Source organism: Nocardioides cynanchi, from assembly GCF_008761635.1.
GTDB classification, from domain to species: domain Bacteria; phylum Actinomycetota; class Actinomycetes; order Propionibacteriales; family Nocardioidaceae; genus Nocardioides; species Nocardioides cynanchi.
The window spans coordinates 2,256,226-2,313,896 of record NZ_CP044344.1; the positions used below are offsets into that span (position 1 = coordinate 2,256,226).

A 57,671-nucleotide genomic window follows, 5' to 3' on the forward strand; every position below is an offset into this window, starting at 1 on the left:
GTCGAGCTCGGCGACCCCGCCGAGCCGGTACGCGTCCGCGTGCACGAGCGCCGGCCCCTCCGCCAGTGACGGATGCACGCGCGCGATCACGAAGGTCGGCGAGGTCACGTCGCCGCGTACCCCCAGCCCGGCGCCCAGCCCCTGGGTGAGGGTGGTCTTGCCGGCTCCCAGCTCACCCGAGAGCACCACGACGTCACCGGCCCGCAGCACGGAGGCCAGCGCCGTGCCGAGCCGGCGCATCGCGTCCGCGTCGGCGGCGTCGTACGACCGGGGGGCCGGCCGCCGGAGCTCGACGTACGGCGACCGGTCGGCGGTCTGGACGAAGCCGTGCTCACGCCAGAAGGTGACCGTCCCCGGCAGCTCCTCGCGGGCCAGCACGGCGAGGTCGTCGACCTGCCCGGTGGCCCGGGCCAGCGCGTCGGCGACCAGGGCCGTCGCGACACCGTGCTCGCGCACCTCGGGGAGCACGCCGACCCGCCGCAGCCACAGCGTGCGGCCCTCGGGGTCGAGCACCAGGGCACCGACGTCGACGCCGTCGCGGGCGGCGACCAGCCCGCCGTACGACAGCGACGCGGCGAGCGACTCGACGGTCTCGGCGAGTGCGTCGGCCGGCGGGTCGACCGGCGGGCGGGCCGCGAACGCCGCGCGCACGATCTCGTGGACGGTCGCCGCCGACTCCGGGCCCACCCGGCGGATGTCGACGGCGGCCTCCGTCGCGGGCTGGGTCACCGGCGGTCCGCCAGATCGCCGGCCAGGGCGATCAGGCTGTCCAGCTCGGCGTTGACGTCCTCGTGGCGCTCCATGATCACCATGTGCCCGGCGCCGTCGCACTCCAGGAGGCTCGAGCCGCCGATGTGAGCGTGCAGCTTGCGGCTGTGCCCGATCGCGGTCAGCTTGTCGGCGGTGCCGCAGATGATCGAGGTCGGGACGACCGAGAGCGCCCGGACCGTCTCGAACTTGTCGAGGGTCGCGAAGTTCGGGAAGAACTCCGCGACCACCTCGAACGGCGTCGCGGAGAGCATCTCGTCGACGAACTCGACGTACGACGCCGGTACGTCGTCACCGAAGGCCAGCTCGTCGGTCGCCACCATCGCCACCGACCTCCCGAGGCGACGGAAGCCGTCGACCTGCCGGTGACCGCGCGCCAGCACCGAGATCAGGCGCTCGGCGAGCACGCCGCCGAGGTTGGAGGGGAGGATCGGCGCGACGATCCGGTGCGGCTCGAGGCCGCCGGCAGTGGTCGAGATCAGCCCGACACCGACCACCCGGTCGCCGAACAGCTCCGGGTGCTCCTCGGCCAGCGCCATGATGGTCATCCCGCCCATCGAGTGGCCGACCAGCACGATCGGCCCCTCGGGGACGACGGTGTCGATGACGGTCTTGAGGTCGCGGCCGAGCTGCTCCATCGTCGCGTGCCCCTGCGGCGACCGACCGGAGCGCCCGTGCGAGCGCTGGTCGTAGTAGACCGTGCGCACCTGGCCGCGGTAGCCGGCGCGCTGGAAGTGCCACGAGTCGAGGTTGAGGGAGTAGCCGTGGGCGAAGACCACGGTCAGCTCGGGCGCCTTGGTGGCGCGGCGGCGCCCGCCGCCGTGGAACTCGTCGACCTCGACGTGCAGGTCCACGCCGTCGTCGGCGACCACGACGATCGGCGGCGAGTGCAGCGAGCCGAACGGCGTCTGGTCCCCCGCACCCCGGCGGGAGATGACGGCGCGGCGCTGGGCGACCCGGATCGCCGTACCGGCGGCCGCGACGCCGACGGCCCCGGCCGCCACCGACAGGACCTTGCGGGTGGCGCTCATGCGGCTCCTTCGGGGACGAAGCGGCGGCGCAGCCGGCCGCCCATCCGGGTCACGATCTCGTAGTGGATGGTGCCGCACGCCCGGGCCCAGTCGTCGGCGGTCGGCTCCCCGGCGGCGCCCGACCCGAAGAGCACGACCTCGTCACCGGGAACCGCCTCGTCCTCTCCGAGGTCGACCAGGAACTGGTCCATGCAGATCCGCCCGCGTATCGGCCGTCGTACGCCGCCGAGCCACACCTCGGCGGTGTTGCCCGCGTGCCGCGGCACCCCGTCGCCGTACCCGAGCGGGACCAGCCCGAGCCCGGTCTCGCCGGGGGCGGTCCAGGTGTGGCCGTACGAGACGCCGGCGCCGGCCGGCACCCGCTTGGCCAGGACCAGCGGGGCGGTGACGCTCATCGCCGGCTCCAGCCCGATCTGGGGGCTCAGGCCGGGCGCGGGGTCCAGGCCGTACGACGCGATCCCGCAGCGCACCAGGTCGAGGCGGCTGCTGGGACGCAGCAGGGCGGCCGCGGAGTTGGCCAGGTGGCGGACCTCCGGGCGCAGACCGGCCCGGGCCGCACCCTCGAGGGCGTCGCGGAACGCCGCCTCCTGACGCTGGTTGGCGGGATGCTCGGGCTCGTCGCTGCAGGCGAAGTGCGACCAGATCCCGGTGACCCGCCAGGTGCCGTCCGCCTCGCCGGCCCGGGCGGCGGCGACCAGGGCCGGCCAGTCCTGGGCCGTCGAGCCGCCCCGGGAGAGACCCGTGTCGACCTTGAGCTGGAGCCGGGCCGGGGTGCCCGTGACGGCGGCACGGACCTCCTCCAGCTCGGCCAGGGAGTACGCCGTGACGTCGACCCCGCGGTCGACGGCCCCGGCCCAGTCGTCGCCGGGGACGGTCAGCCAGCACAGGATCCGGCCGGTGTCGCCGGCCTCGCGCAGCAGCAGGGCCTCCTCGATGGTGGCCACACCCAGCCAGGGAGCACCGGCCGCGCGCGCCGCACCCGCCGACTCCACGATGCCGTGGCCGTAGCCGTCGGCCTTGACCACCACCATCACGTCGGCCCCGTCGGGGGTGACCAGGTCGCGCAGCCGCCCGACGTTGCGCCGGATCGCCCCCAGGTCGACCACGATCTCGGGTCGACGGACCGGGTCGCGACTCATGCGGTCAATCCTCCCATCCCCCGTCGTCCACAGGCCCAAAGGGATAGTCCGTGACGTTTGGGCCCTATTTCCGGGCCGGATAGGGCGCGAACGTCACGGACTATCCCGGCTGGGGGGCCCGGTCGTCCGCAGGATCGAAGGGAGGGGTGGGTCAGCGGAGGAGGTCCGCGATCACCCGGGGCAGGGCGGCGGCGACGTCGGGCGCCGAGATCGGGCCACCGGCCGACGCCAGGGTGGCGGCGGCGCCGTGCAGCCACGAGCCGACCGATCCGGCGTCGTACGGCGTGAGGCCGGCCGCGAGCAGGGCACCGCACAGGCCGCCCAGCACGTCACCCGCCCCGGCCACCGCCAGCCACGGCGTGCCGGTGGTGGTCACCCGGACTCGCCCGTTCGGCGCGGCGATCAGCGTGTGGTGGCCCTTGAGCAGCACCGTGGCGGCGTACTCCCGGGCGGCCCGCCGCGCGAACGCCAGCTGGTCGGCCTCCACCTCGGTCCGCTCGACCCCGAGCATCGCGGCGAGCTCGCCGGCGTGGGGGGTCAGCAGCGCGGACGCCTCGAGGGGCGCGGTCAGGTGTCGCAGCGCGTCGGCGTCCACGACGAGGGGTACGGCGTCCCGCAGGGCCGCGGCCAGCGCCTCCCCCGCGTCGGCGTCGCCGCCCGACCCGACCACCCAGGCCTGCACCCGGCCCTCCCCCACGACGACCTCGGGGTGGCGGGCGCGGACCGCGTCCGCCGCGCCGCCGGCGTACCGCACCATCCCGGCCAGCCCGCACGCGGCGCCCGACGTCGAGAGCACCGCGGCACCGGGGTAGCGCGCCGAGCCGGCGCGGACACCGACCACGCCGCGGGTGTACTTCTGCGCCTCCGCGGCCGGGACCGGCAGCAGCCCGGCCACGTCGTCGGCCTGCAGGGCGGTCACCGATGCGTCGGGCAGGTCGAGCCCGATGTCGACCAGGTGGACGACGCCGCAGGCCGAGGCCGCAGGCTCGACGAGGTGGCAGACCTTGTGGGTGCCGAAGGTCACGGTCAGGTCGGCGGTCACGTGGGCGCCGTCGAGTCGCCCGGTGTCGACCTCGACGCCCGAGGGCACGTCGACGGCGACCAGCGGCACCCCGGCCACGGCCCGCAGCGCGTCCAGGGCCGGCCGCCGCAGCCCCGGCCGACCGCCGATCCCGACGATGCCGTCCACCACCACGTCGGGTGGAATCAGGTCGGCGAGCGCGACCACCCGCCCGCCGGCACGGCGTACCGCCGCCAGGCCGGCCTCGTGGACCCGGTCCGCGACGGGCAACACCTCGACGCTCGCCCCGCGACGGGCCAGCAGGGCCCCGGCGAACAGGGCGTCGCCGCCGTTGTCGCCCGGCCCGACCAGGAGCAGCACGTGGCGCCCGTAGGCGCCGCCGAGCAGGTCGGTGACCGCCGTCGCCAGCCCCGCGGCCGCCCGCTGCATCAGGGTGCCGTCCGGGAGCGTGGCCATCAGCGACGCCTCGGCCGCCCGGACCTGCTCGACGGTGTGCGCCGCCCTCATGACTCGAGCACCACCACGGCCGAGGCGATGCCGGCGTCGTGCGACAGGGACAGGTGGACGTGGACCGCGCCGAGCTCCGCGGCGTGGGCCGCGACCGTGCCGCGCAGCGCGAGGAGCGGTCGACCCGTGGACTCCGAGACGACCTCCGCGTCGTGCCAGGCCAGGCCCTGGGGGGCGCCGAGCGCCTTGGCCAGTGCCTCCTTGGCAGCGAAGCGAGCGGCCAGCGAGGCCGGCGGACGGCCGGACTCCTCGGGGGTGAACAGCCGCTCCGCGAGCCCCGGCGTACGACGCAGCGACTCCTCGAAGCGCGAGATGTCCACGACGTCGATGCCGACGCCGACGATCGCCATCAGGCCGTCACTCGACCGTGACGGACTTGGCGAGGTTGCGGGGCTGGTCGACGTCGTGACCGAGCAGGGTGGCCAGCTCGCACGCGAACAGCTGCAGGGGTACGACGGCCGGCACAGCCTGCAGCAGCGTCGAGACCCGGGGCAGCTTGATCAACGTGTCGGCGTAGGCCGCAGCCTCCAGGTCGTCGTCCTCGGCCAGCACGATGGTGCGCGCCCCGCGCGCCCGGATCTCCTGGATGGCGCTGATCATCTTGTCGTGCAGCTGGTCGCGACCCCGCGGCGGCAGCACGCAGAAGACCGGCATCCCGGGCTCGATCAGCGCGATCGGGCCGTGCTTGAGCTCCCCCGCCGCGAACCCCTCGGCATGGATGTAGGCCAGCTCCTTGAGCTTCAGTGCGCCCTCGAGCGCGATCGGGAAGCCGACGTGCCGGCCCAGGAACAGCACGGACTTCGTGTCCTTGAGCTCGGCCGCCAGCGCGTAGAGCTCGTCGGCGTCGTCGAGGATCCGTTGCACGTGGTCCGGCATGTCGCGCAGCTCGGCGACGACGCCGGCCACCTCCTCGCCGTACGACGTGCCCTTGACCTGCGCGAGGTAGAGGCCCAGCAGATAGGCGGCGATGACCTGGGTGATGAAGCCCTTGGTGGAGGCGACCCCGATCTCCGGGCCCGCGTGCGTGTAGATGACGGCGTCGGACTCGCGCGGGATCGTCGAGCCGTTGGTATTGCAGATGGCCAGCACCTTGGAGCGCTGCTGCCGTGCGTGCCGGATCGCCATCAGGGTGTCGGCGGTCTCGCCGGACTGGCTGATCGCCACCACCAGCGTCGACCGGGTCAGGATCGGGTCGCGATAGCGGAACTCGTGGGCCAGCTCCACCTCGCAGGGGATGCGGGTCCAGTGCTCGATGGCGTACTTCGCGACCAGCCCGGCGTAGAACGCCGTCCCGCAGGCGATGATGATGATCTTGTCGACCTGGCGCAGGTCGTCGTCGGAGATCCGGACCTCGTCGAGCTGGAGCCGGCCGTTGGCGTCGTGCCGCCCCAGCAGGGCGTCACCGATCGCCCGCGGCTGCTCGAAGATCTCCTTGCGCATGAACCAGTCGTAGCCGTCCTTCTCGGCGGCCGACAGGTCCCAGTCGACGTGGTACGGCTTGCCCTCGGCCGGCGCGCCGTCGAAGCCGATCACGGACACGTCGTCGCGGGTGATCGTGACGATCTGGTCCTGGCCGAGCTCGAGCGCCTCGCGGGTGTGCTCGATGAACGCCGCCACATCGGAGCCGATGAAGTTCTCACCCTCGCCCAGGCCGACGACCAGCGGCGAGTTGCGCCGGGCGGCGACCACCCGGGACGGGTCCTGCGCGTCGATCGCCACGATCGTGAAGGCGCCCTCGAGCACCTGGCAGACCTGCTGCATGGCCTCGGTGAGGTTGCCGCACCGCTCGAGTGCGGACTCGAGCAGGTGGGCCGCGATCTCGGTGTCGGTCTCGGAGAGCAGGTCGTCGCCCGCCGCCTCGACCTCCGCCCGCAGCGACGCGAAGTTCTCGATGATGCCGTTGTGCACCAGGGCCACCCGGCCGGAGTTGCCGAGGTGCGGGTGCGCGTTGAGGTCGGTGGGGGCACCGTGCGTCGCCCAGCGGGTGTGCCCGATGCCGGTGCTCGCCCCCGGCAGCGGCGCCTCGGCGAGCGCCTTCTCGAGGTTGGCCAGCTTGCCGGCCCGCTTGCGCCACTCGATGGTGCCCTCGTGCACGAGAGCGATGCCGGCGGAGTCGTAGCCGCGGTACTCGAGGCGCCGCAGGCCCTCGATCACGACGTCCTGCGCCCGTTTGTTCCCGACGTAGCCCACGATGCCGCACATGGGCCCGAGTCTATCGGCGCCGCTCTCGGCCGCCCGAACGCCCGTGGGGTGGTGCTGGAACAATGCCCGCCATGCCCAACGGTGCGCACGGCGGTGAGCCCACGCCGTACGTCGAGCTCGACCGCGCCGCCTGGGCCGAGCTGGGCGACCAGATGGACCAGCCGCTCTCGGCCGAGGAGATCACCCGGCTGCGCGGGCTGGGCGACCAGCTGGACCTCGACGAGGTGCAGCAGATCTACCTCCCGATCTCCCGGCTGCTCAGCCTGCGGGTGCGCGCCGCGCGGCGGCTGCACCGCAAGCAGGAGGCCTTCCTGCACCTGCCCGAGCAGCGGCGTACGCCGTTCGTGATCGGCCTCGCCGGGTCCGTGGCGGTCGGCAAGTCGACGACGGCCCGCGTCCTGCAGCAGCTGCTCGGGCACTGGGACGAGCACCCGAGCGTCGCCCTGGTCACCACCGACGGCTTCCTCTACCCCAACGCCGAGCTCGAGCGGCGCGGGATCCTCCAGCGCAAGGGCTTCCCGGAGTCCTACGACCGCCGGGCCCTGCTGCGCTTCGTGGTCGACATCAAGTCCGGCCGCGACGAGGTCGAGGCGCCGACCTACTCCCACCTGGTGTACGACGTGGTGCCCGACGACCCGGTCGTGGTGCGGCATCCCGACATCGTGATCGTCGAGGGCCTCAACGTGCTCCAGCCGGCCCGGGTCACCGACGCCGGCCGGACCGGACTGGCCCTGAGCGACTTCTTCGACTTCAGCGTCTACGTCGACGCCGCGACCGCCGACATCCGGGCGTGGTACGTCGAGCGGTTCCTGCGGCTGCGGGAGACCGCCTTCGCCGACCCCGCGTCGTACTTCTCGCGCTACGCGGGGCTCTCCACCGAGGAGGCGACCGCGACGGCGCTGGAGATCTGGGACACCATCAACGGCGTCAACCTGCGCGAGAACATCCAGCCGACCCGCTCCCGGGCCACCCTCGTGCTCCGCAAGGACCGCGACCACTCCGTGCGCTACGTCAGGCTGCGCAAGCTGTGAGCGCGACCGGGAGCTCGGGCCCGGTTCCCGTGCCGGGCGACGACGAACGGCGGGTCGGGCACTCCTGGGGTGTCCGCGTGCTCACGTTGGTCGCGCTGGCCGGGATCGCCGGCTGGGCGGTTCCGGCCGTCCTGATGGCCGACCGGGGGCTGAGCATCCAGGACGAGGGCAGCTACCTGCTGGCCTACCGGTGGTGGCACAGCAACCCCTACTTCGTGCCGTCCTCGCAGTACCTCTACGGCCCGGTCTTCGAGGCCATGGGCGAGCGGATCGCCGCGCTCCGGCTGCTCCGGCTCGGCATGGCGGTCGGGGCCAACCTCTGGTTCGCCACCGCGTTCTGCTCGTGGCTGGCCAGGCACCGCGCCCTCGACGTCCCACGCGCGACCCGCTGGTGCGGCGTGGCCCTGCTGACGTCGACCGGTGGCCTGGCCTACCTCTGGGGGCCGCTGTCGCCGGGCTACTACGACCTGGAGATCGTGGCCAGCCTGGCACTGGTGGCGCTGTTCCTCCAGGCGGTCGCCCGGGAGCCTCGGGTCCCGACCTGGATCCCCGTGCTGGCCGGGGTCACCGCCTTCGTCCTGCTGCTCGCCAAGTGGCCGGCGGTAGTCACGGTCGCCCTGGTGGAGGGTGCCGCCGTCGTGATCCTGGCCCGGACGTCCCGGCGCAGCGCGGCCCGCTACGTGGCCGGCTTCGGCGCCGGGTTCGCGGCCGCCGCGCTCGGCTTCCTGGCCCTGGTCGGCCATCCCGCCGACGTGCTGCCGGTGATGCTCCACGCCGCCGCCCACCCGCCGTACAAGCACGGCGTGGCGTTCCTGACCGGCTACTACGCCCGCGACACCGCCGAGCTCGTGCTCCCGGCCCTGGTCTTCGCGGTCCCGACAGTCGGCGCCTGCGTGGTGGCGGCACGGCTGGACGACGGACGGCGGGTCCTCGGCCGCGCGCTGATCGTCGCCGGGGTGCTGGTCACCGGCCTGGTGATCCCCCTGGCGGTCGGCTGGCGAGGCGGCGACGACCGTGGCCGGGTGATGGTCTCGGCGGTGCTGGCCCTGCTCCTCAGCGCGGCGGTGGTCGCGGTGCTGCCGGGTCCGCACCGGCGCCCGGCCGACGGCGTTGTCGCCGCCTCCTCGGGCCGGTTGGTGGTCGGGGTGCTGCTCGTGGTGCCGTTCGGGCAGGCGGCCGGCACCGCCATCCCGCTGCTGTACGTCGCGCTGGGCTGCCTGGCGATGTGGGTCGGCGTGGTGCTGGTGCTGGCCACGAGCCGCGACCGGACGTCCGCGTCGGCCTTCGGCATCGGCGCCGGCCTGGCCATGCTGGTGGTGGCCGTCGCGCTGATCGCCGGCACCACGACGTACCAGACCCCCTACTTCACCACCGGCTTCACCGCCGACACCCAGGCCGTCGACGCGCTGGGCGGGCTCCGGCTGTCGAGCACCACGGCCGGCCAGTTCCAGGCGCTCGTGCGGGCGACCGCACCGTACGTCACACCCGGCCGGACGCCGATGCTGAGCCTCGATCGCAAGGAGGGGCTGATCTACCTCCTCCAGGGAGTCCCGATCGGCTCCACCTACACCGACTCGGCGACGCCCGCGCGCACGGCGTACCTGATCGCCCTGGCCTGCCGCAACGGCGACGTCGACGTCTCGCGCGCTCCGGTGCTCCTCTTCGACCGGCCGATCGACCCTCGCGTGGTGGCGGCTCTGGACGGCTGCGGTTGGGACTTCCCCGCGGCCTTCCGCCGGCTGCCGGTGCCGGGCGGCCCGCCCACGGTCACCGTATGGGTCCACGCATGACCGCCGACCTGAGAGCCCCGGGCTGGTGGCGCGACGCCGTCGTCTACCAGGTGTACCCGCGCTCGTTCCAGGACAGCGACGGCGACGGGATCGGCGACCTCCCGGGCATCACCAGCCGGCTCGACCACCTCGGGCTGCTCGGCGTCGACGTGCTCTGGCTCAGCCCGGTCTACCGCTCGCCGATGGACGACAACGGCTACGACATCAGCGACTACGACGACGTCGACCCGCTCTTCGGCACCCTCGCCGACCTCGACGACCTGGTCGCGGGCTGTCATCAGCGCGGCATCCGGCTGGTCATGGACCTCGTGGTCAACCACACCTCCGACGAGCACGCCTGGTTCCAGGAGTCACGTGACCCGGCCTCGCCCAAGCGCGACTGGTACTGGTGGCGACCCCCGCGCGACGGCGGCCCGCCGACCAACTGGGAGTCGGTGTTCTCCGGCCCCGCGTGGGAGTACGACGAGCGGAGCGGTGAGTACTACCTGCACGTCTTCAGCCCCAAGCAGCCCGACCTCAACTGGGAGAACCCCGAGGTCCGGGAGGCCGTCTACGCGATGATGCGGCGCTGGGTGGCGCGCGGTGTCGACGGCTTCCGGATGGACGTGATCAACCTGATCTCCAAGGACCCGTCGCTGCCCGAGGTCGCGCCGCCGCCGGGTCGGGCGCTCGGCCCTCTCCAGGGCGTCTCCAACGGCCCGCGGCTGCACGAGTTCCTCCAGGAGATGAACCGCGAGGTGGGCCTCACAGAGCACCACCTGCTGACCGTGGGCGAGATGCCGGGCAGCACCGTCGCGCTGGCCCGCGAGGTGACCGACCCTGCGCGCCGCGAGCTGGACATGGTGTTCACCTTCGAGCACGTGGGGCTCGACGAGCAGCCGGGCGAGGGCAAGTGGGCGCTGCGCGGCCTGCCGCTGCCCGAGCTCAAGGCCAACCTCGCCGGGTGGCAGGAGGGCCTGGCCGACGTCGGCTGGAACTCGCTCTACTGGGACAACCACGACCAGCCGCGGGCGGTCTCCCGCTTCGGCGACGACTCCCCCGAGCACCGGGTCGCCTCGGCCAAGACCCTCGCGACCGTGCTCCACCTGCACCGCGGCACGCCGTACGTCTACCAGGGCGAGGAGCTCGGCATGACCAACGCCGGCTTCTCCTCCATCGAGGAGTACGCCGACCTCGAGTCGCTCAACCTCCACCGCGACGCCCTGGCCCGAGGACTGCCCGAGGCACAGGTGATGAGATCGCTGGGCACCAAGGGTCGCGACAACGCCCGCACCCCGATGCAGTGGACCTCCGGCGAGCACGGCGGGTTCACGACGGGTACGCCGTGGCTCCCGGCCCACGCGAACCGCGACGTCGTCAACGCCGAGGCCGCCGTCGCCGACCCGGACTCGGTCTTCCACCACTACCGGCGACTGATCGAGCTCCGCCACACCGAACCCGTGGTCGTCGACGGCCGCTTCACCCTGCTGCTGCCGGACCATCCGCAGGTGTGGGTGTTCACCCGGACGGTGGCCGACCGGGTGCTGCTGGTGCTGGCCAACTGCTCGTCGACCCCCGCGACGATCGAGGTCGGCTCCATCCCGGACCTGACCGGCTCCGAGGTGCTCCTGCCGACCCACGGCCCGTCGTACGACCTGAGGCTGCGTCCGTGGGAGTCGCGCATCCATCGCCGGTGACCCCGCCGCCGACCGTTGCCGTGCGCGTCGGCGCGGATCTAGATTGACCCGGTTCCTACCCCTCTGCTGGACGGAGTGTGGCGATGACGGCATCCGTGGCGAACGACGACGGGCCCCAGGGACTGCGGCGGGGGGCGGTCGGCTTCGGCGGCGTCCTTTTCCAGTCGATCACGTTCATGGCGCCGGCCATCGCGACGGCGCTCTCGATCCCGCTCGGTATCTCCTACGCCGGTGGAGCCACCCCGCTGGCGGTGATCCTGGCGCTGGTGGCCTGCCTGATCGCCGCCAACTCCATCGGCCAGCTCTCCACTCACCTGCCCTCGGCCGGTTCCTTCTACACCTTCGTCAGCCACGGCATCCATCCCAAGGTCGGGTTCCTGGTCGCCTGGGGCTTCCTGCTCGGTGTGATCGTCGGCGGTCCCTTCCTGGCCCTCCAGATGGGGTTCGTCGTGGCCGGGACGCTGAACGCCGAATGGGGCTGGTCCAACGACACGTGGTGGATCTGGACGGTGCTGGTCTGCGTGCTGGTCTTCGCCCTGGGCTACCGCGGCATCACCGCGTCCACCCGCGCCGGGCTGGTGCTCGGAGCCTTCGAGATCCTGGTCTTCGTCGGGATCTCGGTGACCCTGATCTTCCAGGCCGGCAGCGACAACACCCTCCAGGTCTTCGGCACCCACTACGCCAACAACCCCGACTACCAGGGGTTCTCGGGTGTGATCGCCGCGTCCGTGTTCACGATCCTGGCCTTCATCGGCTTCGAGCAGGCCGCCCCGATCGCCGAGGAGGCCCACGAGCCACGGCGGACGGTTCCGCGGGCGATCCTCGTGTCCTGCTTGGCCATCGGGGCGTTCTACATCCTCAACACCTATGCCAGTGCCGTGGCGTTCGGGCCGGCCAAGATGATCGGCTTCACCGCCGACGACAGCAATCCGTGGCAGAACATCCTCGCGCGCGACGCGTGGGGCGGGATCGGCTTCCTGCTGGTGTTCCTGGCGCTCGTCAACTCGATCATCGCCAACCAGAACGCCGCCAACAACTCCTCCACGCGGACCATGTTCGCGATGGGCCGGATCCGGCTCCTACCTCCGGAGTTCGGTCGGCTGAACCCCTTCGGCTCACCGATGCTGGCGCTGTGCGCCCAGCTCGCGGTGTCGTTGGCGGTGGCGCTGTTCCTCGGTTTCCACTACGACCCGGTCACCGGCTTCGGTTTGACCGCGACGATCCTGGTCGACATCTTCGCGCCCATGTACATCCTCCTGAACGTCGCCTGCCTGATGTACTTCTGGCGCTTCCGGCGCGACGAGTTCAACGTGGTCCGGCACGGCGTGCTGCCGATCCTCGGGGCGCTGGCGTTCGTCCCGGCCTTCTTCGCGGGGGCGGGCATCCCGGCATTCAGCTTCATCACCGCCCTTCCCAAGCCCCTCTGGTACGCCGGTCCGATCGCGGGGATCTGGATGGTCATCGGGGTGATCTACCTAATCGTTCTCAACGGGCGGGATCCCGACCGGATCCTGGAGACCAAGCGCGTCTTCGACGAGGCCTGAGGCCGACATGGACGTGCTGAGCTACCGGCCCGGCCCCGAGGAGCTGGCCTGGACCTTCGGCGGGGTGCCCCCGGTCCGTCGCGTGAAGCCCGGCTCGGTGCTGGAGCTGTGGAGCGAGGACGCCTTCGCCGGCAAGGTGCGCGGCGAGGACGACCTGGTCTCGAAGGTGATCGAGTTCCCGTTCGTCAACCCGCTCACCGGGCCGTTCTTCGTCGAGGGTGCGGAGCCCGGCGACACCCTCGCCGTCCACTTCGTGTCGATCGAGCCGTCCCGCGACTGGGCGGCGTCCACCACCATCCCGCTCTTCGGCGCCCTCACCTCGACCCATGTCACCGCGGGCCTGCAGGAGCCGCTGCCCGAGGTGGTCTGGATGTACGACGTCGACAAGGCCGCCCGCACGGTGACGTTCCGCGCGCGCTACAGCGACGACCAGGTGGACTTACCTCTCGACCCGATGCACGGCACCGTCGGAGTGGCGCCGGCCAACCTGGAGGCCCGCTCCTCGCTGGTCCCGGACGCGCACGGCGGCAACATGGACACCCCCGAGATGCGGGCCGGAGTCACCTGCTTCCTCGGGGTGAACGTCGAGGGCGCCATGTTCGCACTCGGTGACGGCCACTGCCGGCAGGGCGAGGGCGAGACGTGCGGCGTCGCCGTCGAGGCGGCCATGGACACCGTGGTGATCCTGGACCTGATCAAGTCCACGGCGACTCCCTGGCCGCGCCTGGAGTCCGACGACTACCTGATGAGCACCGGGTCGGCGCGCCCCCTCGAGGACGCCTTCAGGATCGCCCAGCACGACCTGGTGACCTGGATCGGCTCCGAGTGCGGGCTCGACCCCCTCGACGCCTACCAGCTGGTCACCCAGGCCACGGAGTCGCCGATCGCCAACGTGTGCGACCCCAACTACACCGTCCTGGCCAAGATCAGGAAGGGCTACCTGCCGCGGCACGACGCCTACGCGGGCGCGCACGCCCGCCTGCGGCAGATGAGTGAGGCGTACCTCGCCGAGCACCGCTGACCTCTTCGGTCAGGGGAGCCGGGAGCGCGTCGCCGACCGTCAGAGCCGGCGGTGGTACTCCAGCAGGTTCTCCAGGACCCGGTAGCCCAGCGCGTCGTTGATCGCGTTCATGTGGTCGTTCTCGTCCGAGTTGCTCGTGACGACCAGCCCGCACTCCGGGAACGCGGCGCGCAGGGCGCGGTGGGTGGCCAGCTTGGTGGCCAACCCGAGCCGGTGGCCCCGGTGGCCTGGCAGCACCATGGTGATGCTGATCTGGGCGACACGGGGGTCGTGGGTGTTCAGGCGCAGCTCGTTGGCGGCGACCAGCGACCCGTCCGGAGCCACCGCCACGGCCAGGAAGACCGCCGCTCCGACCTCGACCCGGCGCTGCTCGGCCGCGCGGTAGCGCTCGACGGTCCACTCGCCGTCCTCGAGGTCGAGCTCGCCCTGCGGGACCAGGCTCATGAACTGGCCCAGCAGCACACACATCTGGTCGACGTGCTCGTCGGGTACCACGTCGCGCCAGAGCAAGATCCGGTAGTCGCCGATCACTGCGGTCACCTGGTCCTCGAGCGCGGCCCAGCGCGGCTCGGACGCACCCACCTCGAGCGCCTTCATCCCCTCGCGGCTGGCCACGGTGTAGCCGTGACCCTCGGCGAAGCCGACACCCGGCGAGGTGCCGCCGGGCGGGGTGAACACCTCGGTCAGCACCCGCTCCCGGCCGGCGGCGGCCGCCCGGCGCTCGACCTCGGCGAGCACAGCGGCGCCGACCCCGCGGCGCCGGTGCTCGGGGCGCGTGCTGATCTCGGCGTAGGCCACGGTCAGGTTGTCGTGCAACGGCAGGTTCACCAGCCCCGCGCCGACCACCTCACCACCGTCGACGACGGAGAAGAGGTCCACGTGGAAGTCGGGATGGCGTCGTGGCATCACCACCCGGGCGTTCTGCCAGGACTCGATCATCCCGGCCGGCCGGGCAGCCTGCGCGGCCGCCCACGCGTCGTACCACCGCTGGAGCTGGGTCTCGTCGTCGAGGTCGACGTCGTGGATCTCGAGCACGGGGCTCAGAGAGCGAGCCGACGGCGTACGACGTCGGCCAGGCGGTCCGCGACGTCGCGGGCCTGGTCGGGCGTCGCGGCCTCGACCATCACGCGGACCAGGGGCTCGGTGCCGGAGGGCCGGAGCAGGATCCGACCGGAGTCGCCGAGCTTGTCCTGCTCGACCGCCACCGCCGCCGCGACCTCGGCGTCGTCGGTGCGGGTGCGGTCCACCCCCGGGACGTTGACCAGCACCTGCGGCAGCCTGGTCACCACCGAGGCCAGCTCGCGCAGTGACGAGCCGGTGCGGGCCATCCGCTGGAGGACGTGCAGGGCGCTGAGGATGCCGTCGCCGGTGGTCGCGTGCTCGCTCATGATGATGTGACCGGACTGCTCGCCACCGAGGGTGAAGCCGCCCTCGCGCATCGCCTCGAGCACATAGCGGTCGCCGACCGCGGTCTGGTGCACGGTGATGCCGGCGCGCCGCATCCCCTGGACGAAGCCGAGGTTGCTCATCACGGTGGCGACCACCGTGTCGTGGGCGAGCCGTCCGCGCTCGTGGAGGTCGAGGGCGAGCATGGCCATCATCTGGTCGCCGTCGACGGTCGCGCCGGTGCGGTCGACGGCCAGGCAACGGTCGGCGTCGCCGTCGAGGGCGAACCCCGCATCCGCGCCGTGCTCGAGCACCGCTGCCCGGAGGCCGCCGAGGTGGGTCGAGCCGCAGTTCTCGTTGATGTTGAGGCCGTTGGGCTGGTCGTTGATGGTGACCACGGCGACCCCGGCGGCCCGCAGGACCATCGGCCCGACCGAGGCCGCGGCTCCGTTGGCGCAGTCGAGCACCACGCGCAGCCCGCTCGGTCGGTGGTCGAGGGTCCCGACCAGGTGCTCGGCGTACTCCTCGACGCTCGCGGCGTACGGCGTGACCCGGCCGATGTCGGCACCGGTCGGGCGGTCCCACTCCTCGCCGAGACGGGACTCGATCTCGCGCTCGAGCGCGTCGTCGAGCTTGACGCCGCCGCGGGCCAGGAACTTGATGCCGTTGTCGGGCATCGGGTTGTGCGACGCGGAGATCACGACCCCGAGGTCGGCGCCGATGGCGTCGGTCAGGTAGGCCACCCCCGGGGTCGGCAGCACCCGCAGCCGCAGGACGTCGACCCCGGCCGAGGCCAGCCCGGCCACGACCGCGTGCTCGAGGAACTGCCCTGAGATCCGCGTGTCGCGGCCCACGACCGCCACCGGCCGTTGGCCGGTGAAGCCACCGCTCGCGACCAGTACGCGAGCCGCTGCCACCCCGAGGTCGACCGCGAGCTCGGCGGTGATCACACCGTTGGCGAGCCCACGGACCCCGTCGGTGCCGAAGATGCGAGGCATCGCCCGGACAGCCAGACCGCGGATCAGCGCTTGCTGAACTGCGGAGCCTTGCGGGCCTTCTTCAGACCGGCCTTCTTGCGCTCGATCACGCGGGCGTCGCGGGTCAGCAGACCGGCCTTCTTCAGCGTCGGCCGGTTGGCGTCGAGGTCGATGGTGTTCAGGCACCGGGCCACGCCGAGGCGCAGCGCGCCGGCCTGGCCGGTGATGCCGCCGCCATGGATCCGGGCGATCACGTCGAAGCGACCCTCGAGGCCGAGCGCGGAGAACGGCTCGTTGACGACCTGCTGGTGCAGCTTGTTCGGGAAGTAGGAGTCCAGGGTGCGGCCGTTCACGGTCCACACACCGGTGCCGGGCATGATCCGGACCCGGGCCACGGCCTCCTTGCGGCGCCCGGTGGCGGCCGCAGGGGCGATCGTGGCGGGACGCGCGGCCTCGGCTGCGCCGGCGCTCTCGGACGTGTAGGCCACGCCCTGCTCGTCGGCCTGGAAGGTCTCGGCCTCGGTGGCGTCGTCTACAGGGGTTGTGGTCGTGTCGTCAGCCACGGAGTTACCTTCGCTTCTCTGGTTCGTCACTGGGAGACCTGCGTGATCTCGAACGGCTTGGCCTGCTGGGCCTCGTGCGGGTGGGTCGGGCCGGCGTACACCTTGAGCTTCTTGAGCACCTGGCGGCCGAGCTTGTTCTTGGGGAGCATGCCCCACACGGCGTTCTCGATCGCCTTGCGGGCGTCCTTCTCCAGCATCTGGCCCATCGGGGTCGCGGTGAGACCACCGGGGTAGCCGGAGTGGCGGTAGGTCAGCTTCTTGGTGAGCTTGTCGCCGGTCAGGGCGACCTTCTCCGCGTTGATGACGATGACGAAGTCACCCATGTCCATGTGCGGCGCGAAGGTCGGCTTGTGCTTGCCGCGCAGGAGGTTGGCGGTCTGGACCGCGAGCCGGCCGAGGATCACGTCGGTGGCGTCGATGACGTGCCACTCGCGGTGGATGTCACCGGGCTTGGGGCTGTACGTGCGCACGCGCTTGCCTTACTCGTTCGTCGGGCCCGGCGGACGATCGCCACCGGGTGGTGGAGCCGCGACCTCTGACGAACACTGCCCGGCTCATCTTCGTCCGGGTCTGCACCGTCGCGCTGGTCTCGACAGGCTCGACCAACGGTGTACGGCGCGGCAGGAGTCGCGACCGCACAATCTACCGGCCGCCACGCTCAGGCGCCAAAACGGCTGCGGCCCTACGATCCCTCCATGGGGAGCGGGGCGTCGTCGGCCGAGGCGGAGTGTACGGCGTGCGGGGCCGGGCTCCCCGCCGGTTCGAGGTTCTGCCCGGCCTGTGGCACGCCCGTCGCCGGTCCTTCGGACCGGGAGTCACGGCGGACCGTCACGCTGCTGTTCACCGACGTGTCGGGGTCGACGGCGATGGGTGAGCAGCTGGACCCGGAGGCCTACCGGGGCGTCATGGGCCGCTACTTCGACGTCGCCCGCGCGGCGATCGAGCGGCACGGCGGCACCGTCGAGAAGTTCGTCGGCGACGCCGTGCTGGCCGTCTTCGGCGTCCCCGACGTCCACGAGGACGACGCGCTGCGCGCCGTCCGGGCTGCCCACGAGCTCAACGCCGAGGTGCTCGACCTGGCCGACGCGCTGCAGAGCGAGCTCGGCGTGCAGCTCGCCATCAGGACCGGCGTCAACACCGGGACCGTCGTGACCGGCACGGCCCGGGCGGGCGGCTCGTTCGCCACCGGGGACGCCGTGAACACCGCGGCCCGGCTCGAGCAGGCGGCCAGCGCCGGCGAGATCCTGCTCGGAGCCGCGACGTACGACATGGTGCGCGACGCCGTGGAGGCCGACCCGGTCGACCCCGTGCCGGCCAAGGGCAAGGCCGAGGCGGTGCCGGCGTACCGGCTGCGCAGCGTCCTCGACGCCGCCCACGGCCGCCGGCGGCGTGAGGACGTGCCGCTCGTGGGTCGCGCCCACGAGAGCCGCGCCCTGGACGACGCCCTCGAACGGACCCTGACCTCGGGCCGCAACCACCTCGTCACGGTGCTCGGGCCGCCCGGGATCGGGAAGTCCCGCCTGGTCGGTGACTTCCTGGGTCGGGTCGACGACCGGGCGAGCGTGGCGAAGGGGCGGTGCGTGGCCTACGGGCAGGGCATCACCTACTGGCCGCTGGTCCAGGCGCTGCGTCAGGCGCTGCACCTGTCGGGCACGGAGTCCGACGAGATCACCCGGCACGCGCTCGAGCAGGCACTGGGCCGCTCGCGCGACCGCGACGAGGTCGCCGACGCGCTGCTCCCCCTGCTCGGCAAGTCCGGTGCGCCGAGCGGGAGCGAGGAGACGTTCTGGTCGGTCTGCCGGCTGCTCGAGGAGCTCGCGTCCCGACGGCCGCTGGTGCTGAGCATCGACGACCTGCACTGGGCCGAGCCGAGCCTGCTCGACCTGCTCGAGCGACTGCACGACGAGGTCGCCGACCTGCCCCTGCTGCTGCTGTGCCAGGCCCGACCCGAGCTGATCGAGCAGCACCCCGGCTGGGGCACGGGCCGCCTCAACGCGATGACGTTCGGGCTGGACCCGCTCGGGTCCGACGACATCGGGAGCTCGGTGGCGGCACTGCTGGACGGCGTGCCACCCGACGGCCTGGCCGACACCGTGACCGCGTGGTCGGGAGGCAACCCGCTCTTCGTGGAGGAGATCGTCGCGCACCTGGTCGAGTCCGGCGCCCTGGCGGACGACGGCTCGAGCTGGCGCCTGGTGCACGCCCTCGACCAGTCCCGGCTGCCGCCCAACGTGTCGGCCCTGCTGGCCTCGCGCCTCGACCGGCTGCCGCAGGCCGAGCGCGACCTGCTGGAGCGCGTGTCGGTGATCGGACTGCAGGTCACCATCGAGGATGCCGAGCTGATGGTCGAGCCGGCCAGCGTCCCCGAGGTCAGAGGACTCCTGGCCTCGCTGACCAGGCGAGAGGTGCTGCGGCGGGTTCGTTCGCCGTACCAGGACTCGTGGGTGTTCAAGCACGTCCTGGTCCGCGACGCCGCCTACGAAGGCCTGGCCAAGTCGTTGCGGGCCGACCTCCACGAGCGGTTCGCAGACGGCCTCGCCACCGGCGTCGAGGCCGGCGGCGAGCAGTCCGGGCTCGTGGCCCACCACCTCGAGCAGGCGGCGCGCTACCGCCGTGAGGTCACCGTGCGGGGCGCGGCCGTGGACGCGCTGGTGAGCCGGGCGGTCGAGTCCCTCGTCACCGCGGCCCGGGAGGCCCGCGACCAGGACCGGTTCGTGACGTGCGTCGCCTACCTGGAGCGGGCGGTCGCCCTACGGCCGGCGACCGCACAGCTGCGACGAGTCCTCGAACGACTGTGCTTCGCTCACTACGAGACCCGGCAGTTCCAGCGGCTGCGCCCCGCGCTGGTGGCTCTCGCGGAGCTCGACGAGACCGCCGACGACCGTGCCCGCGTGTTCGCGGCCACGATCACGTCGGCCCTGGACATGTTCACCGGTGACACCGACCCGGCCGCGACCTCCCTCCTCGCCCGCCAGCTGACGGAAGCCGGGCATCGCGACGGCGACACACGTGCCGTCGTCGACGGCCTGCGGGTGCTGTCCGACTGCGCGCTGGTGGCTGCGTTGTGGGACGACGTCACGGCCAACGGCGACGAGATCATCCGGATCGGGTCGCCGGCCGACGCCCGGGCAGCCCGCAAGATGCGGGGCGTGGCGCTGATGTACGGCGACACCCCGCTCCACGAGGTCAGCGCGTTCATGCACCAGAGCGGGTACCGCGAGGACACCAGCGGCCTGCAGGAGATGCGCGCCCTGATGATCGACTCCGTGGTCGCGGCCGCCGACGTGACACCTGACGCCGCCGACGTCCTCACCGCGAACGCGGACCGCATCCGGGAGCTCCACGCCGAGGGCAAAGTGCCGGACGCCAACCTGTCCATCATGGTCACCGTCTCCGAGATGAACCACGACCTGGACAGGGCGATCTCCTACGCCCAGGAGGTGAACGACGGCTTCCGCCGGGCCGGCGACACCGGGTTCGCCTCCACCACGATCCTCCAGCAGGCCATGCTGATGCTGCGTCGAGGCGATCCGTCCGAGGACGTGCTCCCGCTGGTCGAGGAGGGCGCCCGCTACACCTCGCCGTACGACGCGCTCTCGGTCGCCTACGAGGCCGGCTGCCGGGCGCTCCTCGCGCTCCGCGACGACGACCGGGCCGCGGCCGACGCGCTGGCCGCGCGGGCCCTCGTCGTGATCGACCGGACCCAGCAGGTGTGGCAGAGCGCAGACCTGCGGCGTTGGCTGGCCCCGGTGGCGCGGGCCGGTGGGGACGCCGCCCTCGAACGTCGGATGCTGCAGGAGGCCGCGGCGAGGTACGCCCGCAAGGAGATCCGCAGCTACGACGCCGAGATCTCCGAGCGGCTCGCCGAGCTCGACGCCCTGGAGCGCTAGTCGGCCTCGGCCTCGCGCAGGCGCGAGCAGATCATCTTCAGGAGGCCGGCGGCGACGCCCGGCTCGTTCTCGAGCAGTGACTGGAACGGGCCGTGCGGGACGGCCAGCGTGCTGAGCTCGGAGGTCGCGGTGACCGAGGCGGAGCGCTTCTTGCCGTCGATCAGGCTGATCTCACCGAAGTAGTCACCGGCCCGCAGCTCGCGCCTGGGGCTGCCGTGCACGGTGACCTCGGCGGTGCCGTCCAGGATCACGTGCAGTGCCAGCGCTCCCTCGCCCTCCCGGGCGACCTCGTGGCCGGGCTGGTGGGTGGTGGTCCGAGACGCGTCGACCAGCTTCCCCAGCTGACGGTTCGAGAGCCCGGCGAAGATCGGCACTGCGGCGAGGTGCGCTTGCAGGTCCTTGGCGTTCTCGGTCATGGCGTCCTTCCTGACGGTGGCCGGAGCATAACGCGGTGGGAGTGGGGTGCGTCGAGACGTAACAGGTAACGAAGTGGGCGAGCCGTCTGCAGCCCGGAACCGGATTCGCTCTCCGGCAGACCCCGGACTAAGTTGGAGCGGTGACTGACTCCCTCAGTGTCCGCGACAACCGCACCGGCCAGGAGTACGACGTACCGATCGAGAACGGCACGGTCAAGGGCGCGGATCTCGGCAAGATCAAGAGCCCGGACGGGCAGCCTCTCGCGGTCTACGACCCCGGCTTCGTGAACACCGCGTCGTGCAAGAGCTCGGTGACGTTCATCGACGGCGACGAGGGCATCCTCGAGTACCGCGGGTATCCGATCGAGCAGCTCGCCGAGCAGTCGACCTTCCTCGAGGTCGCCTACCTCTTGGTGCACGGCGAGCTCCCCACGCAGACGCAGTACGAGACGTGGGAGCACGACATCACCTACCACACGTTCGTGCACGAGAACGTCAAGAGCTTCATGGAGGGCTTCCGGTACGACGCCCACCCGATGGGCATGCTGATGGCCTCCGTCGGCGCCCTGTCGACGTTCTACCCCGATGCCCGCGACATCGAGGACGACGAGATCCGGCAGCTCCAGATCGTGCGGATGATCGCGAAGATGCCAACCCTGGGGGCCTGGTCGTTCCGGCACGCCCAGGGCAAGCCGTTCGTCTACCCCGACAACGAGCTCGGCTACACCGCCAACTTCCTGTCGATGCTGTTCAAGATGAGCGAGGACCGCTTCGGCGCCGACGAGCGGCTGGTCAAGGCGCTCGACGTGCTGTTCATCCTGCACGCCGACCACGAGCAGAACTGTTCGACCAACGCGGTCCGCTCGATCGGCTCCTCGCAGGTCGACCCCTACTCCGCGGTCGCCGGCGGCGTCGGCGCCCTCTACGGGCCGCTGCACGGCGGGGCCAACGAAGCCGTGCTGCGGATGCTGCGCCGGATCAAGGACAAGAAGAACGTCCCCGACTTCATCGAGGGCGTGAAGAACGGCGACGAGCGGCTGATGGGCTTCGGCCACCGGGTCTACAAGAACTACGACCCGCGCGCCAAGATCATCAAGAAGGCCTGCGACGACGTCTTCGAGGTGACCGGGGTCAACCCGCTGCTCGAGATCGCGATGGAGCTGGAGAAGATCGCGCTGGAGGACGAGTACTTCGTCTCCCGCAAGCTCTACCCCAACGTCGACTTCTACTCCGGGCTGATCTACGAGGCCTTCCAGTTCCCGCCGGAGATGTTCACGGTGCTGTTCGCGATCGGCCGGACGCCGGGCTGGCTCGCCCAGTGGCTCGAGCTCGTGCAGGACAAGGAGCAGAAGATCGCGCGGCCCAAGCAGATCTACACCGGCGACCGCACCCTCGACTTCGTGCCCTCCTCGAAGCGCTGGAGCTAGGCAGCCGCCTGCTCAACCTCGAGCAGCGACTGCCCGTGCCGCTCGGCCTCGAACGCCTCGCGTCCACCCCGGAAGCCGAACAGCCGCTTGCTCCACAGCAGGTAGACCACCGCGAAGAGGTTGAACACGAACGCCACGACGCGCAGCCAGGTGACCCGCTCGACGAGCTCGTAGACCTCAAGCGGGATGAAGACCAGGGTGCCGACCATCGCGACGTACTCGCCCCAGCGCTTCATCAACCACAGGCCGACGCCCTCGAGCAGCTCGAGCGCGCCGTACGCGAGCACGCCGATCGCGACCAGCTTCAGGGTGCTGTGGTCGGCGGTCAGCGCCTTCTGGATCAGCTTGACCGGGCCGGTGTTCTGCAGGTCGATGCCGAGCTTGTCAGCGAGGGGCTTCAGCGTGGGCAGATAGTCCTGGAAGACCTGCTCCAGGGAGTTCTGGGCACCGTCGAACTTGTAGACGCCGTACGCGAGCGCCACCAGCAGCACCCCGCGGATGAACCGCTCGGCGGCCAGCAGCCGCAGGATGAACGCATCACGCAGAGCCTTGCCGCGCAGGACCAGCGGGGCGTCCTCGGCCGGCCCCTCGCCGTGCGGGGCGCCGACCACGAACGTCGCGCAGCGCAGGCAGCGCCAGGCCTCACCGTCGACGGTCTCGACGTGCAGCCGCTCGGCGAGGTCCTCCTCGGTCGGCTTCCAGGTCACGTGCCCGTGCCGGCCGCAGCTGCGCAGCTCCCAGTCCCACTTGCTCACCGTGTCCTCACCGGCGGCAGCCTATGTGGGAAACCCGCGAGACAGGGGTTCGGCCCCCTTGGGATGATCGGCTCATGTCGACCCGCACCCTCCGCACCACGGCCGAGCTCGAGGCCGCTCTCGACCATCTGCGCGCCGCGCCCACCGACCAGGGCACCCTGACCCTCGTGGTCCGCCGCCCGGGGAGGTTCCAGCGCGAGGTGCTCGACGAGGGCCAGCTCGACACCGAGGCCGGCCTGGTCGGTGACAACTGGCGGGCGCGGGCGACGTCCCGAGCCGTCGAGGCGGGTCGGCACTACGAGGCGATGCTGACGCTGATGAGCGCCCGGATGGTCGGGCTGCTCGCCGACGACGACGAGGAGCGCGCCCTGGCCGGTGACCAGCTGTACGTCGACCTCGACCTGTCGGAGGAGCACCTGCCCGTCGGCAGCAGGCTGGCGGTCGGCGACGAGGCGGTGCTCGAGATCACCGCCAAGCCCCATCGCGGCTGCAAGAAGTTCCTCGACCGGTTCGGCGGCGACGTCCTGGCGTTCGTCAACAGCGACGAGGGGGCCGGGCTGCGCCTGCGCGGCGTCTACGCCCGCGTGGTCCACGACGGTGTGGTGCGCCCGGGCGACGTCGTACGACGCCTGCCCTGACCGCTTTTTCGGCGCCGCCCAGCGCCGTCTCAGGATCGTCACAGGTGGGGTTGGCAGGGTCTCCCCCATGAGCAACGAGCCGCCGTACGGCGGAGAGGACCAGCAGCCCGGACCCGAGTGGAACCAAGAGCCGCCCGCGCCGCCTGCCTCCTGGTCCCCCTACGCGTTCTCGGCTCCCGCGTCACCCGGCAGCGACGACACGCGGCCGCTCCCCGGCTCCACCCCCGGTGAGCATCCGATGTACGCCGCACCGGAGCGTCCGCAGGGACGTATGCGCGGCAAGGGGCTGGCCGCATCCGTGGTCGCGGCCAGCCTGCTCGTCGGTGGCGCGGCCGGGGTGGGAGGTGCGGCGATCTGGACATCGACGCACGACACCCCGGCCGGGTCGTCGCCGGTGCTCACCCAGGCCGGCAGCTCCACCGCGCAGACCGCCGCGACCGGCTCGATCGAGAAGGTCGCCCAGAACGTCCTGCCCTCGGTGGTGATGATCGAGGTGAGTGGCGCGAACGGCTCGGGCTCCGGCTCGGGCATCATCCTCAGCGGTGACGGCAAGATCCTCACCAACAACCACGTGGTCGCCCTCGCCGGCAAGGGCGGCTCGCTCAGCGTCTCGTTCAACGACGGCTCGCACGCCAAGGCGAAGATCCTCGGCACCGACCCCCTGACCGACACCGCGGTGATCCAGGCCGAGGGCGTCAGCGGGCTGACCCCGGCCACCCTCGGCCACTCCTCGAGCCTCCAGGTGGGCCAGGGCGTCGTCGCGATCGGGTCGCCGTTCGGGCTCGACGCGACCGTCACCAGCGGCATCGTCAGCGCCCTCGACCGGCCGGTCGACGTCGGCACCGTCAGCCAGGGCAACGCCACCGTCTACCCCGCGATCCAGACCGACGCGGCGATCAACCCCGGCAACTCCGGCGGTCCGCTGGTCAACCTGGCCGGCGAGGTGGTCGGCATCGACGCCGCCATCCAGACCGCCACCAACACCACGACCTCGGGCGAGCCGGGCTCGATCGGCCTCGGCTTCGCGATCCCGATCGACGAGGTGCTGCCGATCGTGCAGGAGATGATCAAGGGCCAGACGCCGACGCACGCCCGGCTCGGCATCGGCGTCGAGAACGCCTCGAGCACCGCCGGTACGACGAGCTCCGAGGGCGCGAAGATCCAGAAGGTCGACGCGGGGTCGGCCGCGGAGAGCGCCGGGCTGAAGGCGGGGGACGTGATCACCAAGGTGGACGGCCACCTGATCACCAGCTCGGACTCCCTGGTCGCCACGATCCGCTCCTACCGGCCCGGCGACTCGGTCACCGTCACCTACACCCGGGGCGGGGCCAGCCACACCGTCCAGGCGACGCTCGACTCCGACGCCCAGACCACCAACTCCTGAGCTCGAGGCCCCGGGCGGTGCAGCCTGCGCCGGCGAACCGGCCGCCCGGGTCCTCGTCCGCTGGACTTGCTCTGCTTCGGCAACATGTGGAGAACCGGGTGCGTCAGCGCGGAGGCTGCCAGGGCTGATCTACGTGGCTGAGCCACACCGCTTCCGGGTCCAGGCTTCGGATCAGGCGTTGCCCGTCGCTGACAGGCTCGTCCAGCTGGTGGTAGAAGACTGCGGTGTCGCCACAGATCACAGTCGGACGTGGGCCGCTGTCGATGACGACGATCTGCGACCCGTCCGTGTGTCCCGGCGCGGACAGCAGCCGCACTCCCGGTAGCAGCTCACAGTCACCGTCGATCTGGGTGTAGCTCACACCGGGCGCGTCCACCCATTCCAAGATCGTGTGGTCCACGGCGTGGGCCTCCTCGAACTCTCGCCGCTGGACGTAGATGGGCTTGCCCGCGAACAGGTGATTGCCGCCGACGTGGTCGTAGTGCAGGTGCGTGTTGACCACGATGTCGATGCTGTCGACGTCGAAAGCCGGCGGCTCGTACCAGGGCTGGATCCGGGGGTCCATGTCGGCGGCCTCCGGGTGTAGCCGGGTCAGGCCGGTGTCGACCAGGATGCGACCGTCGGGGTGGTCGATGAGGTGCACGTTGATCGGCATCCGCTCGTCGCCGGCCAGGAGGTCCCCCACCCGGATGCGGGTGACCGAGATGGCCTCAGACCTCGAGGAGGTGCTGGTAGTCACGACAATTCTCCTTGGTTGGGGGCGATTGCGCTGGGCAGTGTCCGGCGGGGCGTCGGGCCACCGCGCTCGTTCAGGCGACGGGCAGGATCGTGTACCGGTGAAGGGTGACGCCGGAGGCGAACCGCTTCTGCTCCATCAGCTCCAGATCGACGGGCCGGTCGTAGTCGTGGAACAAGGACCGTCCGAACCCGAGCACTGAAGGATGGGTGTAGAGCACGAGCTCATCGAGCAGTCCGGCGGCGAGGAGCTGGGTGGCCAGGTTCGATCCACCGACGGCGATCGGGCCGTCGACCTCCGACCGGATCCGGGCCAGTTGGGCCACCGCGTCGTCGCCACCGACGATGCGCGTGTTGTGGCCCGCTGAGCTGCGGCTGCGCGAGACCAGGACTTTGGGCTTGGACACCCAGATCTGCCCGTACTCGTGCACCACTGACGGCAACGACGAGTCCGCCGCGGCGTCGGGCCACGACTTCTCCATGATCTCGTAGAAAACCCTGCCTTGGACGAACATGGTGCACTCGCGGGCCAGGGCGTTGAAGTCCTCGTGGAGCTCCTCATCGATCCGAAGCCACGCACCGGCCCCATGGTCGCCCGGCACCTGCTCGATCAGCAGGTCGACGGAGGTGTTCATGTTGTAGAGGAAGCGTCCCATGGCCCACCTTGCGATAGTGATTGCTAATTGCAATCACTATAGTGAGGGGTCACTCGCTGTCAAGGGAGAGGATCCATGGACACCACCCCTGAGTGCCCCATCAACGCCGCAGTCGAGGTGTTCGGCGATCGATGGTGTCTGCTGATCCTGCGGGACGTGATCTTCGAGGACCGCCGCAACTTCCGGGCCCTCCTGCTCGGCTCACCCGAGGGCATTGCCTCCAACATCCTCGCCGACCGCCTCGTGCGCCTCGTCGAGGCCGGCGTTCTGGTCAGGGGTCAGGGCCGACGCGGCCAGCGCGCGTTCTACAGCCTCACCGAAGCGGGCATCCAAGCCGTCCCGACCTTGAACCTGATGGCCCGGTGGAGTCAGACGTGGCGGGGTGGCGCCTCAGCATGCCGACACGCGACCAGCAGCTGCTCCCACGACTCTGCGCAGGAGTCGGAGTTGATGGCAGACCTTCGTCTCCGTCATCTGACGGCGGAGTGACGCGCCCGCTCCCAGCGGACAGACGCTGGCGGGCCATGGGCGGCAGTGTCAGGCTTGGCTTGCACTGGAGGAGGCTCGGTGAGCGACGCAGTCTTGACCGCGGGCGTGGCGACCGCCGGCATCATCATCGGCTGGTTCGTCATCGGCACGCAACGGGTGACCGAGGAACTGACCAAGGAGAGGCGGGCCGCCTACGGCAGGGTGCTGAGCGAGGCAGCCCTGATGGCCGACGACGCGACGAGCCTCAGCCCCGGGTTCGAGCAGGCCGTACTCGCCGCACAGTTCCTCAGCTCAGGCACCATGCACCGGTCGGGACGGTTGCGGGCCCTCCTGGACGCACCCGACACGGAGGCCTGGCGGTCGAATCTGGAATGGTTCTCGGAACTGGCTCGCTTCGAGAGTCATCGGAACTCATCCACCCGTCGATGGCTCCGTCGCCGCTGGTACGTGGACCGCGCGAAGGCCCCGACTCCGCACGACCCTTAGTCGAGCGGCAGGTCTGGACATTCAAGCCATGGTTTCGAACCAAGGTTGACTGAGCGGCCGAGCGACGAGTCTGAGAACCCGCCGGCACCGGGCGGTGTGACGAACCCGGCGTGCCGCAGTTCTGATTGCTGTCCGAGCCCAGACCGTGACCTTTGCCCCTGACCACTCCCCTCGGAGGCAGCGATGGTGAAGGCATGGGTGATGGACTCGTGCACGCCTCGGTCGATCTCTACTGGTTGCCGCTCGGAGCTGGAGGGCACTTCGTGCGCTGGAACGGCCGGCTCTACGAATGGTGGGCAGCCCGCCGCGAACATCGTGCCTCAAGCGACCTGTACCACTGCGGGCTGCTGCTCTGCCTCGACGGCATCACGTACGCCGTCGAGATGGGACCGGTCTGGAACGTCTCCGAGGCGGATCGTGGAGTCCTCGTCGAAGGGCCGGTTGGATCGCAGAGGCTCGGCCGGTTCCGCGCGTTCCGCTATGAGATGCGGTGTTGGCCCGGAGGCCACATCCCGGACGTCGCCGAAGCCGTCGACAGCCCGGTGCGCATCACCGAGGACCCCACAAGGGTCGCAGCAGTGCTCGACGTCCTCCACGAGTTGCCCACGCTGACCTGGGGCAGAGACGAACTTGGTGCAGGGGAGATGTGGAACTCGAACTCGGCGGTGGCTTGGGCACTGGCGCGCACTGGCCACGACATGCACGCGATCGGACCGCCACCCGGAGGTCGCGCGCTGGGATGGAGCGCGGGCCTCGTACTCGCCTATCGACAAGCACGAGCTGTGACCCCGGACGGCCGATCGCATGTGGATGGTGGCGGAGCCCGGAAGTGTGAGACAACGAGCGTTGCCGAAAGCTCGTCCACTCATGTCAGTCGGCTACCGCTGTGACCTGCGAGCAGTCGCGCCCGGCGAAGTGACTCTCGTTGCGGGTCCCACCCACGCCTGGGCTGGCCTGTAGATCCGCGAGACGCTGATGCGCTCAGCGGGCGCGGTTCACCCGGGCCTCGTCCCACACCGGCCCGTCGGACTCGTAGACCTCGCCGTCCGCGCCGTACACCAGGAAGCGGTCGAAGCCACGGGCGAACCAGCGGTCGTGGGTGACCGCGACCACCGTTCCGTCGAACGCCTCGAGCCCCGCCTCGAGCGCCTCGGCCGACTGCACGTCGAGGTTGTCGGTCGGCTCGTCGAGCAGCAGCAGGGTCGCGCCGGAGAGCTCCAGCAGGAGGATCTGGAAGCGCGCCTGCTGGCCGCCGGAGAGCGACTCGAAGGTCTGCTCGCCGGCGTGGGCCAGCTCGTAGCGGTCGAGCACCCGCGCGGCGGCCTCGCGGCCCATCCCGGCGCGACCGCCGGGCGATCCGTCGCCGCGGTGCAGGATCTCCAGGAGGGTGCGGCCCATGAGCTCCGGGTGGGCGTGCGTCTGCACGAACCAGCCCGGGCGCACCCGGGCACCGAGCTTGGCCTTGCCGGTGTGGTCGACCGGCTCGATCCGGGTGTCGTCCACCGGCCGGTGCTCGACGTCGGGGTCGGAGCCGCCCGCGGCGAGCAGCCGCAGGAAGTGCGACTTGCCCGAGCCGTTGCTGCCGAGCACCGCGACCCGCTCGCCGTACCAGACCTCGAGGTCGAAGGGCTTCATCAGCCCGGTCAGCTCCAGGTCGGTGCAGACCACGGCCCGCTTGCCGGTGCGGCCGCCCTTCAGGCGCATCGTCACCTGCTGCTCACGGGGCTGCTCGGTCGGCGGTCCCTTCTCCTCGAACATCCGCAGCCGGGTCTGCGCGGCCTTGTACTGCGAGGCCATGCCGTCGTTGTACTCCGCCTTGATCTTCAGGCGCAGCACCAGCGCCTTGATCTTGGCGTGCTCCTCGTCCCAGCGGCGGCGAATCTCCTCGAAGCGGGCGAAACGGTCGCGGCGCGCCTCGTGGTACGACGCGAACCCGCCCGGATGCGTCCAGGCGCTGTTGCCGCCGCCGAAGCTGCCGAGCTCGATGGTGACGATCCGGGTGGCGGTGTGGTCGAGCAGCTCCCGGTCGTGGCTGATGAACAGGATCGTCTTGTCGGACTCGCGGATCCGCTCCTCGAGCCAGATCTTGCCGGGCACGTCGAGGAAGTTGTCGGGCTCGTCGAGCAGCAGCACCTCGTCCGGACCTTCGAGGAGGTACTCCAGCACCAGCCGCTTCTGCTCACCGCCGCTGAGGGTGGACAGCAGGCGGTACTTCGCCCGGTCGTAGGGCAGGCCGAGCCCGCGCACGGTGCACACGTCCCAGACCACCTCGAGGTCGTAGCCTCCGGCGTCGGCGTACTCCGAGAGCGCCTCGGCGTAGCGCAGCTGCGTCTTCTCGTCGTCGGTCTCCATGAGCGCGAGCTCCCAGCGCTCCACGTCGGCGGCCGCGTCGCGCACCCGCTGCGGCGACACCGACAGCAGCAGGTCGGCCACGCTGGGGTCGTCGCCGAGCCGGTCGCCGACCATCTGCCGCATCACGCCCAGGCCGCAACTGCGGGTGACCACCCCGGCGTGCGGCACCAGGTCGCCGGTGATGATCCGGATCAGCGTCGTCTTGCCCGCGCCGTTGGCGCCGACCAGCGCGACCTTGGCGCCGTCCCCGACCCGGAACGACACGTCGTCGAGCAGCACCCGCCCGTCGGGCAGCTCGTAACGCACTCCGGCGACATCCACGTGACCCACGAGGAGCCATTGTCCGGGACACCGCCGTCGGGTGCATCCCGGTTTCACGCCCCGCGGGCCGAGCTGGCGAGGGCCGGGGCCGAGGGGGCGGGGTCAGCGGGCGTTCTCGCGCAGCGAGGAGGTGCGCGCGCCGCGTACGGTCAGGTTGGCGAACGCCGTCGCCACCACGAGCAGGACGACCAGCACGGCACCGCTGAGCGTGACCGCCTTGGTCAGGTCGAACGACGGGAGCACCCGCGGCGTCATGGTGGAGTCGGCGAAGCCGAGGGTCACGGTCCGGACCACGACGTACTGCGCCACGGCACCGGCCGCCACCCCGGCCAGCGCGGCGGCACCGAGCACGACGAGGAACTCCTCGACGACCCCGAGCATCACCGCGCGCCGGCCTACGCCCACGACCCGCAGGGAGGCCGCATCCCGGCGCCGCGCGGGGAGCTGGACCGCGAGGTTCGCACCGAGGCCGGCCAGGGCGAGCAGGATCACCAGCACGGTGACCACGACGTAGAGTCGCAGCGCCAGGGCGAACGCGTCCTGGTCGAGCAGGTGCTTGGCCGCCACCTCGGTGTCGGCGTGGCCGAGGCCGTGCGCGGCGAGCTGGTCGAGCACCGACCGCGGGGTGTCCGCGCGTGCCCAGATGAAGTTGGTGGCCAAACTGTTGAACTGCGACGCGCTGCGCGCGAACATCGTGTAGTCGATCATCATCCCGGACGGCCCCCGGAACGGCAGCGACTCGGCCGTGCCGACCGACTGCACCCGGAACAGGCCGGAGGCCCCGGTCGGGATCTCCGGCACCGGGGTGGCGAGGCGGCCCCAGAGCACCGGCACGTTCACAGGGACGCCGGCCGGGCTGATGCCGGCGTACGACGACGAGGAGCGGGCGCGGACGCGGACGGTGAGCTGCCGGTTGCTCAGCTGCGGCTGGCCCACCACCGCCGTGTGCGTGCCCACCTGGGACGGGGTCGTGTGCCAGGGCCGGTCGAGGGTGCGCGGGACCGGCGAGCCGTCGACGTCGAACTGCGAGATGGTGGCGTGTCCGTGCATCGCCTCGACCAGGGCGGCCGGGCCACCGATGCTGATCGTCTCGAGCTGGCAGCCCTTCACACACGTCGGCAGCCGGGCCGACGAGGTCGACGTGCCCGGAGCGAAGGGCCCGATGTCGACCAGCCGGGGGACGCCGTTGTCGTCGATCAGGTTCAGCTCGAACCCGAGGTCGTGGAACTCGCCGCGTACGTGGTTGTCGACGGTCATGGTCAGGCGCGAGCCACGCAGCACCACCGACGGGCGCGGGCCGAGTGCGCGGGCGACGTCGGCTGCCGACATCCCCGGCGTCCACTGCGAGGGCCAGGACGCGACCCGGGCCAGCCGGGTGGTGTCGACGACGATCCGCGGCAGCGGCAACGAGGAGGCCTCGTCGGCATGGGGGAAGTCGACCCCGGCCGCCATCAGCCAGCGGCCGTCCGGGTCGAGCTCGTGGGTCAGCCCGACCGCCCGGGCCAGCGGCAGCGAGGTCGGGTAGGACAGGGGGGCGCCCACCTCGGTCGCGGCGGCACTGGCCCGCCAGGTCGAGGCGGCCATCGAGACGCCGACGGCGAACACGGCCACGGTCAGGGCCGCGGTCACCGGCAGGATCACCAGGGTGCCCTCGCGCCTGCGGCGCACCGTGCGGGACGCGACGAACGACGACAGGGCGCGACGGCGGGCCGACCAGCGGACCCAGAGACCGGCCAGGCCCAGCACCACCAGCCCACTCAGCAGGCCGGCCGCGACCGCGAGCAGCATCGGCAGCGCCAGGTCGGTGGCGTCAGGGGCCCGGGGCTTGCTCCGGCTGGCCGCGGTCACCAGGGCCGCGACCGCGGCCGCGAGCAGGGCGAGCCGGACGATGACCAGGAAGCGACTGGCCTTGGCCGGGCGCCGGACTCCGGCGATCTGGGCGCTGAGCGGCTCGTTCACGGCGTCGCGTACGACGACCGCGGCCACGACCGCGGTGACCAGGACCACCCCGAGCACGGCCAGACCGCCGGCCAGCACGAACGGCACGGGCAGCCCCGGGACCAGCCAGCGGTGAGCGAGGACCCGCGACCCGAGATAGCCGAGCCCGACCCCCAGCGGGGTGGCGGCGGCCAGGATCAGCAAGGGCTCGAGCATGCCGAGGAACCACAGCTGCCGACGGCGGTAGCCGCGCAACGACGCCAGGGCGAGCTCGCCGCGGCGCAGCACCATGGCGGCGGACAGGAGGCGCGAGAGGAGCACGAGGGCGACCAGGATCAGCGAGAGCACCGCCGGCGCGACGGTCGAGCGCGCGACGCCGCGGCGGTTGAGCAGCTGGCGAGCCGTGGCCGGGAGCTCGTTGCCCGACTCGAGGCTCATCCCGGTCAGCAGGCCGTTGTGCGCCGCCGCCTGGGTCAGCGCCCGGACCCGGGCACTGGCCAGCATCACGTCCGTCGGGGACAGGTGCCCGTCGATCACCAGCTGCTGGTCGACGGTCACGTGCCAGGGCTCGTGCCGCAGCTCGATGCCGGCCTGGGCGGTGAACCAGGGGGCCAGCCGCGCCGGCGCGGGCCGTTGACCCTGGGCCGCCGGGATCGTCTCGAGCCGGCCCGAGCCGAACCAGAAGACGTCGTCCTGGGGACGCGGCCGGTAGATGCCGACCACCGTGAAGGGTGCGGGCTCGTGGTAGGGGTTGAACCTGCTGCCGAGGTGGAGGCCCAGCGTGTGCGCGTCTGCGGCCAGCATCGCGATCTCCCCGGGCACGCTGGGGCAGCGTCCGCTCAGCGCGACGTGGGTGCAGGCCCCCGGGGTCGAGACCAGGGTCGGCTGGGCGCCGGGGGGGATGACTCCGGGCGCGACGAAGACCGCCAGCGGCTGCCAGACGATCGCGTGACCCGGCCGGAACGCCGGGCCCGACTCCTGCTGCGCCTGGTCGACGCCCGTGGCAACGGCGGAGTCGATGGTCTGCCCGTGCGCCGGGCGGTAGTCGTAGGTGAGGCCGGTGTTGATCAGGGGCTGCGCCGCGAGCTGCGAGATGACGAACGAGTTGGCAGCAGTCCCCTGGTAGCTCGGGCCGACGACCGCCGACGCGATCGCGATCGTGGTCAGCAGCAGCGACCCCAGGCTGAGCACCCAGCGGGACCGCAGCCCGCGCAGGCTCGTGGCGACCAGCCAGCCCAGGCCCCTCATCGGTCCGCGCTCCGCAGGGCGGACGGCCGGGCAGCACGGCCGAACCTGGTGAAGACCACCGAGCACCCCAGGACGACCACCGCGGCCACGCCGGCGACGCTCGGGACGAGCACCTCGGGCCGCAGGGAGAGGTCGACCGGCGGCGCCTCGGCCCAACCGCCGACCAGCCGCATCGGGCGCAGCAGGACCTGCGTCGTGGCCACCGCGGCGAGCGTGGAGCCGACCAGGACGACCAGGCCGAGCACCGACGCCTCGACGCGGTAGGCACCCCGGACGGCGCGTGGCCCGACGCCCGCCACCCGAAGGCCGGCCACCTCGGCTCGACGCCGCGACAGCTGGCCGGCGAGCCACGCCCCCAGATGGGTCAGCGCCACCAGCGCGACTCCCAGGGACACCAGCAGCGCGAGGGTGTCGCCGCGGGCCTGCGGGGTGTCGGACAGGACGCCCAGCGCCCGGTCGTACGACGTGGGGGCACCACCGCCGTCGGCGTGCAGGGTCGCGAGCACCGCCCCGGGGGTGTCGGCCCGCGCGACCACGAACGCGCGGCCGGCCGCGACCGTGCCGACCGCGCCGCGCAGCACCCGTGACAGGTCGAGCAGGGAGCCGTAGCGACCGAGCAGCGGGATCGCGCCGACGGTCCCGAGCACGGTCACCTCCGGCGAGGTGCCGTCGAGCCCGGGCATCGTGCGACGCAGCCGGATGCCACCGGTGGTCAGGGCCCGCTGGACGGCCGGGACCCCGGTCATGGCCGCCACCAGCGTCGCGGTGCGGCCCCCTGGGTAAGCCGTCGGGCCGGCCAGCAGCGTCGTGGTCCCGACCGTCACCTGCTCCACCCGGGCCGCGTCACCGCGCGCGGTGACGTTCAGCAGCGAGCAGCCGACGCGGCAGTCGGGCAGCCGCCCGGAGGCCGAGCCGTCGTGGGTGACGGTGAGCCGGACCGACTTCGGGTAACCGGCGTCGCTGGTGTACTCCACCTTGAGCACGAGCCCCTGCCCGCGGGCCAGCCCGGACACCCGCGCCCCGACCGCGGCACCCCGGAGGATCACCGGGTCGGCCTGCCCGGCGAGGTCGGGGACGTGGTCGGCCACCGCGGCTGCGCTGGTGCCGCCGAAGTAGTCGCCGACCACCGCCGGCCAGCGCTGCGCGTCCACGAACACCCGTCGCGACACCGGCGAGAGGTCGTCGACGGCCACCTCGGCCATCAGCCAGCGGCCGTCGGGGTCGGCGTCGTGCGACGCCGAGTAGGCCCGGAGACCGCCGGCGGTGAAGGGGACCGCGGTCGGGCCGCCGGCCCGCAGGTGCGCCGAGTCGAGGCGCCAGGATGACGCCGCGCTGCTGCCGGTCAGGGTGACGGCCAGCAGCACGGCGGCCGCCACCATGATCCTCAGGACGGAGCCGGGATCGGGGTCGCGCCGCAGCCGACGGCTCGTCAGCGAGAGACCCAGCCGCCGGCCGGCGCGGGGGGTCAGCGTGACCAGCCAGGTCACCACCTGGCCGGCGGCGAGCGCGACCAGGGCGGGCGCGATCACCGGCACCCAGCTGTGGCTGCCGGTCCGGGCCTCGTAGACGGCGAGTACGGCGGCGGCCACCACCAGGATCTCGAGGAACCTGGCGAGCAGCGGGTCGCCCCGGCGCCGGGGCTGTACCGAGATCGCGTCGGTCAGCGGCCGTCGCAGTGACCCCGCGGCGACGAGCACGACGGTCAGCCAGGCACCCAGGAGCAGGGCCACCGCGACCACCACCTCCCGCGTGCCCAGGGAGTACGACGTGTGCCAGGAGTCGGCGATCCGGCCGGCCAGCAGGACGCCGGCCGCCGAGCCGACACCGATGCCGACCAGGCAGATCGCAAGCAGCGGTGACGCTGCGAAGGCGACCAACCGGACGCCGGTCATCCCCCGAAGCCGCGCCAGCGCGACGTCGTGGGCGCGCGCTGCCGTGGACCGGGCCGTCTGCTCGGCGAGCGCCACCGCGCCGTACAGCGCCAGCATCGCCGCGACCGCGCCGGGGGTGTGGCCGACTCGGGCCGCCCCGGTCACCCCGACCGCGCCGGCACCGACGACGAGGGCGAGCGCCAGGGTGGCGCAGGACGTGAGCAGGTGGGCCCGGATGCTGCGGAGGAGCACGCCGGCCTACAGAGCGCCGTCGGGCGCGACCAGGCGACCCTCGTCGAGCACGAGCTGCCGGTCCGCCGCCTCGACCACCGCGGGGTCGTGGGTGGCCACGACCACGATCGCCCCGCGCGCGGCCTCGGCGCGGAGGTGGTCCATCACGTGCTCCCGGTTGCCCTCGTCCAGCTCGCTGGTGGGCTCGTCGGCCAGCAGGATCTGCGGGGACACCGCGAAGGCCCGGGCGCAGGCCACCCGCTGCATCTGGCCGCCCGACAGCTCCTCGACCTGGCGGTCGCCGAGGTCGCCGATGTGGAAGCGGGCCAGCTCGAGATCGGCCCGCTCGTCGGCCTCCCGGGGCCGCTCGCCTCGCGCCCGGAGCGCGATCGCGACGTTCTCCCGGGCGCTCAGGATCGGCACCAGGCCGTAGACCTGGAGGACGAACGCGACCTCGTGCCGCGGGTCGCCGTCGCCCTGCCACATGTGCGCGCCGGCGTACGACGCGAAGCCGGTGGTGGGCTTGAGGATCCCCCCGGCGATCGACAGCAGCGTGGTCTTGCCCGAGCCCGACGGACCCGAGAGGGAGGTGACCTCGCCGGGACGGAACGCCAGGCTCATCCGCTCCACCACCCAGCGACCGGCGATGTTGAGCGACACGTCCTCGAGCACGAGCTCGCCGAGGGCGGGCTCCCCGCTGCCGACCGCCGCCGGACGCGCGGTCTGGCTCACGGGACGTCCACCTCGCCCTCGGCCGGCCGGCTGAGCAGCAGCTTGTCGTGCTGCTCGGGCTCGATCCGGACCAGCGTGCCCTGGGGCCAGTCGCGGGCGATGTGGGCGGGGAGGTGCACCACGCCCTCGGCCCCCACCACGACGTACTCCGCGCCGGCCCGCCCCTCCATGCCGACCCGCCCGCCGCGCATGGTGACTGTGCGGGGGAAGGTGGCGGCCACCTCGGGCTGGTGGGTGACCACCAGGATCGTGGTGCCGAAGTCGTTGCCCAGCCCGTGGATCAGCTCGAGCATGTGGTCGCGGTCCTCGTGGCTGAGCTGGCTGGTGGGCTCGTCGGCCAGCAGCAGCTGCGGGGCGCTGGTGACGCTGCAGGCGAGCGCGAGGCGCTGCCGTTCACCCCCCGACATCCCCGACACGACGTGGTCGCCGATGGCCTCGAGGCCGACCCGGCGCAGGAGCTCGCCGTCACCGAGCGTGCGGTCGGGGTCGTTGCTGGCGGCCCGGCTGAAGCGGAGGTTCTGACGGGCGGTGGCGTAGTGCAGCAGGTTGCGGGTCGCGCCCTGGAGCATGGTGCTGACCCGGGAGGCCCGGACCCGGGTGAGCTGACGCTCGCTCATCCGCGAGATCTCCTCGTCACCGAGGAAGATCCGGCCCGCGCTCGGGCGCTGGATGCCGCCGAAGAGGGTGAGCAGCGTCGACTTGCCCGAGCCGCTCGGGCCCAGGAACGCGACCCGCTCACCGGCCTCCACGCTGAGGTCGACACCCTGGAGGGCCACGACGTCGTGGCCCTCGAAGGTCTTGTAGAGGTGGACCAGGCCCTGGCAGCGCACGGAGAGCCCGCCGGTCCGCTCGGCGACGGCTTCCACGGCTTCCACGGCTCCCCCTCCTCGGCACGCGCCCGCCGCGCCCCGATCATCACCGCCGGTGACCGGTTCCCGAGGTCGGCCTCCGGCAGTCAAGCCGTCGGTCGGTGTCGGGGCAAGCGTCGCGTCGTACTCGTGACCAAATCGATGTCCACGTCGAGATCCACGCCCTGGTCACCTACACAGACACCCCGAGACGCCGTTCGGTTGCGCCTCGACCCGAAATCCCGCCGATCGAACGTGGTCGAAGTAGAGCCTCTCCACCTCGTCCAGACTGACCGATGCATGCGGCCAGGTGGCAATCTCGACCAACCTGCACGCGAGGATGTAGTAGCCGTCATCCCAGGTCCGCCGTTTGCCGCGGATGGTCATGCCCCTCCCATCGGGAAGGGCGCCGAGCTTGTCCATCGTCTTGGCAATCTGCTTGATGGCCGTCCGCGCCACCGCCTCACAGCAAGTCTCGGGCTGCGCCGCCTTGGCGACCGCCCTGGTGCCCGTTCTGAGACCGGACTTGGACTGCTTGTGCTCATAGCGTCGCCGCAGCTGCTCGACCAGCCAGTCCGGAGGTTGCGCCATGGGAGAGTCGTCGACGACCTCGTACAAGGCCCCACTGCGTGCATGGATGCTGCCGGGAGCCACGACGTAGGAGCCCTCGCCCTTCACATCAAGCCCGGGCCCGAGCAGGTGGGTGCCGCTGGCGACGTCGAAGTCGGGGAGCCGGAAGTAGTAGTGGCGTCCTCCGCCTCCCGAACGGACCGTGTACGTCGCCGGGAGGTCGCCGTGACGTGCGAGGAGCCGCTGGAGGGACTCGTCGCCGCCGTTTCGGGGGTCCACGTCCAGGACGAAACAGCTGCTCTGCTTGCCGGTGCGGACGCCGAGGTTCCCGCCACGCGCCGCGTGGTCGCGGATCTCCTTAGCGGGATAACGCTCGTGCGCGAAGAGCCCTGTCCTCCCAAACCCCTTGTCCATAGGGGTGTTGCGGCGGTTGAGCCGGAGATAGGAGAACGCAGGGTCCACGCACACCTTCGCACGCGGAGAGCGGCGAGTCATCGCTGCCTGTGTCCGCGGCTCGTCCGACACGAGATGGTCGTAGATTGTCGGCCGCGAGGTGTTGGTCGTCGTGGACTTCACACCGCCACCCCCAGCTGGGTGGCGGCGGTCCCGGCGTCGGCGCCGCTCAGGGTGACCCGGTAGTCATCGGGGTACAGAAGCTGGTCGAGCGCCCCGGCTGTCACCATTAGCCGACGCTCGGAGATCCGTACCGTCGGGATGCGGCCCTCCTCGGCTGCCTTGTACGCCGCGGCCCTGGACATACCCAGGAACCAGGCGCCCGCCTGTTCGAGGGTGTAGGCGCCTTGGGAGTAGCAACGCGTCCCGTAGCTGGTCGTGATGGCGACGACTGCTCCGTAGGAGTCCCCGGCCGAGGAGAACCCCGGGAGACAGCTCGGGGCGCGGGACTGGTCGTAATCGACCCTGATCGGGTCAGCAGGCTCGACGGCGCGGCTGCAAGAGGCAGTACAGGGCATAGGAAACACCCCAGGGAGATCGTTCCGATCGAGCGCCTCGTGCTCTCGATCACCCAGTGGTAACTGGGGAGCCTCGACTGGCTCAGGACTAGCCGCCCGCTAGCAGGATTCCGCGCGGGTTGCGCGGTTGATCGTCGGACGTCTGGGACGCCACTCCACCGTTCCAGCAGTAGAGCGAGCTACAGGTTCGTGTCGTGAACCGCCTCACTCCGCACAACGGCACGTCATCCCGAACCTATTCCCGGCGCCCTCAAGGAACTTCGCGATGGTGAAACCACAGCTGCGCGAGCCCTTGGGCGGGCCGCACCCCATCGCCGACGCCGCATGTGCGAGGCCAGAACCTGCGCCCGTGCAACCCCCGGCGAGACAGCGGTCGAACCGCCCAGAATGATTCGGGCAGGCGCTCGGCGGGAACTAGCGTCCATGTCACGCGACGTGGACGCCTCCAACTGTCGGTGGTCGCTCGTAGTCTCGAGGCATGGCCCAATGCACAGCTCCTCGCGAAGGCCACTGCACGTCAAGCGGTGCCGCCAACTGCCCCGCGTGTCGGGGACGGTCGTCATACCGGTCCTACTACTCGCCTCCGTCCCACTACTCGTCGGCCACCCCGACCCCCAGGAGTGGCGGTTCCTCCAGCGGAGGCGGTGGCGGCCGATCCGCGCGCCCTCGATGGTCGCCGGTAGCCTCGCCCGTTACCTATACCGCGGAAGAAGTTGCGGCGCTGGACCGCTATCGCAATAAGGTCGAGGCGGTAGGACCGCGAGCCGAGTCGTACGACCTGTTTCTCTGTCACGCGTGGGACGACCGGCGCGAGACGGCTACCGATCTGCACAACCTCCTCGAAGCCGAGGACGTATCGGTTTGGTTCAGCGAGAAGGACATCATCCTCGGTCAGCCGTTCATGCGAGAGATCGACAAGGGCTTGGCTAAGACGCGCATCGGGCTCGTCCTTATCACTCCCGCATTCCTCCGGCGGATCGAGAGCGGCGGGGTGTCCGAGAAGGAGCTATCAGAGCTGCTGTCTCGCGACCTGCTGATTCCAGTCGCGCACGGCGTTACGTACGACGAGATTCGCTCGGTCAGCCCACTCCTTGGCTCACGCAACGGGTTGAGCACGGCAGAGGACTCCATGAAAGACATCGCCAAGAAGATCGCCGAACTGGTCACCGTTTAGGCAGCTCGGATAGCCGTCCGGTTGGCCATGGGGCGCCAGCCGGATGCACGAATCTCGGCGGATCCAGACACGGCGACGCGTCAAGAACGCGTGGGATACAACGCCTAGTCGTCCCCACCAAAGCCGAGCTCGTCCTCGTGCGCCAAATAGCCGCAGAGGTTCTTCGCCCGGGTCAGCGCCACGTAGACCACGCAATCCTCTTCCTGCGCGTTCGTCAGTCCGGTGGCGAGTGCCGTCTCATGTGCAGCGGTGAGGGCTACGCCCACCCGAGGCCATTCACAACCCTTGGCCTGGTGGACGGTGAGCCCAGGAATGAGGTCAACGCGAGTGAGCCTGCGCCGCAAGCGCTCGACCTCTTGTGCTCGCTGCTCCTCAGCGCTCGCTCTGAGTTTGCTCGGACGCGACTTCGGGCTCACCGCCTCTGCCGTGTCCCGCACCCGCTCAAGTGCATCGACGGCAGACAGGCCGGCGACGAGTTCCGTGAGGATGGGACGGAAGTGCTCGAGCATGATCTGCTCGATCCCTTCTTCCGGCAGACCGAGGTGGACCAGCGCGGACTGCCTGCCGAAGGACTTCCGACCCAGCTTCGTGCGGGTCACCTCGTCGAGGAGCAGATTCAGTGCCGCGTCGATGCGGTTGCCCACGGTTCGGAACGCGAGCGGAAGCACGTTGTCGCCGACCGTCCACAACGTTGTCCAGTTCCTGCCGAGCGCGACGTCGGTCGCTGTGCTGGCAACTGGCGGCAGCGCAACGCCCTCCCCCGCTCGCAGAGCTCGCGCGAGTTCGATGGTCTGCTCGGTGGCGAAGCGAAAAGACTGGGGCTGTTCGTATGGTGTGAATGGGTAGTTGTCGAGGAGGTACTTCCCGACCTTCTCCGGGGTTGCGCCACGCCAGTCGTAGAGCGCCTGCCACGGGTCGCCGACCAAGGTGAGGGTCGCGGTAGTGGTGTCTGCGACGCACATGCAGATGAAGATGTCGAGCTCGTCGGCGTCGTAGATCTCGTCGACCACCACGTGTCGGTAGTTGGCGGCGAGCCAGGCGACGACCGCGTCGCGGGAGCCGGGCACGTTCTTGAGCACCGTCCGGAGGGCACGGCGTACGTCGTCGTGGCTTGAGGTCCCGCCTCCGAGCACGGCCAGGTGGGGACCTTTCTTGCCGAATCCGAACTTCGGCTTGGAGATCCGCTCAGAGAGGCTCGTGATGACGCCGTCTGGGCCGCAGCCGGCGTACCTCCTGTAGCTACCGGTAATGAGCCACCTATAGTCGCTGTCGATCCCCCTGAAGTCGTCGATGACGTCGAGGCGCCGGTGGCCTCCCGGCCAAGTGGCGAGCCCAAGATCGAGCAGATGGTGCAGAACCCGTACGTGGAAGTCATCGAAGGTCGTCACGAGATTGGGCAGCTCCGTCGCGTGGTGTCCCCACCGAGCGGTGATGCGAGATCGCAGCTCGCCCACGGCTGAGCGAGTGAAGCTGAGGCCGAGAACTCCGCGGCGACCGTCGGGGTCTCGGTGATGCAGGTACCCGAACCGCGCCGCGGCCACGGTCGTCTTGCCAGACCCAGGTCCCGAGATGATGTTGACCAGCGTCGCCTCCGAGGCTGCCGCGAGAACTTGCTCGCTAGTGAGCCGAACTGCCATCAGTCCTCGCCGCCACCGGCGTCCCGGCGGCCGATCGCGGGATGGTCGGCTGCTTCGCCGTCCACGATCGGCTCGGCGACCGGCGCCGCTGGGTCCACCGGAGGCGTCTCAGGCACCGGGGCGTGGCCTTCCCACAGCCAGTCGAACAGCTCGCGCAGCTGGTCCGGAACTTCGAGGTTGGCTTGGTTCTCGTCAGCCAAGGCGGCCAGCTCGAAGGCAAACTCGCCCTTGAACTTCCGGTTCGATTTCTTAGCGAAGAACGCGTCGACGTTCTCCAGCGTGGGGGTCTCGCCGAGGTCCTTGCCGATGCGTTTCATGGCCTCGGTCACGAGGGTCTCGTTGCCGGCGACCAGGGTTGGTTCCAAGGTGGGCTTGGACCAGAACCACTCCACATGGTCAGAGGTGTCGAACTTCTGCTGCCATGCGGGCGGTGTTGGCCCGGGCATCGGGTCGCCGGGGTTCTCGGGCCGGTTGTCGGTGTCAGACAGGACCGCCACCTGTGCAGCGAGCTCGAACCCGGGCTCAGCCAGCAGATGAACAGGCCACTCGCCGATCCGGTTCCCGATCGGCACGATCGCCAGGGCGTCGATGAACGCCAGTCTTGCGCGGTCTCCGGCGGCCCATGCCCGCCCGAACGCCCGAAGCAGCGCGGCTTCAGTGATGCCCTCCACCAGCACCAGCCGCTCCGCGAACAGCGCCCCTGACCGGCTCGCGTCCATGTGCAACTCCGCCATCCGGCGAACTTTCTTGCCGAGGTCCACGTCCCAAGGGATGTTCGCCATGAGTCGAGCGACAACGCCGTCGGTCGCGTCGCGTCGCACGACCACCATCTCGTTCGGCCTGGCAGCAGCGATGATGTCGCCGGCGTGGGTCGACACGATGACCTGCAAATCCGGACGTTCGGCTACGGTCGATCGCAAGTACCGGGTGAGGCCGTGCTGAAGTTGCGGATGCAGATGCGCTTCCGGCTCCTCGATGAGAACCGTGGCGTGGAACAGCGAAGGGTAGAAGGAGTCCTGTTCCTCAGCAGCCGCCGCCTCGGCCTCGTCCAGTCGAGCCTGCGCCTCCTCCGGGCTGTCCGGAACGTCGTCGGGCTGCGGAACCTGGCCAGGCGGACCTTGCCCGGCCCCCGGTGTCACAGGTGCCACGGGTACGGGTGTTGAAGGGGCCGGTGCAAGAGCAGGGTCTGGTACCCCAGCGAGCGTGACCGCGATGTGAAGCAGATTCACGTAGCCCAGGCTTGATGCTTCCAGGCGTCGAGCGTCGGTCATGCTGGCAGTGGTTGCGAGCAGTAGCTCGAGTACGCGCGCGAGGTACTGGTCGTCGACACGTTGGGTCCCGATGAACGCGTGGTGCTCCTGCACGCCGGCGGTCAGGGTCCTGAGATTGTCCGCAATGCGCCCCTGAACCTCCTTGACCAGGTTCAGCGCGGTCAAGTTGCCCAGCAGGTCCTGAGCCTTGGCCCGGACGCCCTGCAGGGATCCGGCCGAGGGGTTGCGCTTCTGCTCGGCGCGGAGCAGTTCCACGAGGACGTTCGCTTCGCGCCGAGACAGTTCATCCACCGGATTCCGCAGCGCCGGCAAGTACACCAACCTGGTCAGCTCGTGACCGTCGACCAACGAGTCGATCTCCGTCGCGCGGACCCGGCCTAGGGAGCGCTCAAGGGTGCGTGTCCACGCAGGGGCACCGCCGCCGATCGACGTCAGGAAGGTGCCCAGAGCCCCCTCGTGAGCCGGGTCGGTCTCCAGCTGGTACTCGATCGAGACCCTCCGGGGGGCCGGACCGAGTACCGCAGCATCGGGTGGTTGCAGACGCGGGAACCGTTCGCGATGTGCCCAGTAGATCGCATCGTTGACGGTCGTCTTGCCCGCGCCATTCGCCCCGACCAAGAGGCCGAATCGCCCCGGGAATTCCACGGTCAGCGGAGCCCTTGCGGCGGCCCGGAACCCGTCGACAGTGACCCTCCGCAGGTGCACGGCAGCCTCGATTCTGATTGAGAACGTCGTTCGGGCGTAGTGCGGCACCTCGCCGCGCCGGCCCCCATGCAGGCTCCCACGATGAGCGCTGGCGCAACGCGAAACCCGCCGACGGCAAAGGACAGCGCCTCGGGGCGCTCAGTCGCAGCAACCCTTCTGGAGTCGACATACATATCACGCGCCTACCCGCCGGGATGCTTGCCCATTTCTCCGCGCGTGGGCCGAAAGGCGCCACCGCCTCCAGAGTGCGGTGGCTGCTAGTCGCTTTGCCACTCTCGCCCTTCGGCCCACACGTGCTCGAACTCATCGCGAAAGTGGTGAAACCAGTGACCATCATGAGTCGTTAGAGCGAAGATCGGTCCCGGCTCGGTCCGAGGGCGGAGCTGATACATCTGGACCATCACGAAAGCGCCCGGTTGGTCTGCGTCGATTACATTGAGACCCACGCGTGGAAGTACCGAGGTGACTCGGACCTCTGCCCTCTTCCCAGGACCAATCGTTCGCATTTCCATTAACGCCTGTCGTATGAGTTCGGCGGCACGCTGTGGCGTCGTGGTGTTCTGTCGGCTCGCGGCCACCATCGACATCAACACTTCATCGTCGGGATCCGGCAGGAGGAGGCGCACCGAGCCGCCGTTCGCGAGGATTCTCTCCAGATCGACGCGCATCGTTGGAAGCGTCCTCTGCATCGTCATCCCCGCGAAGCAATAAGAGTGCCCCGCGCGCGCTCGAGCGTAGTAGTAGGAGTCGGGAAAGGAAGCTTCAAACAGGTCCGTCCGGCTGCGCCGCCAAGAAGAGATCAACGCACGCGTTTCCTCGCGGCCCCGAAGTTGGGAGATGGCCAGAATTGCGAGGAGGGCGAGTACAACCGAACTGAGCGTCTGCACACTGGTGACGCCGGTCGCGCCCAAGACAGTGAACACGGCCGCAGCGGCCATCAGTAGCCATAGGTCGATTGTCTTGCCGCTTCGTATGTCGGCTGCACACCAACGGAGCAGGCGTCGAAGCGGACCGGGTCCAGAGCTCATGTTCCCGCCTCCATGCTGAGTTTGTACTGCAACTCATCTAGAACTGCGTCCCGCTCATCCCGACTCAGCACTCGACGGACGTGCTCAGCTGCTGGAAGCAGCTTATCTGAGTAGATCAGGGCCTCGTCGAGGCGTGGAGGCGACACGATCAGCAACGTTGCGACGTATGCTTCCGAGACAATGAGTGTTTCGTGAACCTCCCCAGCTTGGACTGCGTGGAACTCACCAGCCTCGGCATTGACTACACGCTCAGGCCGTAGGTGTCCAACAGCGTAATCTGTCAGCGTGTTTCGGTCCCGGGCGTAGTCGATACGAGCGACCTGGAACTCGCGGGCACCGTCTGCGTCATTAGGGGCGACCTCGTACATGCGTTCCGTGTAGCGACCTACCAACACTCTCGAGTACAGGTCCCAGACGTGCGTATGCAGGTGGGCGGTTGCACCTCGCATCTGACGTGGTCCAGTCGGCCAGATGTGTAGGCGCAACATTCCGGGCCCGCGTACTCCCAGTTCGAACACCAGGAATCCATTGGGATGCCAGGCCGCGTCATGCGCGCCAGCCAAATTGAGCAGAGAGCCATGGCCATCAGCGACGAGTTCAGCGAGGGTTTGCTCAGTCTTTCGGCAGAAGACTTCAAACGCGTCCTTCATGCTCGCTCCCATCTTCTATGCGGAGATCGGAGCATGTCACCTCTACCGACATTCCGCAGCCGCGGAGGCCCTGTGTGCGTCTTTCCGCCGTCATCGGTTGTCGTTGCTGCGAATCCCGAGCAAGGCAATGGGTGCCAAACTCGCCTGACGTCAGTGCTGAGCATCTAGGACCGACCGTGAGGGCTGACCGTTATCGCAAACCACCCTATGCAGCTGTTGGGCAGCACTATCGAGCGGAATGCGTTCCTGCTCGATGCGGCGATGACGGGTCCAGCCGGGGGAGATGAGGCGCTGGTAGAGCGCGAGCTCGTTGGCGGTCAGATGGGGCGTGGGGCGCGGGTTGCGTGGCGCGAGCGGCCGGCCGCGCGGGTCGTGGTTGGTGCCGAACCGTTCCCAGGTGTCGTAGTCGGCAGTGCCCATGAGCAGCGAGGTTGCCGCGACGCCGGCGGCGCGAAATCCGTCGAGGATCTCCAGGCCGTCAGCGTCCATGTCGCCCCAATAGAACAGCGCCGGGGCGTTGACGAGCCAGTCGAAGGCTGCGGCGGTGTTCCCGCCGCGGCCCATCCCTTCGATCGAGACGCCACCGGACACCGGCGGAAAGTGGATGGCGGTGTCCTTGTTCTCGGAGATGACCACGATCTTGGGCTGGTACGGCAGGGTGACCGCATCGCCGACGGTCGCGCTGTCGTGGATGCGGCCGCCGCGCGCTCGGTAGTCCGGGTCGAGGTAGGTGAAGTGGATTCGAGCCTGGTGGGGTGGGAGGAGTCCGAGGTCGTCGATCCCGGCGAGTTCACGCACGAGTGCGTGGCGGGTGTTGAGCCACTTGGCGTGCAGTCCCTCGATGGGTACTTGCCGTGGCGTGAGCCGAGGCCGGCCTTCGGCGGGGCCGCGAGACGCGAACCAGTCCGCCGCCCGGCACAGCAGGCCGAAGTCGAGCGGGCTGTACGAGTCGACGCTCGAGACCACGCGGCTCGGTTCGGTCAGGTGCGGGTACCGCTCAGTGAGGACCGCTAGCCGGTCGCGTCCGCGTGCGAGGCGTTCGGGCCACGGCGGTCCGCACAGTCGCGCCGCCGAGTCGAGGTCTGGGACCTCGAGGTGAGTCGGGAACTGTTGCGGCGTGCCGAGCACGACGCGGCTGCGGTAACGCAGGGTCGCGTCATGCGTGGCCGCCCAGTCGCGCCAGCCGGCGACGTCGCGCACGGCCGCGGGAAAGTCGGAGCCGAGGTCGCGTGAGCTGGGCTGGCCCACGGGGAACGCATGCGGCCACGCTGCCTCATCGGCTCCCCCATCGGAGCCGTCGATGCCGCCTGTGCCGGCCAGTGCGGCAGCCCAGGTTCGGTCCAGTCGGCGGCGTACGTCGGCGAGGATCCGGTCGGGTGTCTTCACCGCACGGTCTCCGGGCGGGGCTGTCGGCCGTTCACTCGATGCTCACTGGGTGCTCATCATGGGGTCGCGGAGCCGGTGCACAAACGAGTAGCCGGTCTCGGTGTTCTTGGTGATGGCGAGGACTTCGTCCATGTGCGGTTCGAGGGCGGTGACCTTGTCCAGGGGCGCTCCGACGATGAGCTGGAACCCGAGGCCCTTCCACGCCTGGACGGCGCGGCCGGCGAACTCGGCGTCGGACTTCACGAACCCCTCGTCGAGAAAGACCGGCGCGAACCTGGGGCGGGCGCGCTCTTCGTCGCCTAGGCGGAACCGGAGGGCGGCGCCGACGATGAACGCGACGAGCTCCTGGCTCTCACCGCCGGACTTGCCTCCGAGCGCGGAGTGCGTGGACAGGGTCTGTCCGTCGCTGCCGTAACGCTCGGCAGTTATCTCGACATGGCGGCGTACGTCGAGGAGCCGGTCGCGGTCGGCGAGCTCGGGGTTGTACCGCGGGTCTTCGCGGCGTCGGATGCGGCTCATGAACTGCTGAAGCTGCTTGAACCGGGTCTCGAGCTCCTTCTCGGGCAGCTCGCGGGTCGCCTCGGAGGACAGCCTGCGCAGCTGTCGGGTGAAGTCCTGGACGTCCTCGCGGATGAGGGTGCGCAGGTGGATGCGCAACCGGTTCCTGTTCGCGCCGAATGGCAGCCCGGCCAGGATGTCGTTGATCGGGTGGAGCCGCTCCTCGATCTCCTGGACCGCTGACCGCATCGCCCCGTACAGCGGGACGAGATCCTGGCCACTCCACTCGGTGAGCCGCTGGCGCCACACGAGACGACGCTCGTGGAGGCCGGTGGACACGATGTGGTCGAGGATCCGCGCGTAGTCGGAGTAGGACTCGACCGTCCGACTGAGGTTGGGGTCCTCCCACTGCAGCTGGTACTGGGCGAAGATCCGCTCGAGCTCGGCGGTGGAGGACTTTACGGTCCGTTCCGCGGTTGCGACGGCGTCGGTCAGGCTCGACTTCAGACGCACGAGGTTGGGCACGAACTCGTCGAGGTTGTCGGGGTCGGCGGGCGCGGCAGCCTTCTTGAACGCTGTGTCGAGGCGTTCCCGCTGGGCGTCGGTGAGCTCGACGGACTCCCGGTCCTCGATGCGGATGACGTCGTTGGTGACCTCGTCCTGTCGGTCGACCAAGGTCTCCTGCTCCCGGGCGAGCTGGTCGCGACGGTCGGTGAGCCGGATGCGGGCCCGGCGTCGTTCCTCGAGGTCACCGTCGAGGGAGTCGATGCGAGCCTGGAGCTCCTGCAGCTTGTCGTCGGCGTCTAGGATGCGCTTGCGGTCCGCTTCGAGCTGCCGGATAGTCTCCGCGGCGCCGTCGACGTCGATCTCGGCGAACGTGTAGTGACCGAGCGCGTCGTAGGCCGTGCGGAGCCGGTCGAGCTGCCGGATCTGTGCGTCTACGGCGCCCTTGGCCTGGTCGAGCTCGGTGAGCTGTCGTTCGATGTCGGCCAGCTCGGCGTCGATGTCGGCGATCGCGTCTTCGTTGCTGAACCCGATGATGTTGGAGACGTCGCTGCGGCCGTGGCTGCCACGCATCCCCTGGCGGGTCTGGCCGGCGAGGGTGACTGCCATCCGGACGCCGGCGAGCTGGTCGCTGGTCTCGACGCAGCGGGCGTTCCGGCCGGGGTCGCTGACGTGGCGGCGGACCCAGGCAGTGAACGGGGTGTCCCTGAAGATAAGCTTGCCGGCGATCTTGGTCGAGTCACCGGTCGTGTCACCGGCGTTCTGGCCGTGGTCGGTCTCGAGGGGGACGCCGACGAACGTGAGCCGTCCGCGGAGGCGGAGCGGGTCGATGGCTGCGGAGAACTGCTCGAACCGGTCCTTGGGGACGAGCATCTGCCGGGCGGAGGCTCCCAGGACCGTCTCGATGGCGACGCGCCACCTGGACTCGTCGGCCGGGATGTCGATGAGCTCGGCGAGGAACGGAAGGTCAGCGGGGTCCATGCCGGCGGCTTCGGCGACCGCGGCCCGCATGTCGTCGAGGTGCTTGGGGACGCGACCGGCGCGGCCTTCGAGGCTGGAGCGTTCGGCGGTGAGGTCGCGCCGGCGTTCCAGAAGCGGGAACTCGCCTCGGACGACCTCGTCTCGTTGCCGTCCGAGATTCTCGCTGCGCTTGGGGTAGGCGCCCTCGAACTCAGCTGCCTTCTGCCGAGCCTGGGCGAAGTCGTCGGCGGTGCCGAACGGCGTGTCGATCGCGGCGGTGGCTCCGACGAGCTGGTGGCGGCGGGCCAGGCGCTGGTCGCGGGCTTCGGTGGCGCGGGCGATGTCGAGGCCGAGGAGCTCGAGGGTCTCCCCGCCACTGTCGCGATGCTGCTTCTTGGTCTGCTCGAGGAGCTCGTGGGTGACGCGTTCGGCGGACTTCGCGGCGTCGAGCTGGTCGCCCGTCTCCTGCCCGGCCTGCTTGTTGGTTTCGGCGGCGAGGCCGAGCAGCCGGTCCTCGGTGTAAAGGGTCCACAGCTTGAGCGGGGTGTCGCCGTCGCAGGTGAGGCCGACGGTGTCGATGGTCTCGAGTTCGTCTTGAGCGGCGACCAGGTTGTCGTGGATCTCGGTGACCGGGCCGAGCAGGTCGGCCTTCTGCTGTTCGGTCTGCATCGCGAGGTAGGAAGCCTCGAGGCTGTCGAAGTGCCGGAGGGCGCTGTCGGCGGTCTCGTAGGTGGCGGGCCGTTCGAGGACCATCTCCTTAAACAGCTCGTCGACGGTCCGGATCTGGTGGCCGGACTGGATACGGACCAGGAGCTTGAGGGCCTTGGCGCCGTCGCCGTTGGCTCCGATGCCGAGCCGGGTATAGAGGTTGTTGGCGAACGAGGCGTAGCTGTCGTGGTTCCGCAGGCCGGGGAACGCGTTGCGCAGCGCCTTGGGGGCGAAGGACTGGCCGAGCAGGGCTTCGAGGTCGGCGAGGTCGATGTCGTCGTCGAGGGTCGCCATCCGCATGAGGATGTCGCTGGTGCGGGTCGCCCGGGCGGGGACGTAGTAAGCGCGGAGGGCGGTGAAGTGCTGGCCGTGGTCGTTGACGAACGTCATGCCGACCGCGCCCCAGGAGTCTTGGCCTTGGCCGCGGAGGATGTGGTCGACGGCGCGGCCGTCGTTGTCGGTGACCGTGTCGGTCTTGCCGCGCAGGTAGGACAGGAGGTTGCGCTGGTCGGCGCCGCGTGCTCGTCCGGTGACGGCGTCGTTGGAGGCGCCGTTGAATGGGGTGTCGGCCGGCATCATCAGCGCGATGTAGGCATCGAGGAGGGTGCTCTTCCCGGTGCCGGACGCGCCGCTGATGAGCGTTGCTCCGGGGTGGAACCGGAACCTGACCCGGCCTTCGAAGCCGCCCCAGTTGACGAGCTGGAAGGTCTCGGCGCGCCACTGGACTGTCCGCTCGCCGGTCTCGCGCAGGTCACGCTGCTGCAAGACCAGCCCGCTGGCGGGTTCGGCGGCGGGTTCAGTGGGGGGCTCGGGGGCAGGCTGGTCGACTTCCTCGTGGCTGAGCGCGGGTGTGGTGACGTCGGAGGTGGTCACGTCAGCTCACCTCCACAGCCGACTCGAGCTGCTCGGCGACGTCGTCGCCCTGCCTGCTGTTGCCCTCGCTGTCGGGTGACTCGGGGTCGGTCCCGTTCTGGTCCATTAGCCACCGCAGGAGGTCTTGGAGGCGCTCGAGCGGGAGCAGGACCTCGATGGCGATGCTCACCTCGAACCGGTCGCCGGTGCTCGGTCCGATCAAGAGGCCGGCCTTGTAGACGGTCTCAATGGCCTTCGCGGCACGCTTGGCGTCGCCGGCGGCGTCGGTGGCGTGCTCGGGCCGGTACTCGGTGATGGCCTCGAGCATCTCCTCGCGGTCGACGAAGACCCGGTCGGCGCCGGATGCCTGTTCGCTGCGGAGCCGGGTGCGGAGGAAGACCAGCAGGATGGTGTCCTCACGTCCCCACGGGGCGTCGTAGAGCAGGGTCGGGTACCGGCCGGACCCTTCGGGGACGACCTGTCGTTTGTAGGCGACCTCGCGGTCGAGGTCGAGGTGGAGGTCGAGGAACAGGTCGTTGAGGCGGGCCCGGATCAGGCGACGGTGTTCCAGCAGGGCCTTCCACTCGCGGGCGTGGGTCTGCGCGCTGATGAACCGATTCTTCAGGAGCACGACCAGCGCCCTGCGGGCCGCGACGTCAAGGGTTCCCTCATCGCCTTCCCACAGGGCCAGGGTCGACTGGTCGAGGTCGTCGAGGTAGGCGTCGTCCCCGCTGCCCATCGACTCGCCCGTCGTCTCGGCCGCGCCGGTGACCTCGTCCGGGTCGGCCGACGAGTCAGCTGGGTCGGCTGGCGAGACCGCCCCGACGGCGTGGAGGTCAAGGTCGGTGTGCTGGTCAGTCATGAGGCTGTCACCTCCGAGTAGTCACGATCGGTCGACGCATCGGTGCCTGCGCCGCCGCCTGCGTCCGGGTCAATCTGCGCGTGCGGCTCGTCCGGGTTGTCGAGGGTGGGATGGAGCTTGGGGAGCACGAAGTCGCGTTCGGTGCCGTCGGGCCGGATGGCGCGGTAGCTCTCGTCAGCATGCGGCTCCTGCTGGAGCTCGGCGTAGTTGGTGGCGAGGTGGAGGAGGCCGAGGATCTCCACGGGCCGGCGCATGTCGGTGTCGAGGGCGTCGAAGATGGCACCGAGAGAGGCGCGTGCATCCGGGTCGGTGAGGGCTGCCATCAAGGAGCCCAGGAGAGCTTCCAGGGTGGGCCCGCCCTGGCGGCGGAGCTCGTCGAGGGACAGCGCTTCGGGGAGCTCGTCGGCCAGCTCCTGGAGCGGAGCCGGGGCGAGCTCGTTGGCGGGGTCGTGGAACCTCTCGCGCAGGTGCTTGACGTCGACGCGGGCCGGCAGCAGCGGCAGGGGGACGTGGGCGCGGGGGCCAGCGGTCTCCATCCACGTGTCGAGCTCGGCTTCGAGCTTGCGGAGGGTGTCGTCGAGCTCGCGGTCGCGGGTGATGTCGTGGGTGACGATGTACTCCCGCAGCGTGGCCGAGACGCGGCTGCGTTGGGCGAGCACGTCGTCGATGCCGCGCCGGATCAGCGCGACGGTGCCGCGGAGCTCACGGCGGTCGTGGTCGAGCAGGATTTCTCCGGCTAGCGGGTGGCTGACGAGGGCGGTCAGGTCTTCGCGGAGCTGCAGCAGAAGCTCTTCGTCGCGGAGCAGGGTGAACGCGCCGGCGAACGCGCGGCCTTCGGGGGTGGCCGTCTGGATCCTGTCGGCACGTTCGAGGTAGTCGTCAATGACCTGGCCGGCGGACCTGCTCTCGGCTCGGAAGGAGGCGAGGATGTCCGAGCGCATCCGGCCGAACGCTTCTTCGACGCGAGCGAACTCGCTGGGGAGGCCGGCGACCAGCCCGAGGAGCTCGGTGTAACCCTCGAGCATGTAGTCGGGCGTCACGGGGGTGAGCTCGGCGCCCTGGGTGATGCGGTCGCGGTCGGCGGTGAGCCGGGCGATCTCGGCGTCCAGGATCTCGACGCGGGCGCGTGGGTCGGGGTTCGCTTCGGCGTTAAATCGGCGGACCGCGGACAAGATCGTGGAGATCCGGTGCTCGCTGAGGCTGGCCCGTTCGCGGGTGAGGCTCTTGACCAGGGCGAGGGCGTCTTGGGCGTGGGACGTTAGCGAGTAGACCTCGGCGCCGGTCTCGTCGGTGCTGCGTACGAGCCAGCGGCCGCGCATCCATCGCAGGCATAGGTCTCGGCCGGCGCCCGATGGGAGCTCGGCAAGTCCGGCGAGCCGGAGCTCGGTCAGATAGGCGTCGACCTGGTCGTGGAGTCGGGCGGCCGGCACGAAGCGGGTGTCGCGGCCGAATGACGACCGGAAGATGGCGATGATGACCGGCGCCTGGCGTTGGTGGAGGAGGGTGAGCGTGGGCTGCTCGAACGCGCCGCGGACGCGCTCAAGCTCCCCCGGAATGTCGCTCATGTCTTCCTTTCCCCGTTCAGCTCGGGGACTGGGTCCGCCGGCGCCCGAGCGCGAAGGCCACTGTTACACGAACCGCCGACAGCCGCGCGCTTTCGCTCTCCCCGGCGACGCGGGCGTGCAACCTCCGGCAGTCAGCCTTCGGCTCCTCTCGGGTGACGCCGGCGGAACAGAGTCGGGCCAAGGCCTGGGCGCGGTAGATTCCAGGCGCAAGCGGTGCGTTTCGTGTGCCAACACTCCAATTCAGCCAACTTGGCACACGAGGGCACCGTCTTTGCGGTGGCCGCAACGGCCTCTTGGCGGGGCCGCAAATGGGGTCTGACCTGCGCGATCAGTAACCTGAGCCCCAACGATCCCCGGTTGGTCTGCCGGTAGGGCCCGCCTGACTTTGAATCAGGACTAGCGACGCAGGTTCGACTCCTGCCCGGGGAGCCACGCCGCACGGACATACCTTGTCGGCGGCCCCGGGCCTCCGGGCCACTGATCGCCGACCTAGGTATGTCCGGCGGTCGGGTTAGGGTCGCGGCATGGACCTGCCCGTGATGCCGCCGGTGCGGCCGATGCTGGCCAAGTCGGTCAAGGGGATCCCCGACCCGGCGAAGTACGTCGTCGACGGGGTCGGTGGGCTGAGCTTCGAGCCCAAGTGGGACGGCTTCCGCTGCCTGGTCTTCAAGGACGGCGACGAGGTGGAGCTGGCCAGCCGCAACACCAAGCCGCTGACCCGCTACTTCCCCGAGGTGGCAGCGGCGATGCGCGAGCAGCTGCCCGACCGGTGCGTCCTCGACGGCGAGATCTTCGTGGCCCTGCGCGGCGCCGACGGCGGCGACCGGCTGGAGTTCGAGACGCTCCAGGAGCGGATCCACCCCGCCAAGAGCCGGATCGACATGCTGGCCGAGACGACGCCCGCGGGGTTCGTCGCGTTCGACCTCCTGGCGCTGGGCGACACGTCGTACGTCGACCAGCCGTTCTCCCGGCGTCGCGCGACGCTGGAGCAGGCTCTGGCCGGCCTGGCCGGCCCGTGCTTCCTGACCAAGACGACCAGCGACCCGGCCGTCGCGGAGCGCTGGTTCCACCAGTTCGAGGGCGCCGGCCTGGACGGCGTGGTCGCCAAGCCGCTCAACGCGCCGTACGCGGAGAACGCCCGCACCATGCTCAAGATCAAGCACGAGCGCACCGCCGACGTCGTGGTCGCCGGCTATCGCGAGCACAAGACCAGCACCCCGGAGCGGCCCCTGCTCGGCAGCCTGCTCCTCGGTCTGTACGACGGCGCCGGAGGCGGCGGCGAGCTCCAGCACGTGGGGGTCAGCGCCAGCTTCACCGAGGCCCGGCGGGCCGAGCTGATCGAGCAGCTCCAGCCGCTCGTCGTCCCCATCGAGGAGCACCCGTGGGGCCGCTGGTCGGAGTTCCTGACCGCCAACCCCGACCGGGTGCCGGGCACGCAGAGCCGGTGGAGCCAGGGCAAGGACCTCAGCTTCACGCCTCTGCGTCCCGACCTGGTGATCGAGGTGGCCTACGACCACATGGAGGGCCGCCGGTTCCGGCACACCGCGCAGTTCCGGCGCTGGCGCACCGACCGCGACCCCGAGAGCTGTGGCTACGACCAGCTCGAGGAGGCGGCGTCCTACGACCTGACCGACGTGCTCGGCCCGTGACCGGCCCGGCCCGCGGATGACCTAGGCTTTCGGCGCCACCACCCCACCGGGAGCAGCCATGAGCGAGACCTACACCGTCGTCCTCCTCGTCGAGCAGGCGCTGACAGCCCAGGACGCGGCCCAGGTGCACTCGCTGCACGAGGCCCTCGAGGCTGACGTGCACTACCACGTGCTCCTGCCGGTGGAGGACGCCGCCGCCCGGGTCGAGGCGGCGATGGGCTCCATCAACGGTGACGGCCTGGTCGCGCCCGCGAGCCCCGTCTCGCTCGAGGAGCTGGAGACCGCCCGCGAGTACACCGAGCACCAGTCCGCCGCCGAGCTGGCGAGCACCCTGGCGGCCCTGACTGCAGCCGGCGCCACCGCCGACGGAGAAGTTGTCGACGACGACCCGATCACCGCTCTCGCCGCGAGCGTGGCCCGCCTCGACGCCGGGGAGGCGATCATCCTGACCCGCTCCCACGTGGTCGCGGAGTTCTTCCATGTCGACTGGACCTCCCGCGCGCGCCGCCGGATCGGGGTCCCCCTCCTCCACCTGCTCGAGCACGAGAGCTTCGACGAGCAGGCGGGCGCCGGCGAGGGCGTCACCGGGCTGTGAGTCGGGCCGGCTTCGCGGGCACGGCGCGGGTCGCGAGCGGCTCGCTGCCCACCGACGCGCTGTCGTCGTACGACGTCAGGGTGGCCGACGGACGGCTGCGGCTGAGTGCCAGCGGCGCCACCGGCGTGGTGCTCGACGTCCCGGTCGACGACGTCCGCGTCCGCCCGCTCGGGCGCGCCGGCACCTCGGTCGTGGAGATCGCGGGCGCGCCGATCCTGGTCGACCTGACCCGTCGTACCTCTCCCGGCACCCGTCGGCTGATCCCGGCGCTGCGCGGCCGCTGGCTGCGGCGACGGTTCGTCACCGCTCTGCACGGTGGCGCTCGATGACGGCGGAGGGCATCTTCCTGACCCACCAGCGCTCGCCGCGGATCCGTCGGCACTTCCAGCGGCTGGTCAAGGAGAGCGGCCACCTGATCACGTGGCACTTCGTGTTCAGCCACGACACCAGTGCCCGCCCCCACGCGCCGTTCGCCTACGAGGACCCCGCGCAGGTGCTGGCCGCGCGCTACCGCGCGATGGTGGCCCACGGTGGGGTCCAGGGCGGCTACCTCGACACCCTGCTGATCCCGGTGCTGCGCGCGCTCCCGGCCGACCACGCCTGGGTGTTCGAGTACGACGTGGACTACTCCGGGCAGTGGGGCGACCTGTTCGCCCAGTTCGCCGACAACGACGCCGACCTGCTGACCACGACGCTGATGTACCGCTCGGAGCAGCCGCGGTGGAACCACTGGAGTCGGGCGCGGGCACCGGAGTGGGTCCGGGACGACCAGATGGTGCGCTCCCTCAACCCGCTGATGCGGGTGTCCCGCCGGCTGCTCAACACCTACGCCGTCGCGATGGCCGACGACCGGTGGCAGGGCCACTACGAGTTCACTCTGGCGACCTCGGCGCTGGTGAGCGGCGCCCGGATCGAGGACCTGGGCAACGAGGGGTCGTTCACGCCGCCCGAGCGTCGTTCGCGGATCTACCTCGGCAAGTCACCCAGCGGCCGGCCCGACGCCCTGACCTTCGGGTTCCGCCCGGTCCGGGACCGCTACTTCCACGAGGCACCGGACGGCTTCGAGACGCCCGGCATGGTCTACCACCCGGTCAAGCCGGGGGTCCGCGCCTGGACGAAGGACACCATGAACCAGCGCGAGCCGAAGGCCTGACCCTCGGCCGACGCTCAGCCGCGGGCGGCGCGGTGCCGGCGGCGGTTGGTGCGCAGGCTGCGCTGCAGCTGCCGGGCGGCCGCCGGGTCGACCTGTCCGCCCGGGCTCTCGGCGGCGTCCAGGAAGGCCCGCGTCCAGCCTCGCAGCCGGGGCCGCTTCACGACCAGGTCGATCAGCACGTCGACGTCGCCGGCCGGCACGCCCGCCTCGGTGAACACCCGGGACGACGCGTCGGGGATCCACCCCGAGGTGTTGCTGTCATGGAGCCGGTGGTCGATCAGGACGGCGTCGAGGTTGCGCCGCTGCCCGAAGGCGGTCGCGAGCAGCGCCACCCAGAAGTCGTGCGAGACCGAGGTGTCGGGAGCCGGCCAGCCCCAGGTCTCGACGAACCTGCGGGTCACCGCCATCGTGCAGCCCTTCAACGCGACCGCGGGTCCGAAACCCTTTCCCGCCAGGAGGCTGTAGTACGACGGCGCAAGCTCGGCGCCGTCCCCCGACATGAGCGCGAAGTCGTGGAAGAGCGCCTCGCTGCGGTCGACCTGCGCCGCAGCCGCGACCGTCTCGAGCTTGGCCGGCCGCCACGAGTCGTCCTGGTCGGCGAAGAAGATCAGGTCGCCGGTGCACGCCCGGCTCGCCGAGACGAAGTTCTGCGCGTAGCCGAGGCGCTCCCCGGTCAGCACCCTCACCGGGAACGGCGCCCGCCCGGCGAAGTCCTCGACGATCGCGACCGTCGCGTCGGAGGAGCCGTCGTCACGCACCACGAGCTCGTCGGGCAGCCGGGTCTGGGTGGCCAGACTGTCGAGCATCTCGGGCAGGTAGGTCTCGCCCTCGAACGTGGCCATCACCACCGACAGGCGCATCGGCCCCGTAGGGTCCGGTTGCCGGGCGTCCATGCGGCCCAGCCTAGGGCCCGGCGCCGGAACGAGCCGGTGCCACGACCGGGGCTCGAGGAGGAGCGACCATGCGCAGCAGCCGACGCCGTACGACGGCTGGACTGGCGCTGGTGCTCTCCGTCGCCGCCCTGGCCACGGCCGGCCTGGACCGCGCGAGCCAGGCCCAGCCCGGCAGCCTGACCACGAGCACCTGCACCACGGCGCGGGTGCTGGCCCACTGGAGCGTCCGCCGACTCGCCGAGCAGACCGTGATCGTGCCGGTCGACGAGAACCACGTCGCCGCCATCTCGGCCGAGATCGCCGACGGTGCCGGCGGCGTGATCCTCTTCGGCTCGTCGGCTCCCCCCGACCTGGCCGCCAGACTGGCGGCACTGGCCGCGCGGGCTCCCGGTGGCATCGGCCCCCTGGTGATGACCGACGAGGAGGGTGGGACCGTCCAGCGGATGGCCAACCTGGTCGGCTCGATGCCCTCGGCGCGACGGATGGCGCGCACGATGACCGCCGCGCAGATCACGGCACTCGCGCACCGGACGGGCGGCCGGATGGCGGCGGCCGGGGTCGGGATGGATCTGGCTCCGGTGCTCGACCTGGACGACCGGCCGGGCCCGAGCGCGACGAACGCGGACGGCACGCGGTCCTTCAGCGTGCACCGCGCGGTGACCACGTCGGACGGTCTGGCGTTCGCCCACGGGCTCGAGCTCGGTGGCGTCGTACCGGTCGTCAAGCACTTTCCGGGCCTCGGTGGCGCGTCGGGCAACACCGACGTGACGGCGGCGACGACCAAGCCCTGGTCGCGGCTGCGCAGGGACGGCCTACGCCCCTTCGCCGCCGCGATCCGGGCCGGGATCCCGGCGGTGATGGTGACCAACGCCGTTGTACCAGGGCTGACCGTCCGACCCGCCAGCCTGTCGCCCGCGGCCGTGCACCGCCTGCTGCGGACCCGGCTCGGCTTCTCGGGCCTGGTGCT

48 protein-coding genes and 1 tRNA gene (2 of these 49 only partly in view) are annotated in these 57,671 nt (G+C 70.7%); 19 read left to right on the plus strand and 30 right to left on the minus strand.

The window, feature by feature from the left end; translation table 11 throughout:
- The 6 genes from tsaE to glmS form a co-directional block, all read right to left on the minus strand.
- A protein-coding gene (tsaE, locus tag E3N83_RS10895; RefSeq protein WP_151083282.1) for a tRNA (adenosine(37)-N6)-threonylcarbamoyltransferase complex ATPase subunit type 1 TsaE crosses the window boundary here: on the minus strand, positions 1–729 show its 5' portion. 219 nt of this gene lie to the left of the window's left edge; only the first 729 of its 948 coding nucleotides appear in the window; the start codon lies at positions 727–729; its stop codon lies beyond the left edge, outside the window.
- Positions 726–1,799 (minus strand): alpha/beta fold hydrolase, encoded by a 1,074-nt coding sequence (locus tag E3N83_RS10900; protein ID WP_151083283.1) that lies wholly within the window; start codon positions 1,797–1,799, stop codon positions 726–728. Before E3N83_RS10900 ends, tsaE begins: the two co-directional genes overlap by 4 nt.
- Positions 1,796–2,938, minus strand: a complete 1,143-nt coding sequence (gene alr / locus E3N83_RS10905) for an alanine racemase (RefSeq protein ID WP_151083284.1) — start codon at positions 2,936–2,938, stop codon at positions 1,796–1,798. The genes E3N83_RS10900 and alr overlap by 4 nt, the downstream gene beginning before the upstream one ends.
- A 151-nt stretch (positions 2,939–3,089) precedes the next feature.
- Positions 3,090–4,466 (minus strand): NAD(P)H-hydrate epimerase, encoded by a 1,377-nt coding sequence (locus E3N83_RS10910; protein WP_151083285.1) that lies wholly within the window; start codon positions 4,464–4,466, stop codon positions 3,090–3,092.
- Complete coding sequence (locus tag E3N83_RS10915; RefSeq protein WP_151083286.1) at positions 4,463–4,816, minus strand: holo-ACP synthase; 354 nt, start codon at positions 4,814–4,816, stop codon at positions 4,463–4,465. Before E3N83_RS10915 ends, E3N83_RS10910 begins: the two co-directional genes overlap by 4 nt.
- A gap of 7 nt (positions 4,817–4,823) precedes the next feature.
- Complete coding sequence (gene glmS / locus E3N83_RS10920) at positions 4,824–6,668, minus strand: glutamine--fructose-6-phosphate transaminase (isomerizing) (RefSeq protein WP_151083287.1); 1,845 nt, start codon at positions 6,666–6,668, stop codon at positions 4,824–4,826.
- Between the two features lie 71 nt (positions 6,669–6,739).
- Between glmS and coaA the strand changes: the two genes are divergently transcribed.
- The 5 genes from coaA (at position 6,740) to E3N83_RS10945 (ending at position 13,730) form a co-directional block, all read left to right on the plus strand.
- On the plus strand, positions 6,740–7,699 hold the full coding sequence (coaA, locus tag E3N83_RS10925) for a type I pantothenate kinase (protein ID WP_191907767.1): 960 nt from the start codon (positions 6,740–6,742) through the stop codon (positions 7,697–7,699).
- The gene (locus tag E3N83_RS10930) at positions 7,696–9,489 is read left to right on the plus strand and encodes a hypothetical protein (RefSeq protein WP_151083289.1); all 1,794 of its coding nucleotides are present in this window, start codon (positions 7,696–7,698) and stop codon (positions 9,487–9,489) included. The genes coaA and E3N83_RS10930 overlap by 4 nt, the downstream gene beginning before the upstream one ends.
- Positions 9,486–11,165: a glycoside hydrolase family 13 protein gene (locus E3N83_RS10935; protein ID WP_238342862.1), complete on the plus strand. Its 1,680-nt coding sequence runs from the start codon at positions 9,486–9,488 to the stop codon at positions 11,163–11,165. Before E3N83_RS10930 ends, E3N83_RS10935 begins: the two co-directional genes overlap by 4 nt.
- 83 nt (positions 11,166–11,248) lie before the next feature.
- A complete protein-coding gene (locus tag E3N83_RS10940) occupies positions 11,249–12,709 on the plus strand; it encodes an APC family permease (RefSeq protein ID WP_151083291.1) in 1,461 nt (486 codons plus the stop codon).
- A gap of 7 nt (positions 12,710–12,716) precedes the next feature.
- Entirely contained in the window at positions 12,717–13,730 is a 1,014-nt protein-coding gene (locus E3N83_RS10945; RefSeq protein ID WP_151083292.1) for an acetamidase/formamidase family protein, read from the plus strand.
- Between the two features lie 39 nt (positions 13,731–13,769).
- Here E3N83_RS10945 and E3N83_RS10950 read toward each other — a convergent pair whose 3' ends face one another.
- The 4 genes from E3N83_RS10950 to rplM all read right to left on the minus strand — a co-directional run bounded on the left by E3N83_RS10950 (position 13,770) and on the right by rplM (position 17,126).
- Entirely contained in the window at positions 13,770–14,765 is a 996-nt protein-coding gene (locus E3N83_RS10950; RefSeq protein WP_151083293.1) for a GNAT family N-acetyltransferase, read from the minus strand.
- Between the two features lie 5 nt (positions 14,766–14,770).
- Complete coding sequence (gene glmM, locus E3N83_RS10955; protein ID WP_151083294.1) at positions 14,771–16,114, minus strand: phosphoglucosamine mutase; 1,344 nt, start codon at positions 16,112–16,114, stop codon at positions 14,771–14,773.
- Between the two features lie 23 nt (positions 16,115–16,137).
- Entirely contained in the window at positions 16,138–16,581 is a 444-nt protein-coding gene (gene rpsI, locus E3N83_RS10960; RefSeq protein ID WP_238343181.1) for a 30S ribosomal protein S9, read from the minus strand.
- 101 nt (positions 16,582–16,682) lie between these two features.
- Positions 16,683–17,126 carry a 50S ribosomal protein L13 gene (gene rplM / locus E3N83_RS10965; protein WP_151083296.1) on the minus strand — a complete coding sequence of 148 codons (444 nt, stop codon included), beginning with the start codon at positions 17,124–17,126 and terminating at the stop codon, positions 16,683–16,685.
- 225 nt (positions 17,127–17,351) lie between these two features.
- Between rplM and E3N83_RS10970 the strand changes: the two genes are divergently transcribed.
- Entirely contained in the window at positions 17,352–20,546 is a 3,195-nt protein-coding gene (locus E3N83_RS10970) for an adenylate/guanylate cyclase domain-containing protein (RefSeq protein ID WP_151083297.1), read from the plus strand.
- On the opposite strand, the gene E3N83_RS10975 is transcribed toward E3N83_RS10970, so the two are convergent.
- On the minus strand, positions 20,543–20,962 hold the full coding sequence (locus E3N83_RS10975; protein WP_151083298.1) for a cyclic nucleotide-binding domain-containing protein: 420 nt from the start codon (positions 20,960–20,962) through the stop codon (positions 20,543–20,545). The genes E3N83_RS10970 and E3N83_RS10975 overlap by 4 nt on opposite strands.
- A 140-nt stretch (positions 20,963–21,102) precedes the next feature.
- Here E3N83_RS10975 and E3N83_RS10980 point away from each other — a divergent pair, with 140 nt between their 5' ends.
- Positions 21,103–22,389: a citrate synthase gene (locus E3N83_RS10980; RefSeq protein ID WP_151083299.1), complete on the plus strand. Its 1,287-nt coding sequence runs from the start codon at positions 21,103–21,105 to the stop codon at positions 22,387–22,389.
- On the opposite strand, the gene E3N83_RS10985 is transcribed toward E3N83_RS10980, so the two are convergent.
- The gene (locus E3N83_RS10985) at positions 22,386–23,144 is read right to left on the minus strand and encodes a DUF2127 domain-containing protein (protein ID WP_151083300.1); all 759 of its coding nucleotides are present in this window, start codon (positions 23,142–23,144) and stop codon (positions 22,386–22,388) included. The two genes, E3N83_RS10980 and E3N83_RS10985, sit on opposite strands and share 4 nt — an antisense overlap.
- A 74-nt stretch (positions 23,145–23,218) precedes the next feature.
- Between E3N83_RS10985 and E3N83_RS10990 the strand changes: the two genes are divergently transcribed.
- Positions 23,219–23,782 carry an MOSC domain-containing protein gene (locus E3N83_RS10990; RefSeq protein ID WP_151083301.1) on the plus strand — a complete coding sequence of 188 codons (564 nt, stop codon included), beginning with the start codon at positions 23,219–23,221 and terminating at the stop codon, positions 23,780–23,782.
- A gap of 67 nt (positions 23,783–23,849) precedes the next feature.
- Complete coding sequence (locus E3N83_RS10995) at positions 23,850–25,166, plus strand: S1C family serine protease (protein ID WP_151083302.1); 1,317 nt, start codon at positions 23,850–23,852, stop codon at positions 25,164–25,166.
- 103 nt (positions 25,167–25,269) lie between these two features.
- On the opposite strand, the gene E3N83_RS11000 is transcribed toward E3N83_RS10995, so the two are convergent.
- The gene (locus E3N83_RS11000; protein WP_238342864.1) at positions 25,270–25,905 is read right to left on the minus strand and encodes an N-acyl homoserine lactonase family protein; all 636 of its coding nucleotides are present in this window, start codon (positions 25,903–25,905) and stop codon (positions 25,270–25,272) included.
- Between the two features lie 70 nt (positions 25,906–25,975).
- Positions 25,976–26,557: a dihydrofolate reductase family protein gene (locus tag E3N83_RS11005; protein WP_151083303.1), complete on the minus strand. Its 582-nt coding sequence runs from the start codon at positions 26,555–26,557 to the stop codon at positions 25,976–25,978.
- A gap of 75 nt (positions 26,558–26,632) precedes the next feature.
- On the opposite strand from E3N83_RS11005, the gene E3N83_RS11010 reads away from it, so the two are divergent.
- The 3 genes from E3N83_RS11010 to E3N83_RS11020 all read left to right on the plus strand — a co-directional run bounded on the left by E3N83_RS11010 (position 26,633) and on the right by E3N83_RS11020 (position 28,422).
- Positions 26,633–27,046, plus strand: a complete 414-nt coding sequence (locus E3N83_RS11010; RefSeq protein ID WP_151083304.1) for a winged helix-turn-helix transcriptional regulator — start codon at positions 26,633–26,635, stop codon at positions 27,044–27,046.
- A gap of 78 nt (positions 27,047–27,124) precedes the next feature.
- On the plus strand, positions 27,125–27,532 hold the full coding sequence (locus E3N83_RS11015; protein ID WP_151083305.1) for a hypothetical protein: 408 nt from the start codon (positions 27,125–27,127) through the stop codon (positions 27,530–27,532).
- A gap of 194 nt (positions 27,533–27,726) precedes the next feature.
- A complete protein-coding gene (locus E3N83_RS11020) occupies positions 27,727–28,422 on the plus strand; it encodes a hypothetical protein (RefSeq protein WP_191907769.1) in 696 nt (231 codons plus the stop codon).
- A gap of 91 nt (positions 28,423–28,513) precedes the next feature.
- Here the strand turns inward: E3N83_RS11020 and E3N83_RS11025 are convergent, their stop codons facing one another.
- The 7 genes from E3N83_RS11025 to E3N83_RS11055 all read right to left on the minus strand — a co-directional run bounded on the left by E3N83_RS11025 (position 28,514) and on the right by E3N83_RS11055 (position 38,401).
- On the minus strand, positions 28,514–30,214 hold the full coding sequence (locus E3N83_RS11025) for an ABC-F family ATP-binding cassette domain-containing protein (RefSeq protein ID WP_151083306.1): 1,701 nt from the start codon (positions 30,212–30,214) through the stop codon (positions 28,514–28,516).
- Positions 30,215–30,307: 93 nt separating this feature from the next.
- The gene (locus E3N83_RS11030; RefSeq protein WP_151083307.1) at positions 30,308–33,391 is read right to left on the minus strand and encodes an ABC transporter permease; all 3,084 of its coding nucleotides are present in this window, start codon (positions 33,389–33,391) and stop codon (positions 30,308–30,310) included.
- Positions 33,388–35,514 (minus strand): hypothetical protein, encoded by a 2,127-nt coding sequence (locus E3N83_RS11035; protein WP_151083308.1) that lies wholly within the window; start codon positions 35,512–35,514, stop codon positions 33,388–33,390. Before E3N83_RS11035 ends, E3N83_RS11030 begins: the two co-directional genes overlap by 4 nt.
- A 6-nt stretch (positions 35,515–35,520) precedes the next feature.
- The gene (locus E3N83_RS11040; RefSeq protein ID WP_151083309.1) at positions 35,521–36,225 is read right to left on the minus strand and encodes an ABC transporter ATP-binding protein; all 705 of its coding nucleotides are present in this window, start codon (positions 36,223–36,225) and stop codon (positions 35,521–35,523) included.
- A complete protein-coding gene (locus E3N83_RS11045; RefSeq protein ID WP_202879202.1) occupies positions 36,222–37,100 on the minus strand; it encodes an ABC transporter ATP-binding protein in 879 nt (292 codons plus the stop codon). The genes E3N83_RS11040 and E3N83_RS11045 overlap by 4 nt, the downstream gene beginning before the upstream one ends.
- A gap of 162 nt (positions 37,101–37,262) precedes the next feature.
- Positions 37,263–38,219, minus strand: a complete 957-nt coding sequence (locus tag E3N83_RS11050) for a bifunctional DNA primase/polymerase (RefSeq protein WP_151083310.1) — start codon at positions 38,217–38,219, stop codon at positions 37,263–37,265.
- A complete protein-coding gene (locus tag E3N83_RS11055; RefSeq protein ID WP_151083311.1) occupies positions 38,216–38,401 on the minus strand; it encodes a hypothetical protein in 186 nt (61 codons plus the stop codon). Before E3N83_RS11055 ends, E3N83_RS11050 begins: the two co-directional genes overlap by 4 nt.
- A gap of 691 nt (positions 38,402–39,092) precedes the next feature.
- Here E3N83_RS11055 and E3N83_RS11060 point away from each other — a divergent pair.
- Positions 39,093–39,788 carry a toll/interleukin-1 receptor domain-containing protein gene (locus tag E3N83_RS11060; protein ID WP_151083312.1) on the plus strand — a complete coding sequence of 232 codons (696 nt, stop codon included), beginning with the start codon at positions 39,093–39,095 and terminating at the stop codon, positions 39,786–39,788.
- Between the two features lie 104 nt (positions 39,789–39,892).
- Here E3N83_RS11060 and E3N83_RS11065 read toward each other — a convergent pair whose 3' ends face one another.
- The 8 genes from E3N83_RS11065 to E3N83_RS11100 all read right to left on the minus strand — a co-directional run bounded on the left by E3N83_RS11065 (position 39,893) and on the right by E3N83_RS11100 (position 52,414).
- Entirely contained in the window at positions 39,893–41,425 is a 1,533-nt protein-coding gene (locus E3N83_RS11065) for a UvrD-helicase domain-containing protein (protein WP_151083313.1), read from the minus strand.
- Entirely contained in the window at positions 41,425–43,449 is a 2,025-nt protein-coding gene (locus E3N83_RS11070; RefSeq protein ID WP_151083314.1) for an ATP-dependent nuclease, read from the minus strand. Before E3N83_RS11070 ends, E3N83_RS11065 begins: the two co-directional genes overlap by 1 nt.
- Positions 43,450–43,658: 209 nt before the next feature.
- Entirely contained in the window at positions 43,659–44,339 is a 681-nt protein-coding gene (locus tag E3N83_RS11075; protein ID WP_151083315.1) for a DUF5919 domain-containing protein, read from the minus strand.
- Between the two features lie 86 nt (positions 44,340–44,425).
- On the minus strand, positions 44,426–44,797 hold the full coding sequence (locus tag E3N83_RS11080; protein WP_151083316.1) for a hypothetical protein: 372 nt from the start codon (positions 44,795–44,797) through the stop codon (positions 44,426–44,428).
- Positions 44,798–45,229: 432 nt separating this feature from the next.
- Positions 45,230–46,465 (minus strand): DUF3322 and DUF2220 domain-containing protein, encoded by a 1,236-nt coding sequence (locus E3N83_RS11085; RefSeq protein WP_151083317.1) that lies wholly within the window; start codon positions 46,463–46,465, stop codon positions 45,230–45,232.
- Between the two features lie 42 nt (positions 46,466–46,507).
- Positions 46,508–50,008 (minus strand): ATP-binding protein, encoded by a 3,501-nt coding sequence (locus E3N83_RS11090; protein WP_151083318.1) that lies wholly within the window; start codon positions 50,006–50,008, stop codon positions 46,508–46,510.
- A 1-nt stretch (position 50,009) separates the two neighbouring features.
- Positions 50,010–50,849 (minus strand): DUF4194 domain-containing protein, encoded by an 840-nt coding sequence (locus E3N83_RS11095; RefSeq protein ID WP_202879203.1) that lies wholly within the window; start codon positions 50,847–50,849, stop codon positions 50,010–50,012.
- Positions 50,846–52,414: a DUF3375 domain-containing protein gene (locus E3N83_RS11100; protein WP_151083319.1), complete on the minus strand. Its 1,569-nt coding sequence runs from the start codon at positions 52,412–52,414 to the stop codon at positions 50,846–50,848. The genes E3N83_RS11095 and E3N83_RS11100 overlap by 4 nt, the downstream gene beginning before the upstream one ends.
- Positions 52,415–52,764: 350 nt before the next feature.
- Here E3N83_RS11100 and E3N83_RS11105 point away from each other — a divergent pair.
- The 5 genes from E3N83_RS11105 (at position 52,765) to E3N83_RS11125 (ending at position 55,811) form a co-directional block, all read left to right on the plus strand.
- Positions 52,765–52,846, plus strand: a tRNA-Gln gene (locus tag E3N83_RS11105).
- Between the two features lie 92 nt (positions 52,847–52,938).
- Positions 52,939–54,063, plus strand: coding sequence for an ATP-dependent DNA ligase (locus tag E3N83_RS11110; protein WP_151083320.1), 1,125 nt, complete (start codon positions 52,939–52,941; stop codon positions 54,061–54,063).
- Positions 54,064–54,121: 58 nt separating this feature from the next.
- Positions 54,122–54,658 carry a hypothetical protein gene (locus tag E3N83_RS11115; protein ID WP_151083321.1) on the plus strand — a complete coding sequence of 179 codons (537 nt, stop codon included), beginning with the start codon at positions 54,122–54,124 and terminating at the stop codon, positions 54,656–54,658.
- Positions 54,655–54,987 (plus strand): hypothetical protein, encoded by a 333-nt coding sequence (locus E3N83_RS11120; RefSeq protein WP_151083322.1) that lies wholly within the window; start codon positions 54,655–54,657, stop codon positions 54,985–54,987. Before E3N83_RS11115 ends, E3N83_RS11120 begins: the two co-directional genes overlap by 4 nt.
- Positions 54,984–55,811 (plus strand): hypothetical protein, encoded by an 828-nt coding sequence (locus tag E3N83_RS11125; protein ID WP_151083323.1) that lies wholly within the window; start codon positions 54,984–54,986, stop codon positions 55,809–55,811. The genes E3N83_RS11120 and E3N83_RS11125 overlap by 4 nt, the downstream gene beginning before the upstream one ends.
- 14 nt (positions 55,812–55,825) lie before the next feature.
- Here E3N83_RS11125 and E3N83_RS11130 read toward each other — a convergent pair whose 3' ends face one another.
- Positions 55,826–56,704: a glycosyltransferase gene (locus E3N83_RS11130; RefSeq protein ID WP_151083324.1), complete on the minus strand. Its 879-nt coding sequence runs from the start codon at positions 56,702–56,704 to the stop codon at positions 55,826–55,828.
- Between the two features lie 68 nt (positions 56,705–56,772).
- On the opposite strand from E3N83_RS11130, the gene E3N83_RS11135 reads away from it, so the two are divergent.
- Positions 56,773–57,671 carry the 5' portion of a glycoside hydrolase family 3 N-terminal domain-containing protein gene (locus E3N83_RS11135; RefSeq protein WP_151083325.1) on the plus strand. The gene runs 280 nt beyond the window's last position, so the window shows 899 of its 1,179 coding nt (coding positions 1–899); the start codon lies at positions 56,773–56,775; the stop codon falls past the right edge of the window.

Bases quoted from the DNA above. Each gene is read 5' to 3' on its own strand.
- E3N83_RS10900 (WP_151083283.1), bottom strand. From the start codon at position 1,799: ATGAGCGCCACCCGCAAGGTCCTGTCGGTGGCGGCCGGGGCCGTCGGC.
- alr (WP_151083284.1), bottom strand. From the start codon at position 2,938: ATGAGTCGCGACCCGGTCCGTCGACCCGAGATCGTGGTCGACCTGGGG.
- E3N83_RS10910 (WP_151083285.1), bottom strand. From the start codon at position 4,466: ATGAGGGCGGCGCACACCGTCGAGCAGGTCCGGGCGGCCGAGGCGTCG.
- E3N83_RS10915 (WP_151083286.1), bottom strand. From the start codon at position 4,816: ATGGCGATCGTCGGCGTCGGCATCGACGTCGTGGACATCTCGCGCTTC.
- glmS (WP_151083287.1), bottom strand. From the start codon at position 6,668: ATGTGCGGCATCGTGGGCTACGTCGGGAACAAACGGGCGCAGGACGTC.
- coaA (WP_191907767.1), top strand. From the start codon at position 6,740: ATGCCCAACGGTGCGCACGGCGGTGAGCCCACGCCGTACGTCGAGCTC.
- E3N83_RS10935 (WP_238342862.1), top strand. From the start codon at position 9,486: ATGACCGCCGACCTGAGAGCCCCGGGCTGGTGGCGCGACGCCGTCGTC.
- E3N83_RS10940 (WP_151083291.1), top strand. From the start codon at position 11,249: ATGACGGCATCCGTGGCGAACGACGACGGGCCCCAGGGACTGCGGCGG.
- E3N83_RS10945 (WP_151083292.1), top strand. From the start codon at position 12,717: ATGGACGTGCTGAGCTACCGGCCCGGCCCCGAGGAGCTGGCCTGGACC.
- glmM (WP_151083294.1), bottom strand. From the start codon at position 16,114: ATGCCTCGCATCTTCGGCACCGACGGGGTCCGTGGGCTCGCCAACGGT.
- E3N83_RS10970 (WP_151083297.1), top strand. From the start codon at position 17,352: ATGGGGAGCGGGGCGTCGTCGGCCGAGGCGGAGTGTACGGCGTGCGGG.
- E3N83_RS10975 (WP_151083298.1), bottom strand. From the start codon at position 20,962: ATGACCGAGAACGCCAAGGACCTGCAAGCGCACCTCGCCGCAGTGCCG.
- E3N83_RS10990 (WP_151083301.1), top strand. From the start codon at position 23,219: ATGTCGACCCGCACCCTCCGCACCACGGCCGAGCTCGAGGCCGCTCTC.
- E3N83_RS10995 (WP_151083302.1), top strand. From the start codon at position 23,850: ATGAGCAACGAGCCGCCGTACGGCGGAGAGGACCAGCAGCCCGGACCC.
- E3N83_RS11005 (WP_151083303.1), bottom strand. From the start codon at position 26,557: ATGGGACGCTTCCTCTACAACATGAACACCTCCGTCGACCTGCTGATC.
- E3N83_RS11010 (WP_151083304.1), top strand. From the start codon at position 26,633: ATGGACACCACCCCTGAGTGCCCCATCAACGCCGCAGTCGAGGTGTTC.
- E3N83_RS11020 (WP_191907769.1), top strand. From the start codon at position 27,727: ATGGGTGATGGACTCGTGCACGCCTCGGTCGATCTCTACTGGTTGCCG.
- E3N83_RS11030 (WP_151083307.1), bottom strand. From the start codon at position 33,391: ATGAGGGGCCTGGGCTGGCTGGTCGCCACGAGCCTGCGCGGGCTGCGG.
- E3N83_RS11055 (WP_151083311.1), bottom strand. From the start codon at position 38,401: ATGTCCAGGGCCGCGGCGTACAAGGCAGCCGAGGAGGGCCGCATCCCG.
- E3N83_RS11060 (WP_151083312.1), top strand. From the start codon at position 39,093: ATGGCCCAATGCACAGCTCCTCGCGAAGGCCACTGCACGTCAAGCGGT.
- E3N83_RS11065 (WP_151083313.1), bottom strand. From the start codon at position 41,425: ATGGCAGTTCGGCTCACTAGCGAGCAAGTTCTCGCGGCAGCCTCGGAG.
- E3N83_RS11075 (WP_151083315.1), bottom strand. From the start codon at position 44,339: ATGGCCGCTGCGGCCGTGTTCACTGTCTTGGGCGCGACCGGCGTCACC.
- E3N83_RS11080 (WP_151083316.1), bottom strand. From the start codon at position 44,797: ATGTACGAGGTCGCCCCTAATGACGCAGACGGTGCCCGCGAGTTCCAG.
- E3N83_RS11095 (WP_202879203.1), bottom strand. From the start codon at position 50,849: ATGACTGACCAGCACACCGACCTTGACCTCCACGCCGTCGGGGCGGTC.
- E3N83_RS11100 (WP_151083319.1), bottom strand. From the start codon at position 52,414: ATGAGCGACATTCCGGGGGAGCTTGAGCGCGTCCGCGGCGCGTTCGAG.
- E3N83_RS11110 (WP_151083320.1), top strand. From the start codon at position 52,939: ATGGACCTGCCCGTGATGCCGCCGGTGCGGCCGATGCTGGCCAAGTCG.
- E3N83_RS11115 (WP_151083321.1), top strand. From the start codon at position 54,122: ATGAGCGAGACCTACACCGTCGTCCTCCTCGTCGAGCAGGCGCTGACA.
- E3N83_RS11125 (WP_151083323.1), top strand. From the start codon at position 54,984: ATGACGGCGGAGGGCATCTTCCTGACCCACCAGCGCTCGCCGCGGATC.
- E3N83_RS11130 (WP_151083324.1), bottom strand. From the start codon at position 56,704: ATGGACGCCCGGCAACCGGACCCTACGGGGCCGATGCGCCTGTCGGTG.